Here is a 56019-nt window from a genome sequence, read left to right as displayed (position 1 = left end):
CCCTCCCCGATCGAGTTCCGCCTGGACCCGGCCTCCGGCGTCCCGACCTACCTGCAACTCGTGCAGCAGGTCGAACAGGCTTTGCGGATGGGCTGGTTGGCCGAGGGGGACCGGTTGCCCCGGGTGCGCGAGGTGGTCGCCGGGCTGGCGATCAACCCCAACACCGTGCTCAAGGCCTACCGGGAGCTGGAGCACCGTGGCCTGGCGGTCGGCCGGCGGGGTCAGGGCACCTTCGTGCGCGGGCTGCCCGCCGGGGTGGTGCCGCTGCGTGAACGGGCCGCGCTGCGGCGGGGGTTGCTGGACTGGATGCGCTCGGCGCGGACCGCCGGGCTCGACGAAGGGGGGATGGTCGCGGTGTTCGAGGACGCGCTGCGCGACCTGCGCGAGGGGCGCGACGGGGTGGTGGCGTGATGACCACGGACACGGTGATCGACTGCGGCGGGATCGGCAAGCGCTACCGCCGCTCCTGGGCGCTGCGGGACTGCCACCTCACCATCTCGGCCGGGCACGTGGTGGCCCTGGTCGGCCCGAACGGAGCAGGCAAGACCACGCTGCTCAGCCTGGCCGCCGGTCTGACCCTGCCCAGCGAGGGTGCGATGACCGTCCTCGGCGACCAACTCCCCGGCTCGCCAAGGGCCTTGGACCGGATCGGCTTCGTCTCCCAGAACGCCGCGCTCTACCCCGGCCTGCCCGTGCGCGACCTGCTCGCGATGGGCCGCCACCTCAACCGGCGCTGGGACGACGCCCGGGCGCGCGACCACCTGGAAGGTCTCGGCATCCCGCTGGAGCGCAAGTACGGCCGGCTCTCCGGCGGTCAGCAGGCCCAGGTCTCGCTCGCCCTGGCCCTCGCCAAGCGGCCCGAACTCCTGCTCCTGGACGAGCCGTTGGCCGCGCTCGACCCGCTCGCCCGGCATGACTTCATGGCCGTGCTGCTCACCGCGGTGGCCGAGGGCGGCCTCTCGGTGGTGTTCTCCTCGCACGCCGTCAACGAGCTGGAGCAGAGCTGCGACTACCTGGTGGTGCTGGCCGGCGGCCGGGTCCAGGTGACCGGGGAGGTGGACGACCTGCTGGGCGGCCACCGGATGCTCACCGGCCCGACCGCCGAGGCGGACGCGGTCGCCGAGCGCCTGGCGGTGGTCCGCGACCGCCGGGCCGGCGCCCAGTCCCACCTGCTGGTGCGCACCGGCGGCGTGGACGCGCCGGTCTCCGACGGCTGGCGCCAACAGCGCGTCGGCCTGGAGGAGTTGGTGCTCACCTACCTCCGCGAGCCGACCGCCTCCGCCTTGCCCGGCCCGCGCGGCGCCGTCCGTACGAACCAGAAGGTACTGTCGTGAGCTCGACCACCCTCGCCCCGCCCCGCTCCGCCGTGCTGCGGGCCGCCGGGCTGCGCCACCGGCCCGCGCTGCTGACCCTGCTCACCGTGATGGGCGCGATCTCCCTCGCCCTGCTGGTGCACGGCTGGTACCTGCACACCGGCCTGGACCGTACTGGCGCCGCCGACTGCGATCCGTCCACGGACGCCTGCCTGGCCAAGTACAAGCAGTTCACGCGCACGTACGGCGACGGCCTGCTGGAGCTCGACACCGTGGTCTACGTCATCGGTGGCGTGTTCGGTGCGTTCCTCGGCGGCCCGCTGCTGGCGCGGGAGTTCGAGCACGGCACGGTGCGCTTCGCCTGGACCCAGGGTGCCGGGCGGGCCCGTTGGACGGCGGGCGGCCTGGTCGTGGGCGCCGCGGTGCTGGCCGTTGTGGCGGCGCTGTTCGGGCTGCTGCTGCGCTGGTGGAGCGAGCCGCTGGCGATCAGGGGCGGAGCGTTCAACCCGGACCTCTTCGCGCAGGCTCCGCCGGTGCTGGTGGGCCGGGTGCTGGTGGCCTTCGGGGTCGCGGCGCTGGCTGGTGCGGTGCTGCGCCGCACCGTGGTCGCGGTGGGCATCGGGATGGCGGCCTCGGTCGCCCTGCCGTTCCTCGCCCACGCCGTGCGCTCGCACTACATGACTCCCTTGGAGGAGCCCGTGCACACGCTGAACCCCCTGGCGCTGGACGACCGCTGGGTGCTGAGCGTGTGGTTCTCCGACCCGGCCGGGAACCGGATCTCCGCGGACGACTTCTACCACCGCGGTGATTCGACCGCCCAGTGGCAGTCGCTGCTGCGCGACGGCGGCTACACGGCGCACCAGGTGTACCAGCCGGCGGACCGGTTCTGGCCGTTCCAGCTCATCGAGTTCGGCTGGACGACTCTGCTCGCCGTGGCGCTGTGCACGGCGGCGGTCTGGTGGGTGCGGCGCCGGGCGGCCTGACCTGGGCCGTTTGCAGTTTTTTTGAAGTGCTTTTGTCAAAACCCTTGCAGGGGCGGGGTTCCGGGGCGTTTGCTTCTCGTTAGGAAGGTTTCCTAACCCACGAGGAACCGGAGCGTCCCCATGCGTCCCCAGCCCCGTCGTGCCCTCCGCACAGCCCTCGCCGCCGCCCTGGTGGCCGCGCCCCTCACCGTCGCGGCCACCTCGGCCGCCCAGGCCGTGCCCGTGCCCGCAACCTCCGTCCAGCTCAGGGGCGTCGGCCTCGACGACCCGCACAAGAAGGACATCGCGATGCGGCTGGTGTCCAGCGCGGAGAACTCGTCGCTGGACTGGAAGGCCCAGTACAAGTACATCGAGGACATCAAGGACGGCCGCGGCTACACCGCCGGCATCATCGGCTTCTGTTCCGGCACCGGCGACATGCTGGAGCTGGTCCAGCACTACACCGACCTCAAGCCCGGCAACGTCCTGGCCAAGTACCTGCCGGCCCTGAAGAAGGTCAACGGCACCGACTCGCACGCCGGCCTCGGCTCCGCGTTCGAGAAGGACTGGGCCACCGCCGCCAAGGACACCGTCTTCCGGCAGGCCCAGAACGACGAGCGCGACCGGGTGTACTTCAACCCCGCCGTCAAGCAGGCCAAGAGCGACGGCCTGCGCGCGCTCGGCCAGTTCGCGTACTACGACGCCATCGTCATGCACGGCCCGGGCAACAGCTCGGACAGCTTCGGCGGCATCCGCGCTGCCGCCATGAAGAAGGCCAAGACCCCCGCCCAGGGCGGCGACGAGGCCACCTACCTCAAGGCCTTCCTGGACGCCCGCAAGGTGGTCATGAAGAAGGAGGAGGCGCACGCGGACACCAGCCGGGTCGACACCGAGCAGCTGGTCTTCCTCAACGCCAGGAACTTCGACCTCAACCCGCCGCTGAAGTGGAAGGTCTACGGCGACAGCTACACCATCAACAGCTGACGCGGGAACGGGCGAAAGGGCCCGGTGGCCGGTTCACGGCCGCCGGGCCCCGCCGTTCGGGCGGCGCGCCGCCGGTGTCAGGCGCTCGCGGTGTAGTCGTAGAAGCCCCGGCCGGACTTGCGTCCCAGCAGGCCCGCGTCGACCATCCGGGAGAGCAGCGGGGGAGCGGCGTACAGCGGCTCCTTGTACTCGTCGTACATCGACTCGGCGATCGAGACGATGGTGTCCAGGCCGATCAGGTCGCACAGCCGCAGCGGGCCCATCGGGTGGGCGCAGCCGGCCTCCATGCCCTTGTCGATGTCGGAGGCGGTGGCCACGCCCGACTCGAACATCCGCACCGCGGACAGCAGGTACGGCACCAGCAGCGCGTTGACCACGAAGCCGGCCCGGTCGCGGGCGCGGATCGGCTCCTTGCCGAGCACCTGGGAGGCGAAGGCCTCGACCCGCTCGGTGGTGGTCGCCGAGGTGGTCAGGGTCGGGATGACCTCGACCAGCTTCTGCACCGGCGCCGGGTTGAAGAAGTGCAGGCCGATCACCTGCTCCGGGCGGGTGGTGGCGGCGGCCAGCTTCACGATCGGGATCGAGGAGGTGTTGGAGGCGAGGATCGCGTCGCGGCGCTCGACCACCCGGTCCAGGGTCTCGAAGATCTTGACCTTGATGTCCTCGCGCTCGGCGACGGCCTCGACCACCAGGTCGCGGTCGGCGAAGTCGGACAGCTCGACGGTGAAGGACAGCCGGGCCAGCGCCTCGTCCCGCTGCTCGGGGGACAGCTTGCCCCGCTTGACCGCCGTCTCCAGGGAGTTGGTCAGCCGGGTGCGGCCGAACTCCAGCGCCTCACCGCTGGCCTCCGACACCAGGACGTCCAGCCCGGCCCGGGCGAAGACCTCGGCGATGCCCGACCCCATCAGGCCGCAGCCGATCACTCCGACGCGCGCGATGTCAGTCACTCAGTTGCCCTTCGGTGGTGCTGGGGGTCGCCCAGCTACGGGTGGCCCAGCGAACTGCTGGACAACGGGCCGGTGGACCGGAATGGGTGCACCGGTCACCGCCCCGACGACGTTACTACTCCGTACTGGCCAGTAGGTCACCCCCTCCCCGGCGGAGTGCCACGGCTGGTAGTCCCCCGAACGAGTGAGGCGACGCCCCGGACCCGTGTGCCCGGGGCCGACTCCACCCGGCGGCCGACAGAATGCCGCAGACGGGGGCCGGGGGCGGAATCGGACAGGGCCGGGGACGCGAAGGGAGCACGGGGTGTCGACGGGATCGCTCGCAGGGCAGGTCGCCCTGATCACCGGCGCCGGCCGGGGCATCGGCCGGGAGGTCGCCATCGGTCTGGCCGCCGAGGGGATGCTCGTCGGCCTGGTCGGCCGCACCCACGAGACGCTCAGCGGCACTCTCAAGGACTGCGCCAAGCGCGGCTCCCGGGGCGTCGCCGTGACCGCCGACGTCACCCGCCCCGGCTCGGTGCGCGAGGCGGTCCGGGTGGTCGAGCGCGACCTCGGACCGATCGACCTCCTGATCAACAACGCCGGCCTGGTCGACCGCGCCGAGGTGCCGCTCTGGGAGACCGACGTCAACCAGTGGTGGCAGGTGATCGAGACCAACCTGCGCGGTCCCTACAACCTGCTGCACGGCGTGCTGCCGGGCATGGTCGCCCGCCGGCGCGGCCGGGTGGTCAACCTCAACTCCGGCTTCGCGCTGCGCCCGGACGGCAACTACACGGCGTACGCCACCTCCAAGGGCGCGCTGCTCCAGCTCTCCGACAACATCGCGGACTCGCTCGCCCGCAACGGCGTCGTCATCCTCGACATCAGCCCGGGCGCGGTGGCCACCGACATGACCGCCGGGATGCCGATGTTCGAGGGCACCAAGACCTGGGGTTCCATCCCGTACATGGTCGCGGTCACCGTGGACGCCGCCCGCGGCCGCTTCGACGGGCTGCACGGGCGGTTCATCCACGCCGGCCGGGACGACCTGGAGGAGCTGGTCAACCAGGCCGACGCGATCCGTGCCGCGGACGCCCGCACGCTGCGGCTGCGCCCGTACAAGGACGACGATCCGATGGTCTGATCACGCACTCAGGCGCAGAGCTGGCTGGCGGTCACCGGCTTGAGCCCCGCCTTCGCCAGGCCGTCCAGGACGGCGGGCAGTGCGTCCACCGTGCACTGGTGCCCCATGTGCAGGGCCACCACCGAGCCGCCGCGCACCGAGTTCAGCACCCGGCGCTGCAACTCGGCGGCCGGAGGGTCGTTGTAGTCGCGCGGGTCGACGTCGAAGGACAGCACGTGCTCGTACCCGACCGCCCTGGCCTGCTCGCGGACCATCGGGGTGGCGTACTGCGTGGCGGACGGGCGGAACCAGCGGCCGATCGATCCGGTGAGCCGCTGCAGGCGCTCCGCGCACTGGGCGATCTCGGCCCGTGCCTGGTCCGGCGGCATGGCCGAGATGTTCAGGTGGTTCTGGGTGTGGTTGCCCAGCTCGTGGCCGCCGTCCAGGATCCGCCGGGCCATCTGCGGCTGCTGGTCGAGCCAGCTGCCGACGACCATCACGGTCAGCTGGGCGCCGCGCTGCTCGGCGATCTCCAGCAGGGCGGTGGCCAGCTTCGGGTCGCCACTGCCGTGGAAGGTGAGCGCCACGTTCCGGCCGGTGCGCGGCCCGTACGCGACCTCGGCGGGGGTGCCGGGCGCGAGCGGCGGCAGCACGGGCGGGGCCGGCGGGACGGAGGGCTGGGCGGCGGCGGGGGTCGGCTCACCGTCGGGCCGGGGCTCCGACGGGTCCGTGGGCGCGGGGGAGGCAGGGCCCTCGGCGCCGTTCCAGGCGGGGTCGGTGGTGTGCTGCGGGTCCACGGTGCCGGGGTGCGCGGCGAGCGCCCCGGGGTCAGCCCGGCGGGGCGTCTCGGTGCCGCAGGCGGTGAGCAGGCCGCCGGTGGCGGCGAGGGCGGTGAGCCTGGCGGTGGTACGCAGTACGGTGCGGCGGTCGGCAGTCATCGGCAGCCAGCATAGAGAGGACGGTCCCGGCGGGCGATCCGGTACGGCCGGCCGCACCAGCCTTGACGTGCACACAATCCATCACCGGGTATTGCGTAAACCTGAACTCCCGCTGTTTCCGTGGTGTGTCCTTGGATACGATCACCGCGCACCGCGGGTCGACGGGCGGTGGCCAGACTCTTTCGGCACGGCGCATTGGGGGCGGACAGGATGTACGAGGACAGCGCGGCGAGCGGCCGGACCACGGACGCCGTGTGGGACTGGGCCGGAGCCGACGACTGGCAGCCGCCGAGCGAGCTGGACACCGGCGTCCCGCACACCGCCCGTATGTACGACTACTACCTCGGCGGCAAGGACAACTTCGAGGCCGACCGCAAGGCCGCCCGGGCCGCGATATCCGCCTACCCCGCGCTGCCGCTGCTGGCCCGCACCAACCGGCAGTTCCTCGGCCGCGCCGTCGAGTTCGTGGCGAGCAGGGGCGTGCGCCAGTTCGTCGACATCGGCACCGGCATCCCGGCGGTCGGCTCCACCAGCGAGGTCGCCCAGCGGGTCGCCCCGGACGCCCGGGTGGTGTACGTGGACAACGACCCGATCGTCGCCACCCACGCCCGCGCCCTGCTGGCGAGCCACCCCGCCGGGCACACCTCGGTGATCGAGGCCGACCTGCGCGACCCGGCCGCGATCCTCGGCCACCCCGCGCTGGCCGGCGCCGTCGACCTCTCCCGGCCGGTCGCGCTGATGCTGGTCGCCGTGCTGCACTTCATCCGCGACGAGGAGGGCGCGCAGCAGGTCGTCCGCACCCTGCGCGACGCGCTCGCCCCCGGCAGCGCGCTGATCCTCTCCCACGGCAGCCCGGACTTCGCCTCCCGGGAGAGCGCCGCCGAGGGCACCCGCATCTACCGCAGCGCCAGCGCCCCGCTCGTGCTGCGCCCGCGGGCCGGCGTCGAACCGTTCTTCGGCGACTTCGAGTTCGCCGGCCCCGGGCTCGTCCAGCTCCCGCTCTGGCGCCCCACCGCCGGCCACGTCCCCACCGCCGAACTCCCCGAGGGCTGGCAGGACGTCTCGGCGTACGCCGGCGTCGCCTTCAAGAAGTAGCCGCCCGCGCGCCCGGTCCCGGCGCCTCCCTCCTACGCCGGGACCGGATCGTCGAAGCCTACGGATCCCCACTGACAACCCCTCAGCGGCGGGGTTACCCTGCGGCGTGACCAGCGCCGCCCTGCCACCGCTGCCCCCCGACGTCGCCGAACTGCTGCGGGCCGTCGACGCCCCGCCCCGACTGGTCGCCCACCTCGCCCTGGTGCACGAGGTGGCCGAGGAGATCGCCGGGTTCTGCACCCGTGAGGGCCTGGTCTTCGACCGCGAGGCCGTCCGCTACGGTGCCGCCACCCACGACATCGGCAAGACCGTCCACCCCGAAGAGCTCTCCGCGCCCGGCTCCCTGCACGAGGCCGCCGGACACGCCCTGCTGCTCGCCCGCGGCGTACCCGAACACCTCGCCTGCTTCGCCCGCAGCCACGCGGGCTGGGACGGACCCGGCGTCACCGTCGAGTCATTGCTGGTCAGCCTGGCCGACAAGGCCTGGAAGAACAAGCGGGTCCAGGACCTGGAGGACCGGGTGGTCGACCTCCTCGCCGCCACCGGACGGGAGCGCTGGGAGGCTTTCCTCGCCCTGGACGACCTGCTCACCCGGATCGGCGAGGACGCCCCGCGGCGGCTCGCCGTCCAGGCCGCCCACCCGGTGCGCACCGGCTGAAATTGGCACGACACGGCGGGCGGGCCGGTGTTAGCTTCCGCGGCATGGAACCCCTGAGTGAGAACGAGATCCGCGCGTCCTTCGTCAACTGCTCCAAGGGCGAGGCACGCCGGCTCAACCTGCCCAGGGGGCTGGCCGAGCTGCCCTGGGAGCACCTGGACTTCCTCGGCTGGCGGGACCAGGGCGCGCCCGACCGGGCCTACCTGGTGGCGCCGTACGGGGGCGAGCCGGTCGGCGTGACGCTGCGCTCGCCGGTGATCCGGCGCAGCCTGACCAAGACCAATGTGTGCTCGCTGTGCATCACCGCGCACGCCGGGTCGGGGGTCGCGCTGCTCGCCGCCCGCCGGGCCGGGGCGGCCGGGCGCGAGGGCAACACGGTCGGCACCTACATCTGTGCCGACCTCGCCTGCTCGCTCTACGTGCGCGGGCTGAAGAAGTCCACCCTGGTGACCCGACCCGACGAGTCGCTGCCGCTGGAGCTGCAGATCGACCGCACGGTGGGCAACCTCGGCGGCTTCCTCGCCAAGGTGCTCGCCACCGCGGCCTCGTAACGGCCCCGCTCCGCTCAGTGCCCGCGCAGCTGGTCCAGCTCGCGGCGCTCCCGCTTGGTCGGCCGGCCGGTCCCGCGGTCCCGCGCCCCGGCCGCCGCGACGAACTCGCGCGGCGGCCGCGGCGGGCTGGTGTCGACCAGGCACTCCGCCGCGACCGCGGCGCCGACCCGCTTGCGGATCAGCTTCTGCACCACCACGACCCGCTCGTAGCCCTCCTCGCGGACCCGGACCTCGTCCCCGGGCTTCAGCGCCTGGGCGGGCTTGGCCCGCTCGCCGTTCACCCGGACGTGTCCGGCCCGGCAGGCGGCCGCCGCCAGCGCACGTGTCCTGACCAGCCGGACCGACCAGATCCAGCTGTCCACCCGCACGCTTCCCTCGTGTTCAGCCATCCTCGGAGCCTACCCAAGGCCTACGCGGCCCGTGGCGCCTCCTGGACCGCCCAGCCGTTGCCGTCCGGGTCGTTGAAGAACACGAAGTTGTTCCACGCCTCGCCGTGCCCGTCCACCCGGCCTCCCGCCACGAAGTGCTGGACCGGGCTGACCTGCACGCCCCGCGCCACCAGTTCGGCGTGCGCCTTCTCGATGTCGGGCACCACCAGCTGGAGGCCCTTGACCGATCCGGGCGGCGAGTCGATCACCCCCTTGCCCACCACGATGGAGCAGGGCGAACCGGGGGGAGTCAGCTGGACCACCCGGGTCCCGTCCCGCAGCAGCGTGTCATGGTCGACGGTGAACCCGGCCTGCTCCTCGTAGAAGAGCTTCGAGCGGGTCACGTCCGACACCGGGATCACCACGACTTCCAGTTTCCAGTCCATCGCCCTCACCTCGCTCGGTCGGGCTCTTCCAGTATCCGGCCGCAACTGCTCCCGGAGACCGTCGGATAGCCTGAGAACACGATGAATCCGCAGACCACGCCCGCCGCGTCCCCGTTCTCCACCCCGTGGGGTGCCTTCGACCTCACCCGCTTCCCGGTGGACCCGCGCGAGCGGCTGCGGGCCTGGGACGCCGCCGACGAGTACCTGCTGCGCCATCTCGCGGGCGAGGCCGACAGCGCGGCCGGCACGGCGACGGAGCTGGCCGGTCGCACGGTCGCCGTCCTCGGTGATCGCTGGGGCGCGCTGACCACCGTGCTCGCCGGGTACCGGCCGGTCCAGATCACCGACTCCCACCTCGGCCGGCAGGCCACCCTGGCCAACCTGGCCCGGGCCGGCGCCGCCGTCGACGAGGCCCGGCTGCTCTCCACGCAGGACGCCCCGCCGGAGCGGATCGACGTGCTGCTGGTGCGCGTCCCCAAGAGCCTGGCCCTGCTGGAGGACCAGTTGCACCGGCTCGCCCCCGCCGTCCACGACGGCACCGTGGTGATCGGCACCGGCATGGTCACCGAGATCCACACCTCCACCCTCCAGCTCTTCGAGCGGATCCTCGGCCCGACCCGCACCTCCCTGGCCGTCCGCAAGGCCCGGCTGATCTTCTGCACCCCCGACCCGGCGCTCGACCCCGGCCCCAATCCGTGGCCGCACCGCTACGCGCTGCCGTCGGACATCGGCCCCGCCTCCGGCCGTACCGTCGTCAACCACGCGGGCACCTTCTGCGCCGAGCGGCTCGACATCGGCACCCGCTTCCTCCTCGCCCACCTGCCCGTCCCGGCCCCGGGCGCGCGGGTGGTGGACCTCGGCTGCGGCAACGGCGTGGTCGGTACGGCCGCCGCGCTGGCCGGGCCCGGCGCGGAGCTGGTGTTCGTGGACGAGTCGCACCAGGCGGTGGCCTCCGCCGAGGAGACCTTCCGCACGAACCTGGGCCCGCAGGCCCCGGCCGAGTTCCTGACCGCCGACGCCCTGGCCCCGGACGTGATCGCCACCGGCTCGGTGGACCTGGTGCTCAACAACCCGCCGTTCCACTCCCACCAGGCCACCACCGACGCCACCGCCTGGCGGATGTTCACCGGCGCCAAGCGGGCGCTGCGGCCGGGCGGCGAGCTCTGGGTGGTCGGCAACCGCCACCTCGGGTACCACGTCAAGCTGCGCCGCCTCTTCGGCAACTGCCAACTCGTCGCCGGGAACCCCAAGTTCGTGGTGCTGCGGGCCGTCAAGCGCTGACCTGGGCGTCCTCGCCCCAGCGGGGTCCGGCACAGACTCCTTGCATGAATTTTCCGCCGCGCGTATATTCATGCCAAGACGAAGGAGGAACGCCATGGCATTGCGAGTCGCCGTCGCCGGTGCGAGCGGTTACGCGGGCGGCGAGGTGCTGCGCCTGCTGCTCGGCCACCCGGAGGTGGAGATCGGGGCGCTGACCGGCGGCTCGAACGCGGGTACCAGGCTGGGCGCGCTCCAGCCGCACCTCCTCCCGCTCGCCGACCGCGTCCTCGAAGCCACCACCCCCGAGGTGCTGGCCGACCACGACGTGGTGTTCCTGGCGCTGCCGCACGGCCAGTCCGCCGCCGTCGCCGAGGAACTCGGCCCGAACGTCCTGGTGATCGACTGCGGCGCCGACTTCCGGCTCAAGGCCGCGGCCGACTGGGAGCAGTTCTACGGCTCCGCCCACGCCGGCACCTGGCCCTACGGCCTGCCCGAACTCCCCGGCCACCGCGCCGCGTTGAAGGGCAGCAACCGGATCGCCGTGCCCGGCTGCTACCCGACGGCCGTCTCCCTGGCGCTGTTCCCCGCGTACGCCGCGCAGCTCGCCGAGCCGGAGGCCGTGGTGGTCGCCGCCTCCGGCACCTCCGGCGCCGGCAAGGCCGCCAAGCCGCACCTGCTGGGCAGTGAGGTGATGGGCAGCGTCAGCCCGTACGGCGTCGGCGGCGTCCACCGGCACACCCCGGAGATGGCGCAGAACCTCACCCCGCTCGCGGGCGAGCCGGTCACCGTCTCCTTCACCCCCACCCTCGTCCCGATGCCGCGAGGCATCCTCGCCACCTGCTCGGCCAAGGCCAGGCCCGGGGTGACCGCGCAGAGCCTGCGCGCCGCCTACACCGAGGCGTTCGCGGGCGAGCCCTTCGTCCACCTGCTGCCCGAGGGGCAGTGGCCGCAGACCAGCAGCGTCTACGGCGCCAACACCGCCCTGGTCCAGGTCGCCCTGGACGCCGCCGCCGGGCGGATCATCGCGATCAGCGCGATCGACAACCTGGTCAAGGGCACCGCCGGCGGCGCGGTTCAGAGCATGAACATCGCCCTGGGTCTGCCCGAGGAGCTCGGGCTTCCCGTGAACGGAGTCGCACCGTGAGCAAGAGCACGAACGTCGGCGTGACCGCCGCCAAGGGCTTCCGGGCCGCCGGAGTGACCGCCGGCATCAAGGCCTCCGGCACCCCCGACCTCGCCCTGGTGGTCAACGACGGTCCCTCGCTCGCCGCGGCCGGTGTCTTCACCGCCAACCGGGTCAAGGCCGCACCGGTGCTCTGGTCCGAGCAGGTCCTCAAGGGCGGCCAGGTCTCCGCCGTCGTCCTCAACTCCGGTGGCGCCAACGCCTGCACCGGCCCGCTCGGCTTCCAGGACACCCACGCCACCGCCGAGAAGGCCGCCGCGGAGCTGGGGCTCAACGCGGGCGAGATCGCCGTCGCCTCCACCGGCCTGATCGGCGTGCGGCTGCCGATGGACCTCCTGCTGCCCGGGGTCGCGCTGGCCGCGGGCGAGCTCGGCGAGACCGGCGGCGAGGCCGCCGCGATCGCCATCAAGACCACCGACACCGTGCACAAGACCGCCCAGTACACCAGCCCGGCCGGCTGGACGGTCGGCGGCATGGCCAAGGGCGCGGGGATGCTCGCCCCGAGCCTCGCCACCATGCTGGTCGTCCTCACCACCGACGCCGACCTGGACAGCGCCGCCCTGGACGCCGCGCTGCGCGGCGCCACCCGCACCACCTTCGACCGGATCGACTCCGACGGCTGCATGTCGACCAACGACACCGTGCTGCTGCTCGCCTCCGCCGCCTCCGGCATCGCCCCGGAGCAGGCCGAGTTCGCCGAGGCCGTCCGTACGGTCAGCGCCGACCTGGCCCGCCAGCTGATCGGCGACGCGGAGGGCGCGAGCAAGGAAATCCGGATCGACGTCACCGGTGCCGCCGGCGAGGACGAGGCGGTCGAGGTCGCCCGGACGATCAGCCGCAACAACCTGCTCAAGTGCGCCATCCACGGCGAGGACCCCAACTGGGGCCGGGTGCTGGCCGCGATCGGCACCACCTCCGCGGCCTTCGACCCGAACGAGCTGGACGTCGCCATCAACGGCGTCTGGGTCTGCAGGGCCGGCGGCGTGGGCGAGGACCGCGACCTGGTGGACATGAAGGGCCGTGAGGTCGTCATCACCGCGAACCTCAACGCCGGTACGGCGAGCGCCTCGCTGTGGACCAACGACCTGACGGCCGACTACGTGCACGAGAACAGCGCCTACTCGACCTGATCCGCGTCACGTCGTCCACCACCACCCGAGCCGCGACACCCTGATCCGCGACATCCTCCCCCAGCCTGCGGCCGGGGGGACCCCCATCGACGAGGGAATCCCGTGCAGATCGCACCCAAGGGCGAACAGGCCCGCAACAAAACCGCGTTCCCCAAGGCCCTGATCGAGGCGCTTCCGTGGCTGGAGCGCTTCCACGGCAAGACCATCGTGATCAAGTTCGGCGGCAACGCGATGGTGGACGACAGCCTCAAGGCGGCCTTCGCCCAGGACGTGGTCTTCCTCCGCTACGCCGGTCTGCACCCCGTCGTGGTGCACGGCGGCGGCCCCCAGATCAGTGCCCAACTCGACCGGCTGGGACTGGAGTCGAACTTCACCAACGGCCTGCGGGTCACCACCCCGGAGACCATGGACGTGGTCCGGATGGTGCTGGCCGGCCAGGTGCAGCGCGAGCTGGTCGGCCTGCTCAACGAGCACGGCCCGTTCGCGGTCGGCATGACCGGCGAGGACGCCCACACCATGACGGCGGTCAAGCGCTACGCGGTGGTGGACGGCGAGCAGGTCGACATCGGCCTGGTCGGCGACATCGTCAACATCGAGGCCGGCGCGGTGAAGGCCCTGATCGCCGACGGCCGCATCCCGGTGATCTCCTCGATCGCCCGCGGCGCCGACGGCCACGTCTACAACATCAACGCCGACACCGCCGCCTCCGCCCTCGCGGTCGCGCTGGGCGCCGAGATGCTCGTCGTCCTCACCGACGTCGAGGGCCTCTACAAGGACTGGCCGAACTCCGACGACGTGATCAGCCAGCTCACCGCGAGCGAGCTGGACCTGCTGCTGCCCGGCCTGGTCAGCGGCATGCTCCCCAAGATGGAGGGCTGCCTGCGCGCCGTCCGTTCCGGCGTGGGCAGCGCCCGCGTGCTGGACGGCCGGGTCCAGCACAGCCTGCTGCTGGAGATCTTCACCGACCAGGGCATCGGCACGATGGTCGTGCCGGACGACGAACCGACCGTGACCGGGGGACTGGCGTGACTGGCGCGACGCACAACGAGCAGCTCACCGAGCGGTGGCAGCACTCCTTCACCGACAACTACGGCACCCCCCGCATCCCGCTGGTGCGCGGCGAGGGCAGCAAGCTCTGGGACGCCGACGGCAAGGAGTACACCGACCTGCTCGGCGGCATCGCCGTCAACGCCCTGGGCACCGCCCACCCGGCCGTCGTCGAGGCCGTGAGCCGGCAGATCGCCACCCTCGGCCACGTCTCCAACCTCTTCATGGCCGAGCCCACCATCGCCCTCGCCGAGCGGCTGCTGGAACTGGACGGGCGGCCGGGCGGCCGGGTGTTCTTCTGCAACTCCGGCGCCGAGGCCAACGAGGCCGCCTTCAAGATCAGCCGGCGGACCGGCCGCACCCACCTGGTCGCCCTCCAGGGCGCCTTCCACGGCCGCACCATGGGGGCCCTCGCGCTCACCGGCCAGCCCGCCAAGCAGGACCCGTTCCGCCCGCTGCCCGGCGACGTCACCCACGTCCCGTTCGGCGACGTCGAGGCGCTGCGCGCGGCCGTCACCACCGAGACCGCCGCGGTGTTCCTGGAGCCCGTCCAGGGCGAGAACGGTGCCGTCCCGCTGCCCGAGGGCTACCTGAAGGCGGCCCGCGAGATCACCCGGGCCACCGGCACCCTGCTGGTCCTGGACGAGATCCAGACCGGCGTCGGCCGCACCGGCCACTGGTACGCCCACCAGGCGTACGAGGGCGTGGAGCCGGACGTGGTCACCCTGGCCAAGGCGCTCGGCGGCGGCCTGCCGATGGGCGCGGTGCTCGCCTTCGGGCCGGCCGCGGAGCTGCTCACCCCCGGCCAGCACGGCACCACCTTCGGCGGCAACCCGGTGGCCGCCGCGGCCGGGCTCGCGGTGCTGGACACCATCGCGTCCGAGGGCCTGCTGGAGCACGTCCGCAAGCTCGGCGAGCGGCTGCGGCACGGCGTCGAGGCCCTCGGCGACCCGCTGGTCTCGCACGTGCGCGGGGCGGGCCTGCTGCTCGGCATCGTGCTCACCGAACCGGTCTCGGCCAAGGTCCAGGCCGCCGCGCAGGAGGCGGGCTACCTGGTCAACGCCGCCGTCCCGGACGCCGTCCGGCTGGCCCCGCCGCTGGTGCTGACCGAGCAGGAGGCGGACGCGTTCCTGGCCGCGTTGCCGGGCATCCTCCGGGCGGTGCGCGAGAGCGCCCCGGCCGATGCGAGTTGACCGTCGTCCGGGAGAATGAACACATGACCGCTTCCCACTCCGGCCCGTCCGCCGCCGGCCCGACGCCGCAGGTCCCGCAGACCCGCACGGCGCGCCACCGGCGGATCGTGGACCTGCTCACCCGCCAGCCCGTGCGTTCGCAGAGCCAGCTCGCCAAGCTGCTCGCCGACGACGGACTCGTGGTCACCCAGGCCACCCTCTCCCGGGACCTGGACGAGCTGGGCGCGGTCAAGATCCGCAACCGGGACGGCGCGCTCATCTACGCCGTCCCGGCCGAGGGCGGCGACCGGACGCCGCGCGCGCCGATGGGGGAGTCGGCCAGCGAGGGCAGGATGGCCCGGCTGGCCGGCGAGCTCATGGTGTCCGCGACGGCCTCCGGCAACCTGGTGGTGCTGCGCACCCCGCCGGGCGCCGCCCAGTTCCTGGCCTCGGCGATCGACCAGGCCGAGGTGTTCGAGATCATCGGCACCATCGCCGGCGACGACACCGTCCTGCTGATCAGCCGGGACCCGGCCGGCGGCCAGGCGCTCGCCGACCACCTCATGCAGCTGGCCCAGGCCAAGGCGCAGTAGCGCCTCGACCCGAGGAACCCCGGCCGACGGAGACCGTCCGGCCGGGGTTGTGTGTTTCATACACTGTCGTGCATACTTATGCCATCCGCTGCACATGCATGAAGGAGCCACCGCGATGACCGCCGAGCAGTCCTCCGACGTCCGCCTCTGGGGCGCGCGCTTCGCCGACGGCCCGTCCGAGGCGCTGGCCAGGCTCTCGGCCTCGGTCCACTTCGACTGGCGCCTCGCGTCGTACGACATCGCCGGCTCCAAGGCCCATGCCCGGGTCCTGCACAAGGCCGGCCTGCTCTCCGACGAGGAGCTGGCGGGCATGCTGGCCGGCCTGGACCGCCTGCTGGCCGACGTCGAGGCGGGCACCTTCACCGGCACCGTCGCCGACGAGGACGTGCACACCGCCCTGGAGCGCGGCCTGCTGGAGCGCCTCGGCCCCGACCTCGGCGGCAAGCTGCGGGCCGGGCGCTCGCGCAACGACCAGATCGCCACCCTGTTCCGGATGTACCTGCGGGACCACGCGAAGACCATCGGCGGCCTGCTGCTCGACCTCCAGCAGGCCCTGGTCGGGCTCGCCGAGGCGCACCCGGACACCGCGATGCCGGGCCGCACCCACCTCCAGCACGCCCAGCCGGTGCTGTTCGCCCATCACGTCCTCGCGCACGTGCAGGCCCTCGGCCGGGACGCCGAGCGGCTGCGCCAGTGGGACGCGCGCACCGCCGTGTCGCCGTACGGCTCCGGCGCACTGGCCGGCTCCTCGCTGGGCCTCGACCCGCAGGCCGTCGCCGCCGACCTCGGCTTCGAGGGTGGTTCGGTCGGCAACTCCATCGACGGCACCGCCTCGCGCGACTTCGTCGCCGAGTTCGCCTTCGTGACCGCGATGATCGGCATCAACCTCTCCCGGATCGCGGAGGAGGTGATCATCTGGAACACCAAGGAGTTCGGCTTCATCACGCTGCACGACGCCTTCTCCACCGGTTCCTCGATCATGCCGCAGAAGAAGAACCCGGACATCGCCGAGCTCGCCCGCGGCAAGTCCGGCCGGCTGATCGGCAACCTGACCGGCCTGCTGACCACCCTCAAGGCGCTGCCGCTCGCCTACAACCGGGACCTCCAGGAGGACAAGGAACCGGTCTTCGACTCCTGCGACACGCTGGAGGTGCTGCTGCCGGCGTTCACCGGGATGATGGCCACCCTCACCGTGCACCGGGAGCGGCTGGAGGAGCTGGCCCCGGCCGGCTTCTCGCTCGCCACCGACATCGCCGAGTGGCTGGTCAAGCAGGGCGTGCCGTTCCGGGTCGCGCACGAGGTGGCCGGCGCCTGCGTCAAGGTCTGCGAGGCCGAGGGCATCGAGCTGTCCGACCTGACGGACGAGCAGTTCGCCGCGATCTCGGGGCACCTGACGCCCGAGGTGCGCTCGGTGCTCAGCGTCCACGGAGCCATCGCCGCCCGCAACGGCCGCGGCGGAACCGCCCCCTCGGCGGTCGCGGTCCAGCTCGCCGAGGTGAAGGCGGACCTGGCGCGGCAGCGGGAGTGGACCCTGAGCTGATCCCTGACGGGGTGGGGGCTGATCTCCCGCAGGGCGCGGAAGGGGCGCGGCGGTCCGACCGGCGCGCCCCTCCGGCGTCCGCGCCCCGGCCCGGGCGTAACCGGCCCCGCCCCGGGCCGTCATGCACGGTGTGTGCACCGCCCTCCCGCCCGTCCCCTCCGCCGAGGACGTCTACCTCGCCGACCGTCGCCGCCGCGTGGTCCGCGAGACCGTCGCCGCCCTGCCCGGCCGCTGCCCGCAGCTGATCGCCGCCCTGGCCGAGGACCCGCCGCCCACCTACCGTGAGCTCTCCGAGCGGCTCGGCATGCCCCGCGGCTCGATCGGCCCCACCCGTTCCCGCTGCCTGGCCTGCCTGCGGATGCTGCTCCACTCGGAGCGGTACCCCTGAGCGGAACCCGTGCGACCGGACGGAACCGGTGCGGCACGGGAGGTGACCCTCCTCACGTCCGCCCCCGCGAAGGTTGAGGGAACCTGACACCCGGGTAGAGCGCTGGCGAACGCAGCTCTTGACGGTGACGCGATCACTCGGATACTGAGCGTGAGCGCGCCACCCTCTGCGCGCCGGGCACGACGACTGGGGAGGCCCCTCCACATGGGCATGAGCGTGATCATCTCGGCTGCGGAGGCCGAGGACGCGGAGCAGATCCTCAAGCTCCAGTACCTCGGCTACCAGCCCGAGGCCGAGCTGTACGGCGACTGGGCGATCGAACCCCTGACGCAGAGCCTGGAGAGCCTGCGCGCCGAACTGTCCGAGCAGCACGTCCTGGTCGCCCGGCTGGGCGACGAGGTGGTCGGCGCCGTCCGCGGCCACGTCGGCGTCGACGGCGTCGGCCGGATAGGGCGTCTGGTCGTCCATCCGCGGATGCAGCGCCACGGCCTCGGTGGCCGGCTGCTGGACGCACTGGAGCGCCGCATGGCCCAGGACGGCCCGGTGAGCACGTACCAGCTGTTCACCGGCCACCGCAGCCTCGGCAACCTGCGGCTGTACGCCCGCCAGGGGTACCGTCAGACCCGGGTCGAGCAGGTCAACAGCCGGCTGAGCTTCGTCCACCTGGAGAAGCCCGCTGCGCCGCCGCTCGCCGCGACGGCCTGAGCCCGCCCCCCTGCGCGGTTCCCGGCGCCGTCACCATCCGGACCACCGGTGGCGGCGCCGAGCCGTGTCCGCGCTGGTAGCAGCGCTGCATGTCCGCATTGCGGACAGCTCCGAGAAATAATTGGGCGGAAAACGACCCATCTGTTTTACTGGCTCACATGACTGCGACGACGAACTGGACCCCCACCGGCACCCTGCCGGCAGGTGAGCGTGCCATGTGTCGTCGAATGTGTCACTGCTGAGGGCCACCGCCCCCGGCACCCCGCTGAGGTGCCTCCCCCTCGCGCCCCGAAGCGAGACTCCGGCGTCGCTCCCGCCCGTGTGAGCGCGTCCCTCCTCCCGGACCCCTTCCCTCCGCCGTGCCCGCCCACCCGCGGGCCCGGGTGAACTCGTCAGGGCCACGCCGTCGTGCGCCCGGCCGTCCACGGCCGCGAGCAGGGGATGGCACGTCCGGACCCTCCCGGCGCAGCGCCGTGACGACGCCGCCGACCGCAGAACCGGTCGGTTGGTCGCCCCACGCCGCCCGCCCCCGACCCACGGAAAGCCGCTGTGATCACCACCACGGACCTGACCAAGGTCTACCGTTCCCGAGGCCGCGAGGTGACCGCCCTCGCCGGCGTCGACCTGCACGTCCGCCCGGGCGAGGTCTACGGAGTCGTCGGCACCAGCGGTGCCGGCAAGTCCACCCTCATCCGCTGCGTGAACATGCTGGAGCGCCCGACCTCCGGCACGGTCACCGTGGACGGGGTCGAGCTCACCGCCCTGTCCGGCGGAGAGAACCGGGCCGGCCGCGAGCTGCGCGAGGCCCGCCGCCGGATCGGCATGGTCTTCCAGCACTTCAACCTGCTCTCCTCGCGGACGGTGCAGCAGAACGTCGAGCTCCCGCTGGAGATCATCGGGCTGGACCGCACCGAGCGCCGCCGCAAGGCCGCCGAGCTGCTCGACCTGGTCGGCCTCGCCGACAAGGCCCGCAGCTACCCCAACCAGCTCTCCGGCGGGCAGAAGCAGCGCGTCGGCATCGCCCGGGCGCTGGCCGGCGACCCCAAGGTGCTGCTCTCCGACGAGGCCACCTCGGCGCTCGACCCGGAGACCACCCGCTCGATCCTCAAACTGCTGCGCGACCTCAACCAGCAGCTGGGCCTCACCGTCCTGCTGATCACCCACGAGATGGACGTGATCAAGTCCGTCTGCGACTCCGCCGCCCTGATGCGCGGCGGCCGGGTGGTCGAGTCCGGCGAGCTCACCGACCTGCTGGCCAAGCCCGGCTCGGAGCTGGCCCGCGAACTGTTCCCGCTCAGCGAGTTCGGCACCGGCCACCCCGGCTCCACGGTGCTGGAGATCACCTTCCAGGGCGACAGCTCGGCCCAGCCGTTCGTCTCCCAGCTCGCCCGCACCTACCAGATCGACATCAACATCCTCGGCGCCGCGGTGGAGACCATCGCCGGCCGGATGGTCGGACGGATGCGGGTCGAGCTGTCCGGCAGCCACCAGGACAACGTGGTGCCGATCGGCTACCTGCGCGAGCAGGGACTGCAGGTGGACGTGATAGGTGCGGCGAACGGAGCGGTGGCATGACCTGGGACCAGATGCAGGAGCTGATGTGGCCCGCCACCCAGGAGACCTTCCAGATGGTCGGGGTGTCCGCGCTCGTCACCGTGCTGCTCGGCCTGCCGCTGGGCGTGCTGCTGGTGCTCACCGACAAGGGCGGCCTGCTGGCCAACCGGGCCGTCAACAAGGCCATCGGCTTCGTCGTGAACATCGCCCGCGCGGTGCCGTTCATCATTCTGATGATCGCGCTGATCTCCTTCACCCGCTGGCTGGTCGGCACCTCCATCGGCTGGCAGGCGGCGACCGTGCCGCTGACCATCGGTGCCGTCCCGTTCTTCGCCCGCCTGGTCGAGACCTCCGTCCGTGAGGTCGACCGGGGCCTGGTCGAGGCGGTCCAGTCGATGGGTGGCAGCACCTGGACGATCGTCCGCAAGACCCTGCTGCCCGAGGCCCTGCCCGGCATCGTGGCCTCGGTCACCACCACGGTCATCACCCTGATCGGCTACTCCGCGATGGCCGGCACGGTCGGCGGCGGCGGCCTCGGCACCCTCGCCGTCAACTACGGCTACCAGCGCTTCGAGACCGCCTTCATGTGGGTCATCGTGGCCGAGCTGGTGATCATCGTCACCGCCGTCCAGCTGATCGGCGACTTCGCCGTCCAGCGGCTCTCCCACCGCGGCCGCATCGGCGGCCGGACCAGGCTGCTCGGCCGCGCGACTGCTCCCGACAAGGACCTCGTCGCCTCCTAGACCTCCCTCGTCCGACCCCGGACGCGGCTCCCCGTTCCACGCAGAAAGGCACTTTTCGTGCGCAACGCCCTGAAGTTCACCAGCATCCTCGCCACCGCCGGCGTCGCCCTCTCGCTCGCCGCCTGCGGCAGCTCCGGGTCCTCCTCCTCGGACGCGAACGCGCCGCTCAAGGTCGTGGCCAGCCCCACCCCGCACGGCCAGATCCTGAAGTACGTCAAGGACAACCTCGCGGAGAAGGCGGGCCTCAAGCTCGACATCAAGGAGGTCACCGACTACGTGACCCCCAACACGGCGGTGCAGGACGGTTCGGCCGACGCCAACTTCTTCCAGCACGTCCCGTACCTGGAGGACTTCAACAAGAAGCACGGCACGAACATCGTGTCGGTCGAGCCCGTGCACCTGGAGCCGCTGGGCGTCTACTCCAAGAAGGTCAAGGCGATCACCGACCTGCCGGACGGCGCCACCATCGGTCTGCCGAGCGACGCCACCAACGAGGGCCGCGCGCTCAAGCTGCTCGCCGACAACAAGCTGATCACCCTCAAGGACGGCGTCACCACCGCCGCCACCCCGGCGGACGTGACCGGCAACCCGAAGAACTTCAAGTGGAAGGAACTGGAGGCCGCCCAGCTGCCCCGCTCCGTCGCCGACCTCGACGCCGCCGTCATCAACGGCAACTACGCGATCGACTCCGGCCTGAAGCCGGCCACCGACGCCCTGGTGCTGGAGAAGGCCGACGGCAACCCGTACGCCAACATCCTCGCGGTCAAGAAGGGCAAGGAGAACGACCCGCGGGTCAAGAAGCTGGCCGAGCTGCTGCACTCCGACGAGGTCAAGAAGTACATCGACGACACCTTCCAGGGCTCGGTCATCCCGGCCTTCTGAGCCGTGCTCCGCTCGACGTCCTGATCCCGACCGGGCCCCCGCCGCACCTCGGCGGGGGCCCGGTCGGGCAGTATGCAGCAGGGACACTCCGGCCGACCGCGATCTGACGTACCGTCGTGCGGGCGGCGCACCACGTGACACCGGGGGCACACCGGAGGCGTACGGTGTTGTGTTCACGACCCGGCGAGGAGAGACGGCATGGCAGCGAGCTTCCCCGAGACCGCCATCAGCACCGAACGGCTGCTGCTTCGGCCCCTGGCGGAGGACGACGCCCCCGGCCTGGCCACGATGATGGCCGACGACCTCGTGCTCGCCTGGACGGACCTGCCGCACCCCTTCACCGAGGAGTACGCGGCCGAGCTCGCCCGCACCCTCGCCCCCGCCCACCGGACCGCCGGCCGCGGCATCGTCTTCGCCGTCACCGAGCACCTGACCCAGCGCCTGGTCGGCCTGGTCGAACTGCGCAACACCGACTGGCGGCTGCGCAGCACCGAGATCTCCTACGTCACCGCCGTCTGGGCGCGCGGCGAGGGCTACGCCCCGGAGGCCGTCCTCGGCGTCGCCCAGTGGCTGTTCGAGGACCGCGGCTTCCTGCGCCTGGAGCTGCGCACCGCCGCCGGGAACACCGCCGCCCAGCAGGTCGCCCAGAAGATCGGCGGCATCAGCGAGGGCGTGCTGCGCAGCGCCTGGATAGTCCGCGGGGAGTCCGGCGAGGTGGTCGTGGGGGAGCCTCCCGGCCGCCAGGCCGGGGGAGAGAGCCGCAGCGACCTCATCCTGTGGAGCCTGCTCCCGGAGGACCTGGAGTCGCCCGAGCTGCACCGCGAAGGCTGGCACGGCGACCACCGCTACGTGCTGCGCGACTGAGCGCCGCCGGCCCCCACCCGTCTGCTGTTCACCCGGCGCGGACATGTGTGCGAGATGTCATGGTCCGGGGGATCGCACCCGGTAGCCTCTGCACCGGCGCCGCACGACGGCGGATCGAGTGGTGCACCGAGTCGAGGGAGAACGGCCGCAGATGGCTGACCGGATCACGGTCATCGGGTGGGACGGCACCCCGCTGACCGAGGCCGCCGGCGCGGCCCTGGCCGCGGCGACCCTGGTGGCGGGCGCCCCCTACCAACTGAACGCCCTTCCGGTGCCGGAGTCCGCCGAGCGGATCACCCTCGGCAACATCCAGCACGCCGCCCGCAGGATCGCCGAGCACCGCGGCGCCGCCGTCGTGGTCGCCGAGGGCGACCCGGGCTTCTTCGGGGTGGTGCGCACCCTGCGCCGTCCCGAGTACGGCCTCGAACTGGAGGTGCTGCCCGCCGTCTCCTCGGTGGCCGCGGCCTTCGCCCGGGCGGGCATGCCCTGGGAGGACGCCCAGGTGGTCAGCGCGCACGGCGGACGGCTGCGCCGCGCGGCCAACATCTGCCGGGCCCACCCCAAGGTCGCGGTGCTCACCGCGCCGGGCGCCGGGCCCGCCGAACTCGCCCTGATGCTGCGCGGGGTGCACCGGACCTTCGTGGTCTGCGAGGCCCTCGGCACCCCCGACGAGGACGTCACCGTCCTCACCTCCGACCGGATCGCCGACCACGTGTGGCGCGACCCCAACGTGGTGCTGGTGATCGGCGGCGGCGCCCAGGCCGGGGCGGTGGGCGAGGCGGCCGGCTGGCTCGCCGGGCGCCCGGTCGGCTACCCCGGCGCGGAACGCGGCTGGGCGCTCCCAGGCCACGCCTACGCGGGCGCCGGGCGCGCGGAGGGCGAATCGGGCGCGCCGGAAGCACTGCCCGCCCATGTGCGCGCCCTGGTACTGGCCCGTCTGGGTGCACGTCCCGGAGACCTGGTCTGGTCGGTCGGCGCCGGCAGCGGAGCCCTCGCGGTGGAGGCGGCCCGGTTCGGTGCCGCCGTGGTCGCGGTCGAGGGCTCCCGCTCGGCCTGCGCCCGGCTGACCGTCAACGCCCGCCGCTACGGCGTCGAGGTGGAGGCGGTGTACGGGAGCGGCCCCGAGGTGCTGGGCGGGCTGTCGGAGCCGGACGCGGCGGTGGTGGAGTCCGGCGGCCTCGACGTGGTGCGCGCGGTGCTGGCCCGCCGGCCGGAGCGGTTCGTCGCGCTGCCCCGGACCCTCGCCGAGGCGGAGGAGGTCCGCCGGGCGATCGTCGGGGCCGGCTACCGGGCGGACGGCGCGCTGCTCCAGGCGACCCCGTTGCGGCCGGTGGGGGAGGGTGACGGGCTGACGCTGGGGGCGGGAGGAACCGGCGCGCTGGTGCTCTGGGGTGAGCAGATCGTGTGAAGGCCGTGGGCGCGCGCCGGGACCGTCCGGTGGCGTCGACGGTGATCCAGGTCGCATCCGGACACCGATTCGAGAGGTGACCGCGCCGGGCCGGTAGTGTGACGTCCTGGACGGTTGCATCTGTCGGCGACCCACCCGATTCGGTCGGTTTGTCACCTTTTTGACGTGGTGCAATCCGATTCCGCTCGGAGCGTGGGCAATTCGACGGGCCGTGTGCCGGACCTGGAGAATGTCGTAGGGTCCGGTGCGGTCGTGCCGGTTGCTCCGGCTTGTCGTTGTTTCAGACGATGTGCCGCCCCGTACGGGCGGTGCGCCGGGCCGGGGTGCCGCAGTGCGCCGGATGGACTTGGGCCGCAGCGCCACGGCGCGGCGGCCGCGTGTGGTTAGGGGCGGGCCGGTGCTGGTTCGGCCCGTGCGGATGGGCGCTGCGATCGGTGATCGTGTCGCCGAGGGCGCGGCAGCGGCCTGGAAGGAGCTTTGACAATGACCGATGGCGGCCACGTCCCGGGCGAGGGAATGCCCGAGCACCTGCACGCCGGGCCGGACCCGCTCGGCGGACCGGAGGGCGTCGCGGGCGTTGCACCCCTCCAGGGCGTCGCGACGGACGGCGGTGCGATCCCCAACCCGGTGGCCCCGATCAGCGGCGTCCCCGGTGCGATGCCCCCGGGTGCGGGCGTCATCCCGCCGCAGGGTCAGCACGGCTACGGCGTTCCCGGTGTGCCCCAGCCCGGCCACCCCGGCGAGGGCTGGGCCGTCGACCAGGGTGCCCCGCGTCCGGCCTTCCACTTCCTCGACCAGCCCGACACGCCGGACGGCCTGGACGACGATGACGACGTGCTGCTGATGCCCGGCCCGCAGGGTTCCTGGGGCGAGCCGGCCGTCCCGGCCGAGCAGGTGCCGCTCGCGCCGCAGCAGGACGGCACACCGGTCGAACCCTCCTGGCCGCCGGTGGACCCGCCGGTGCTCGGTGCCGAGCACGCCGTCCAGCAGCAGCCCGTCCAGATGCAGCCGCAGCAGCCGATGACGCAGGCTCAGCAGCCGCGCCGGCCGCTGCACGCCGGTCCGCCGATCCCGGACCCCTCGCTGATGACCGGCCAGGTGCCGGTCCGCTCGCTGGCCGACCGCGGCCCCTCGCAGGGCGGCACGCCCGCGCACGGCATCCCGGTGGTCGGCCGCCCGCCGATGGCCGAGGCCGCCGCCCCGGTTCCGGCTGCCGCGCCGCAGGCCGTCCCGGTGGCGCCGGGCACTCCGGCAGCCCCGGGGGTTCCGGTCGTGGACGGGCAACAGCTGCCGCAGGCACAGGACTTCCACCAGGTTCAGCAGGTGCCGCTGGTCGCGCCGCCGGTCGAGGCCGTGCTGGCCGTCGAGACGGTCGGGGCGATCGAGGTGATCGAGGTCGTCGAGACTCCGGAGGCCGTCCAGGCCGCCGCGGTCCAGCCCGCTCAGGACGTGACGGCCCCCCAGGCTGCCGCAGAGGCCGTCACGGTCGCGCCGCAGGCCGTCGTGGCCGAGCCGGTCCCGGCCGAGACCGCCCAGCCGGTGGCCGAGCCCGCCGTCGCCGAGACGGTCGTCGCCGAGGCCGCTGGTGTCGCGCCCGCCGACGCCGCGACCGTCGCTGCCGAGGGTGCTGCCGCCGACGGCGCCGCCGTGCCCGTCGAGCAGCCCGAGGCGGCGGCCCCGGCCGGTCAGCCGCGCCGGATCTCCGCCTTCCTTGCCGCGCCCACCCCGCACGGCCTGCCCAAGGTCGGCGCGGCCGAGCAGGCTCCGGTCGCCGAGGAGGCGGCCCCGCAGCAGCCCGCGCCCATAGCGGCCGCCGACGCGCCGCAGGCCGTCGAGGCCGCCCCGGTTGCCGAGGTCGTCGAGGTCGTCGAGGTCGTCGAGCAGGCCCACCCGGCCGGGACCACGCCGGAGGCCGCCGTCGAGCCGGTCGCCGAGACCGCCGCGGGCACCGGCGAGATGCCCTCCGGCCAGGCCGTCACCGAGCCCGCCGCCGAGGCCGAGCAGCCGCAGCAGCAGGCCGAGGCACCTGCCGAGCAGGCTGCGGAACCGACGGCCGAGGCACCCACCGAGGCCGCCACCGCCGCTGCCGAACCGGTCGCCGATGCTCCGGCCGAGGCCGCTCCCGAGGAGCAGGCCGCTCCCGAGACGGAGACGGCGCAGCCCGCCGGAACCGTCGAGGAGCCCGCCGTCGCCGAGGCAGTCGAGCCGGTCGGGGAGGAAGGCGCACCCGCCGAGGGCATCGCCGAGCAACCCGCCACGCCGGAGGCCGAGGCCCCCACAGAGCCGGCCGCCGAGCAGGCGCAGGCCGAGCCCGTTGCCGTCGTCGCAGAGCCCGTGGCCGTCGTCGCAGAGCCCGCTGCCGAGGCCGAGCCCGTCCAGGAGCCCGCCGCCGAGGCCGAGCCCGCCGCCGAGGCGCCCGCCGAGGGCGTTGCCGAGCAGCCGCAGGCGGAGCAACCCGCCGCCGAGAACCCGGAGGCCGCCGAGGCCCCCGAGGCACAGCCCGCGGCCGAGGAGGCGCAGGAGCAGCCGGAGCAGCAGCCCGAGGAGCCTGCCGAGCCGCGCGGCCCGGCCGCTCCCGGCTACGACGAGGCCGGCCGCGAGGCCGTCCACCAGGTGATCCGCGAGCGCCGCGACGTGCGCAACGGCTTCCGCCCGGACCCGATCCCGCACGAGGTGCTGATCCGCGTCCTGGAGGCCGCCCACACCGCGCCCAGCGTCGGCTACTCGCAGCCCTGGGACTTCGTGGTGATCCGCTCGGCCAAGACCCGCAGGCGGATGCACGCCCTGGCCGAGCGCCAGCGCGAGGCGTACGCGGACTCGCTGCCCAAGGGCCGGGCCAAGCAGTTCAAGGAAATCAAGATCGAGGCCATCCTCGACACCCCGGTCAACATCGTGGTGACCGCCGACCGCACCCGCGGCGGCCGGCACACCCTGGGCCGGCACACCCAGCCGCAGATGGCCCCGTACTCGGCCGCCCTGGCCGTCGAGAACCTCTGGCTGGCCGCCCGCGCCGAGGGCCTGGGCGTCGGCTGGGTGAGCTTCTTCGATGACGAGGAACTGGTCCGCGAGCTCGGCCTGCCCGAGCACCTGGAGGTCGTCGCCTACCTGTGCGTCGGCTACGTCGACGAGTTCCCGGACGAGCCCGAGCTGGAGCAGCAGGGCTGGGCCAAGAAGCGCCCGCTGTCCTGGGTCGTCCACGAGGAGCAGTACGGCAACCGCGCGCTGCCCGGCGAGGAGCCGCAGAGCCTGCTCGCCGAGACCCTGCGCGGCATCCGCCCGCTGGACGCCAAGGCGCTCGGCGAGGCCTGGGACCGGCAGAAGCGGATGACCAAGCCGGCCGGCTCGCTCGGCATGCTGGAGATCATCTCCGCCCAGCTGTGCGGCCTGTCCCGCAAGTGCCCGCCGCCGATCCCGGAACCCGCCTGCGTGGCGATCTTCGCCGGGGACCACGGCGTGCACGCCCAGGGCGTCAGCCCCTGGCCGCAGGAGGTGACCGCCCAGATGGTCGGCAACTTCCTGGCCGGGGGAGCGGTGATCAACTCCTTCGCCAAACAGATCGGCACCGAGGTCTGCGTGGTCGACGTCGGCGTCGCCGCCGAACTGCCGGACGCCGTCCAGCAGGGCCGCGCCACCGGCCTGCTGCCGCGCAAGGTCCGCCCCGGCACCGCCGACATGACCCAGGGCCCGGCGATGACCCGGGAGGAGGCCCTCAAGGCCATCGAGGTCGGCATCGAGACCGCCCGCGACCTGGTCGCGGCGGGCAACAAGGCGCTGGTCACCGGCGACATGGGGATCGCCAACACCACCGCCTCGGCCGCCCTGATCTCGGTGTTCACCGGTCTCGACCCGGCCGAGGTCACCGGCCGCGGCACCGGCATCGACGACGAGACCCACGCCCGCAAGATCGAGGTCATCCGCGCCGCGCTGGCCCTGCACCAGCCCGACCCGAGCGACCCGGTCGGCGTCCTCGCCGCCGTCGGCGGCCTGGAGCACGCCGCCCTGGCCGGTTTCCTGCTGGGCGCCGCGTCGCTGCGCACCCCGGTGGTCCTGGACGGCATCATCGCCGGTTCGGCCGCGCTGGCCGCCAAGGCCATCGCCCCCGAGGTGCTGGCCGCCTGCATCGCCGGCCACCGCTCCGCCGAGCCCGGCCACCAGGCCGCACTGGCGAAGCTCGGTCTGCGCCCGCTGATCGACCTGGACCTGCGGCTCGGCGAGGGCACCGGTGCCCTGCTGGCCCTGCCGCTGGTGCAGAGCGCGGCCCGGGCGATGCACGATGTAGCGACCTTCGACTCCGCCGGGGTCACGGAGAAGGCCTGACGCACCCGTCACCGCTCCGCGGACCGGCCCGAGGGCGCGCCGGACCGCGGAGCGGTGCCGTACCGTCCCCACACCTCACCCCCCGATCAGGAGCACCGCCGATGACCGCGCCCACCCCGCACCCGAGCACCGAGGGCCGCACCCCCTACCCGGTCGGCCTGCTGCTGGCCGGCCGCCGCGTCGTCGTGGTCGGCGGCGGCCAGGTCGCCCAGCGGCGGCTGCCCGCCCTGATCGCCTCCGGTGCCGAGCTGCACCTGATATCGCCGGTCACCACCCCGGCCGTCCAGGCCATGGCCGACGCCGGCGAGCTCACCTGGCACGCCCGCCCGTACCGGGACGGCGACCTGGCCGGCACCTGGTACGCCCTGGTCGCCACCGACGACCCGGCCGTCAACGAGGCGGTCAGCGCCGAGGCCGAGCGCGAGCGGGTGTTCTGCTCCCGCAGCGACGACGCCGCGGCGGCCACTGCCTGGACCCCGGCCAGCGGGCGCGATGCGGGCGCCACCGTCGCCGTCCTCACCGGCGACCCGCGCCGCTCCGCCGCCCTGCGCGACGCCATCGTGGACGGCCTGCGGGACGGCTCGCTGGCCGCCCGCCAGTACCGTTCGCACGGGGCCGGCGTGGCCCTGGTCGGCGGCGGCCCCGGCGACCCGGACCTGATCACCGTGCGCGGCCGACGGCTGCTCGCCGACGCCGACGTGGTCGTCACCGACCGCCTCGCCCCGCGCGAACTGCTCGCCGAACTGCCCGAGCACGTCGAGGTGATCGACGCCTCCAAGATCCCGTACGGCCGGTTCATGGCCCAGGAGGCGATCAACCGCACGCTGGTCGAGCAGGCCAAGGCCGGCAGGTTCGTGGTCCGGCTCAAGGGCGGCGACCCGTACGTCTTCGGCCGCGGCGGCGAGGAACTGCTGGCCTGCGCGGAGGCCGGGCTGCCGGTCACCGTGGTGCCCGGGATCTCCAGTTCGATCAGCGTCCCCGCCGCGGCCGGCGTCCCGGTCACCCACCGCGGCATGACCCACGAGTTCACCGTGATCTCCGGCCACGTCGGCCCGGACGACGAGCGTTCGCTCACCAATTGGGAGGCCGCCGCGAAGATGAGCGGCACCCTGGTGCTGCTGATGGCCGTGGACAAGATCGGTGCGATCGCCGCCCGGCTGGTGGAGTACGGCCGGTCGGCGGACACTCCGGTCGCGATCGTCCAGGAGGGCACCACCGCCGCCCAGCGCCGGGTGGACGCCACCCTCGGCACCGTCGCCGCGGTGGTCGAGGCCGAGGGCGTCAAGCCCCCGGCGGTCATCGTCGTCGGCGATGTCGTCAACGTGCTGGCCGCGGCCTTCCGGCCGTAGGCACGTGTGGAGCGGGAAGCCGGCTGGTCCGACTTCCCGCTCCACGGCTACTCCAGCGGCTGCTCCGTCCAGATGACCTTCCCGGTCGCCGTGTAGCGCGTCCCCCAGCGCTCCGCGAACTGCGCGACCAGGAACAGCCCGCGCCCGCCCTCGTCCTCGGTCGCCGCGTACCGCAGGTGCGGCGAGGTGCTGCTGCCGTCCGACACCTCGCAGATCAGCGAACGGTCCCGCAACAGCCGCACCCGGATCGGCCCGGCACCGTACCGGATCGCGTTGGTCACCAGCTCACTCAGGATCAGCTCGGTCACGAACGCGGCCTCCACCAGCCCCCAGGCCGTCAGACGCTCCGCCACCGCCGCCCGGACCTCGCCCACCGCGGCCGGGTCGGAGGGCACCTCCCACTGCGCCACCCGGTCCGGCGCCAGCACCCTGGTCCGCGCCACCAGCAGCGCGATGTCGTCCTGCGGGTGCTCCGGCAGCATCGCCCCGAGCACGTCCACACAGGTCTGCTCGGGCGTCCGCGGCGGCCCGGACAGCGCCGCCCGCAGCAGTTCCAGCCCCTCGTCGATGTCCCGCTCGCGGCCCTCCACCAGCCCGTCGGTGTACAGCACCAGCCGGCTGCCCTCGGCCAGCTCCAGCTCGGCGGTCTCGAACGGCAGCACCGCCAGCCCCAGCGGCGGCCCGGTCGGCAGCTCCGGGAACACCACCCGGCCCTGCGGGTCCACCACGGCCGGCGGCGGGTGCCCGGCGGTGGCCAGCGTGCAGCGCCGCGACACCGGGTCGTAGATCGCGTACAGGCAGGTCGCCCCGGCCAGCTCCGCGTGTTCACCGCCCGCCGCCTCGTCCTGGTCGATCCGGGTCACCAGCTCGTCCAGGTGCCCCAGCAGTTCGTCCGGCGGCAGGTCCAGGGTCGAGAAGTTGTGGATCGCGGTGCGCAGCCGGCCCATCGTCGCCGCCGCGTGCAGCCCGTGCCCCACCACGTCCCCGACCACCAACGCCACTCGCGCGCCCGGCAGCGGGATCACGTCGAACCAGTCCCCGCCCACCCCGGCCTGGGCCGGCAGGTAGCGGTGCGCCACGTCCAGCGCGGTCTGCTCCGGCAGCCTGCGCGGCAACAGGCTGTGCTGGAGCGTCACGGCCATGGTGTGCTCCCGGGTGTAGCGGCGGGCGTTGTCGATGCACACCGCCGCGTGCGCCACCAGCTCCTCGGCCAGCGCCAGGTCCTCCGCCTCGAACGGCTCCGCCCGCTGCGCCCGCCAGAACCGGGCCACCCCCAGCAGTGCCCCGCGGGCCCGCAGCGGCACCCTCACCAGCGAGTGCACCCCGTACGCCAGCACCTGAGCCGACTGCTCCGGGTCCTGCTCCCGCCACCGGGTGGCCTCCGGCAGGTGCGGCTCGATACCCGGCTCCCCGTTGCGCAGCACCCCGGCCAGCGGCGTCGCGGGCACCACGTCCAGCACCGTGCCGACCGGGTAGAACGGCGCGTCGTCCCGTACGCCGGCCACCGCGGCACGGCGCATCCGCCCCAGCAGGGAGCCCGGCGGCGGTTCCTCGCCGGTCAGCACCTGGTCCGCCAGGTCCACCGTGACGAAGTCCGCGAACCGCGGCACCGCGACCTGCGCCAGCTCCTCCGCCGTGCGCGTCACGTCCAGCGTGCTGCCCACCGTCACCCCGGCGTCGTACAGCAGCCTCAGCCGCCGCTGCGCGCGGTCGGCCCGGCCGGACAGCGCCGCCAGCTCGGTGGAGTCGCGCAGCGTGGCGACGCAGCCGGGCGGGCCGCCCGCCCGGCCGATCAGCCGGACGTTCACCGCCAGCAGCCGCTCCCCGGACAGCACCACCTCGTCGGTCACCGGGCGGTCGGCGGTCAGCAGCTCCAGCGGTGCCTGCTCCAGGCCCAGCTCGGCCACCGGGCGGCCCTCGGCGTCCGGCGGCAGGTCCAGCAGCCGACGAGCCTCGTCGTTGCAGAGCAGCAGCCGCCCGTCCCCGCCGACGATCATCACGCCCTCGCGCACCGCGTGCAGCACCGCCGCGTGGTGCTCGTACATCCTGGTCATCTCGACCGGGCCCAGCCCGTGCGTCTGGCGCCGCAGCCGCCGGCTGATCAGCGCCGTCCCGAGGGTGGCCAGCCCCACCGCGGCCGCCGCCGCGCCCAGCACCACCGGCAGCTGGCGGTCGCTCGTGCTGCTGACGTTCCTCAGCGTGATCCCCGCCGAGACCGCCCCGACCACCGAGCCGTCCGGCGCGTACACCGGGACCACCGCCCGCACCTGCGAGCCGAGCGTGCTCGTGAGCTGCTCCGTCACCACGTGGCCGTGCAGCGCGGGCTCGTAGGTGCCGACGAACCTCTGGCCGATCCGCGCAGGGTTCGGGTGGGTGTAGCGGATCCCCTGGTCGTTCAGTACGACGACGAAGTCCACACCCGAGGCGACCCGTGCGGCCTCCGCACTCGGCTGCAGGACGGCCGTCGGGTCGGGGGAACGCAGCGCGGCGACGATGCCCGCGGAGTTGGCGAAGGACTGCGCCACCGCCACCGAACGGTTGCGCGCCTCGTGCTCGGCGTCGCTGTGGGACTGCACCACCAGTGCCACCGCTGCCGCCACCACCACCAGCAGCACGACGAGGATCTGGAGCGCGAACACCTGGCCCGCCACCGACCGGTGCCACACCGGCCACCGCCGCTTCGCGCGTGGCAGCTGTGGCCGACCGTGTGGGCGCCCACCGGACGAGCCGGCGGAGCCAGTGGCGCCAGAGGCCGACGCAGCCCAGGATCGGCCCGGATTTCGGGCCATATGGCCATGTTTGCACTACGGCCAGCCGAGGACCACCTCGTTCTCCCGGCCGTTTGGTCTTCCCCGCCCGGGCTTGGCAAGATCGCAGGGTGTCCGAACCCCACACCATCACCGACCCGGCCGACCCCCGACTCGCCGACTACACCGGCCTCACCGACGTCGAGCTGCGCCGCCGCCGCGAACCCGCCGAGGGCCTCTTCATCGCCGAGGGGGAGAAGGTCATCCGCCGCGCCCTCGCCGCCGGCTACCGGATGCGGTCGATGCTGCTCACCCCCAAGTGGCTGGAGGTGATGGGCGACGTCATCGCCGAGGCCGACGCCCCCGTCCACGTGGTCGAGCCCGCGCTCGCCGAAGCCGTCACCGGCTACCACGTGCACCGCGGCGCCCTCGCCTCGATGGAGCGCAAGCCCCTCCCGGACGCCGCCCACGTGCTCGCCGGGGCCCGCCGGGTTGCGGTGCTGGAGGGCCTGGTCGACCACACCAACCTCGGCGCCATCTTCCGCAGCGCCGCCGCCCTCGGCATGGACGCCGTCCTGCTCTCGCCCGACTGCGCCGACCCGCTCTACCGGCGCGCCGTCAAGGTCTCCATGGGCGCCGTCTTCGCGGTCCCGTACGCCCGCCTGGACCCTTGGCCCGCCGCGCTCGACACCGTCCGCGAGGCCGGCTTCACCCTGCTCGCCCTCACCCCCGCAGAAGCCGCCGTCGACCTCCACACCCTCGCCCCGCACGGCCTCCCCAAGGCCGCCCTCATGCTCGGCGCCGAGGGCGACGGCCTCACGCCCCGCGCCATCGCCGCCGCCCACCACCCCGTCCGGATCCCCATGGCCCACGGGATCGACTCCCTCAACGTCGGCGCCGCCGCAGCCGTGGCCTTCTACGCCGTGACCACCCCCACCCCATAACCTCTCCCGCCCCACCACCGGGGCGTGTCGAGGTGTTGCCCCAGCGGCCGCGCCACCGCCTGGCCGCTGCCGACAGCGCTGCGCCAGAGGCCGGCCCGTCCGACTTCCCGCGGTCAGCCCGCGGGGGCGGTGGGCGGGGCCGGAGCGGCGGCGGGGGGCGGGGTGGTGGCGCCGGGCCAGGATTCGTCGAGGGTGCCGTCGGGGCGGACGGTGTAGCGGGTGGAGGTGACGGTGCCGGTGGCGGCCGCGCGTTCCTCGCGGACGACCGTGCTGCCGTCCAGTCGCCAGGCGGCCGTCGCCTGCGGGTCCGCCACCGAGGTGCGGGAGGCGGTGGCGACCGGGGTGTCCCCGGTGAAGGTGAAGAGCTGGACGAGGTCGACCGGCGCCGAGCCCTCCGCCCGCCGCAGGACGACCACCGCGGCCGGCTGGCCCTTGTACCGCGCCGGCAGCACCGCGCTCAGTGCGACCTGCGGCCCGGCCCCGACCGAGTGCCCGTTCTGCAGTGCGATGGCAGCCCCGCCGGCCCCGTCGGGGTAGCTGCGGTTGGGCCAGTCCACCGCAGGCACCGGCGCCTGCGGCGCCGTCAGCCCGGCGTCCGTGGCCCCGCGCGCCGCTGCCGGGAGCGGCGCGGTCGAGGACTGCCGCGCGACGTCCGCCGACGACCCCGGCACCGCCTGCTCGCCGCCGCCCGTACCGCTGTTGGCGCCGGAGCCCGCGCTCGACACCACTCCGGTCGGGGGCCGCACGCTCTGGTTGTCCCGGTTCTCGCACCCCTGCGCCGCCGCGATGGCCAGGGCCACGCCGATGGTCACCGTGACGAAGACCACCAGCCGCTGCCGGAGCAGCCGCTGCCGGGAGGTGCCGGGCCGCCCGCCGGGGGAGGGGGTGTGCTGGCGGTCCCTGGGCCGCGCCGCCCGGTCGCGGGGGCCGGGGCGGACCGGGGGCGGGGTCTGCGGACGGTCCGGACGCTCCCGCAGCGGGCGGGTCACCGGCGTCGCCTCGGGCCGGGGGACGGGAGCGGCGGGCCCCGGCGGGCGCCGTCCGCCGGCCCCCGCCGCCTGTGCGCCGGGGCGGACGGCCGCCGCCCGGGCCCGCGCCGCGGCGGGCGGCTCGGGCGCACGCCCGGGGGCCGGCACGCCCGGACGGCCGTTCTCCTGCTGGGCCGGAGCCGGTGCCGGGGCGCCCCGTCCGGGTCGTGCGCTGCGGGTCCCGCCGCCGGAGCCCGCCGCCGCACCGCGCGCCGCCAGCTCGCTGAGCCGCTCGTGCAGCGCGGCGGCCCCGGGCCGTTCGGCGGGCTCCTTGGCCAGGCAGGCCCGGACCAGCGGTGCCAGTTGCGGCGGCAGCGCCGAGAGGTCGGGTTCCTCGTGGACGACCCGGTACAACATCACCTCGGAGGACGCCCCGGACCCGAACGGGGTGTCCCCGGTGAGCGCGTACGCGAGCGTGGCTCCGAAGGCGAACACGTCGGTGGCGGGTGTGACGGCGGCTCCGCGGACCTGTTCGGGCGCGAGGAAGCCGGGGGAGCCGACCGCGGTGCCGACGTGGGTGAGCGTGCTGGCGCCGCGTGACCACGCGATGCCGAAGTCGATGATCCGCGGGCCCCGGGGCGAGAGCAGGATGTTGGACGGTTTCAGGTCCCGGTGGACCACCCCCGCCTCGTGCACCTTGACCAGCCCGTCGGCCAGTGCGGCCCCGATCCGGGCCGCCTCGGGCCAGTTCAGCGGTCCCTCGTCGCCGACCCGTTTGTAGAGCGAGGGCCCCGGCACGTACGCGGTGGCCAGCCAGGGCCGGTCGGTCTCGATGTCCGAACCGACGACGCGCGCGGTGCAGCCGCCCCGGATCCGGGAGGCGGCGGCGATCTCGCGGGCGAAGCGGGTGCGGAACTCCTGGTCCTCGGCGAGCTCGGCGCGGATCAGCTTGAGGGCCACGCGCTGCCCGCGGCGGTCGGATCCGAGGTACACCACGCCCATGCCGCCGGCGCCCAGTCGCCGGTGCAGGCGGTACGGCCCGACGATGCGGGGGTCCTCACGCCTCAGCCGCATCATCGCCATGTCTCGTTCCCCGTCAGCCTGTGGGTGAGGCCCCGTCGGTTGGGCCATCGTCAGTTCCTGTCCGGCACAGCTTACGGACTGCCCGCTGCGGTGTGCTGATACGCAACACCTGAAGCCACCGTGCGATTGTCCGATCTTGCACTGACCCACAGGTCACAGGGTCGCCGAAGGGCTTCTCGGGGTTCTCCCTCAGGGTTCCCTCGGGGGTCGGATGAGACTTCCGTCCCCCTGCGGTAGTAGTCGCGGAGTCCGATCGTCATCCTCCGGGACGTCCGAGGAACAGTACGACGGCATGACGCCCGGAGAGCCCCTGACCAATAGCGTTGTGTTCAGCGGTGGACGGGGAGCTCGTCCCCCGAGGTAAGCCGTCCACCGCGCCAACTCGACCGGATCAGGAGCAAGGAAATGCCACCGCAGCTCACGGGAACCTCCCGCCGCCGTCGGCCGGCCTTCGTCCAGCCCCGGTCCGCCGAGCAGCCCACGCGGCACCCCGCCGTGGCGCTGGCCATGGCCCTGCCGTGTGCGGTGCTCCTGGTGCTGCTCTTCGGCGGGTGGGAGCAGATGGCGAACCAGGCCCAGGCCGTCGCCGATCTGATCAGCCGCTGAGCAGGACGAAGAAGGAGACGCCGGCCCCGACGGGCCGGCCGAAGACGGGCACCGATCCCCTGGGGACGGGGAACGGTGCCGCCGGGGAGGCCGCGGCCGCGATGACACGCGGACGGGCGAGAGCGGCGCGCAGAGCGCCCCGGCAGGCGGAGATGCCGCGTACGGACGTCGGTGAGGGCGTCCGTACGCGGCTCTTCTCTTTCCCCGCTGCTTTCCCCGGCGCCCGAAGCCACCGAACAGGACGACAAACGGCCGGGGCCGCGACCCTCACGGATCGCGGCCCCGGCCGTTACTGTGCGCGATACTGGGATTGAACCAGTGACCCCTACCGTGTCAAGGTAGTGCTCTCCCGCTGAGCTAATCGCGCCTGATGTGGCGGTCCTGCAGCAGATCCCGAGGGATCCGACGTGCGCGATACTGGGATTGAACCAGTGACCCCTACCGTGTCAAGGTAGTGCTCTCCCGCTGAGCTAATCGCGCCTGGTGCGGCGGTGTTGCAGCAGGCCCCGGAGGGCCCGTTACTGTGCGCGATACTGGGATTGAACCAGTGACCCCTACCGTGTCAAGGTAGTGCTCTCCCGCTGAGCTAATCGCGCCTGATGTGGCGGTCCTGCAGCAGATCCCGGGGGATCCGACGTGCGCGATACTGGGATTGAACCAGTGACCCCTACCGTGTCAAGGTAGTGCTCTCCCGCTGAGCTAATCGCGCGGGGAGGCCCTCCGGTGGAACCGGGGGAACCTCTTGGAGGTGGAGACGGGATTTGAACCCGTGTACACGGCTTTGCAGGCCGTTGCCTCGCCTCTCGGCCACTCCACCAGGCAACGCATGAAGAACGATCTTACACTGTTCTCCATCGAGCGGACGACGAGATTCGAACTCGCGACCCTCACCTTGGCAAGGTGATGCTCTACCAACTGAGCCACGTCCGCCTGTCTCCCGGGATCCTCACCGACTTTTCTCGGCTGCGCTCCCCGGCGACGTGTTGAACTCTAGCGGATTCCCGGGCCAGCTAAAAATCCGTTCCCGCAGCATGCCGAGGGGATGACCGGTGAGTGCCGTCCCGTCAGCCCTCCCGGCCGGTCACCGGCCACCACCTGCGGCACTTCCGGACGATCATCGGCAGGTCACCAGGCGCACACCCGCGCGACGCACACAGCTGCTCGTGCGCGGGGGCGCGGGCCCGGCCCGGCCCACGCCCCCCGACCTACACTTCAGACACCGCCCCCAGCACCACCGCGCAGGAGAACCGTGTCCGGCCACCCCGACCCCCGCACCCCGCTCGCCCGCTTCGGCGGCCGCCTGGCCACCGGACTGCGCGACGTCACCTCGGACCCGGCGGCCCTCGACTCCGCCGGCTACTGGGCCGTCGCCTACGACTTCGAGGGCCGCCTCACCTGTGCCCGCTTCGACGAAGTCCGCCCCGCCCCCGCCCCGCCCTCCGGCGCCGGCTGGCGCGGACCGGAGGCCGGCAGCTGGCACAGCTCCCTCGACCGCGCCGCCTACACCGCGGGCGTCCGCCGCATCCGCGAGCACATAGCCGCCGGCGAGGTCTACCAGGCCAACCTCTGCCGGGTGCTGTCCGCACCGCTGCCCGAACCGGACCGCAGCGACGTCGACGCCCTCACCGGCCTCCTCGCCCACGGCAACCCCGCCCCCTACGCCGGCACCATCCGCCTGCCCGGGCACGGCGTCGAGATCGCCACCGCCTCGCCCGAGCTCTACCTGCGCCGCACCGGCCGCACCGTCTCCTCCGGCCCGATCAAGGGCACCGGCCGCACCGAGGACGACCTCCTCGACAAGGACCACGCCGAGAACGTGATGATCGTCGACCTGGTCCGCAACGACCTCGGCCGGGTCTGCGAGACCGGCAGCGTCACCGTCCCCGACCTCTGCGCCGTCGAGAAGCACCCCGGCCTGGTCCACCTGGTCTCCACCGTCGAGGGCACCCTGCGCGAGGGCGCCGGGTGGCCCGAACTCCTCGACGCCACCTTCCCGCCCGGTTCCGTCACCGGCGCCCCCAAGTCCAGTGCCCTGCGGATCATCGAAGCGCTGGAGACCGCCCCGCGCGGCCCGTACTGCGGCGCCGTCGGCTGGGTCGACGCCGACCGCGGCGAGGCCGAACTCGCCGTCGGCATCCGCACCTTCTGGATCGACCGGACGGACCCCGACGCACCCGTCCTGCGCTTCGGCACCGGCGCCGGCATCACCTGGGGCTCCGACCCCGAGCGCGAATGGGCCGAAACCGAACTGAAGGCCGCCCGCCTGGTCGCGATAGCGTCGGGCAGTGAGCCCGGTGGCGAATCCGGCAGCGGATCCGACCCGACCAGGGCCTGAGCCCCTACCGCCCAGGAGCAGCATCCGATGCACAACCGCACCACGAGCTGGGTCAACGGCGCCCTCGTCGACTCCGCCGACGCGGCCGTCTCGGTCCTCGACCACGGCCTCACCACCGGCGACGGCGTCTTCGAGACCCTGAAGACGGTCGACGGCCGGGCCTTCGCGGTCACCCGCCACCTCGACCGCCTCACCCGTTCCGCCCGCGGACTCGGCCTGGCCGACCCCGACCACGACCTGGTCCGCGAGGCCTGTGCCCAGGTCCTCGCCGCCAACCCGGCACCGCTCGGCCGGCTGCGCATCACCTACACCGGCGGCAACAGCCCGCTCAGTTCCGAGCGCGGCACCACCGGCCCCACCCTGGTCGTCGCCCTCAGCGCGATCGGCCACCGCCCCGACGAGACCGCCGTCGTGGTCGTCCCCTGGCGCCGCAACGAGCACAGCGCCGTCGCCGGCCTCAAGACCACCTCGTACGCCGAGAACGTCGTCGCCCTGGCCGCCGCCCACCGCGCCGGCGCTTCCGAGGCCCTGCTCGCCAACACCGCCGGACTGCTCTGCGAGGGCACCGGCTCGAACGTCTTCGTGGTCGTCGACGGCCGCCTCCTCACCCCCACCCTGGCCTCCGGCTGCCTGGCCGGCATCACCCGGCAGCTCGTCATCGACTGGTGCGGCGCCGAGGAGACCGACCTCCCGCTCGGCGTACTCCGGGACGCCGAGGAGGTCTTCCTGACCTCCACCACCCGCGAGGTCCAGGCCGTCACCCGCGTCGACGACCGCGAACTGCCCGGCGTCGGCCCCGTCACCGCCAAGGCGATGGCCGTCTTCACCGAGCGCAGCGGCGACGACCTCGACCCGTGATCCCCGACCGGGGGAGAGCGCACGGTGGATAACCTCCCGCGCAAGGGGAAGGGACCACCACATGACCACCACGCTGCGCCCCGAGGGCCCGGAGACACCCACCGCGGCCGGCGGCCGCACCAGACGCTGGCTGATCCTCTCGAACGGCCACCCGGTCGGCGGGCTGCGCACCACTGCCGACCCGCTGGGCGGTCAACTCTGGGGCCGGATATCCGAGTTGGAGATCACCGAGGGCCGCGGCCGGGGCCGGGGCACCTTCGGCGGGCTGGCCGCCGAAGAGGTGCTGCGGACCTGGGGCTGCGCCCGGGTCGACGTCGCCGTCCCCGAGTCGGCCGCGACGGCACGGGGGCTCGCTGTGACCCTCGGGTACACCGAGCGCGCCCTGACCATGTCCAAGCTCCTGGCCACCGCCCCCGACCTGCCCGCCGGGCTGAGCGTGCGCCCGTTCGACCGGCCGGCCGAGCTCCGGGCCTGGTTCGACCGGTCCACGGAGGACTACGTCCGCGTGATGACGGAGTCCGGCCTCACCGAGGAACAGGCCCGGGCCCGCACCGGCGCCGGCCGGGAGAACCCCGCCGCCCCGGATCCGGAGGCCCCGGGCTCGGTGGTGCGCCGCCTCTACGGCGCCGAGGGCGGGGAGGGGCCGTACGGCCTGCTCTGGCTGCAACTGTGCCTGCGCGACCTGCCGGACGGCGAACCGCTCGCCTGGGTGATGAAGGTCGAGGTGTCCCCGGCCCACCGGGGCCGGGGACACGGACGCACGCTGATGCTGCTCGCCGAACGCGAGTGCCTGGCCGCCGGGGTGCGCAACCTCGGCCTCAACGTCTTCGCCCGCAACGAGGTGGCCGTCCGGCTCTACGACTCGTTGGGCTACGAGGTCACCGAGCGCCTCTACGGCAAGCAGCTGTGACCTGACATGCCGTCAGGAGGTCTTCGCCGCCTCGATGACGGCCACGATCTGCGCACGCAGCCCGTCCTGGCTCCGGCCGCCGTCGAGGCGCTTCCCGCCGATCACGTACGTCGGCGTGCCCGTGACCCCGATCGCCCTGCCCTCGGCCTGGTCGGCGTCGACGGTCAGCATGTGCCGGCCGTCGATCAGCGCGGTGTCCACCTCGTCGACGTCGGCCCCGACCTCCCGGGCCACCTCCAGCAGCACCTGCTGTCCGCGCGCGTCCAGCTCCGCGGTGCGGGCCAGCAGCGCCTCCACGAACGGCCAGCCCTGCCCCTGCGTGAACGCCTCCTCGGCCGCCTCCGCGGCGGCGTAGGCGTGCTTGTGCTTCTCCAGCGGGAAGTGCCGCAGCTCCACGGTCAGTGCGTCGCCGTACTGCGCGCGCAGCGCCCGTACGTCGTCCAGCGCGGTGTGGCAGTCCGGGCACTGGAGGTCGCACCAGAACTCGAGGCGGGGGAGGGAACCATCGATCATTCCCCCAGTGTTCCACTAGTGGGCGCCCGCTCCGGGCGGAGGTGCGCCCGAGGACGGCCCGAGAGGAAGGCACCGATGACCAGGACGACCGGACACGAAGGAGTGGCCCCGTGCTGAGCGCGGCGATCAGCTTCATCCTCACGGCGGGCGGGGTGGCCTTCGCGGGGCTGCGGGCCTACCGGCGGCGCTTCCTGTCGGCGACCCGGTGGTTCGCGGTGGCCCTGCTGCCCGCCGGGCTCTACCTGACCGGCCTGTTCCCGCTGGCGAGCACGATCGGCCGGGAGTTCGCCGACTGGGCGGGCAAGCTGGTCCTCGACCCCCGGGTGTGGACCGGCATCGCGCTGCTCGGCGTCTCCGCGGTCCTGCTGGTCATCACCCGCTGGGTGGGCCGCCGCGGCAGTGCGGTGGTGGAGGGCGCCCCGGAGCGCCCGGCCGCGGCAGGCCCGGCGCCCGAGCGCCCGGCGGTGGCGGCGACGCCCAAGGCCCCGAAGAAGCCGGCCGCGGGCAAGCGGGAGGACGGCCTCGGCGACTTCGCCGACATCGAGGAGATCCTCCGCAAGCGCGGGATCTAGGCGGCCCGGGCGGCGGTTCAGGCGGAGGGGACGGCCTCCGCCGACCGCTGCCGTGCCCGGTAGGCGGCGACGTGCAGCCGGTTGCCGCAGGTGCGGCTGTCGCAGTAGCGCCGCGAGCGGTTCCGGGAGAGGTCCACGAAGACCCGCGCGCAGTCCGGGGCCTCGCAGCGGCGCAGCCGCTCCCGTTCGCCCGCCATGAGGATGAAGGCCAGCGCCATGCCCAGCTCGGCCGCCAGGTGGTCGCCGAGCGCGGCGTGCGGCGCGAAGTAGTGGATGTGCCAGTCGTGGTCGTCGTGGTTGGTCAGCCGGGGCGTCGTCCCGGCTGCCGCGACGATCGAGTTGACCAGCTCGGCGGCCTCCGCGGTGGACTCCGTCGCGAACACCTCGCGCAGCCGGGTGCGCAGCTCATGCACCCGCCGCAGGTCGTGCTCGGTCAGCGAGTCGATCTCGCTGATCTCCTGGCGGACCACGAAGGCGTCCAGTGCGGCGACGTCCGGCAGCCGCTCGGCGCCGCACACCTCGGGCGCGGTGTTGAGCAGCTCCACGAGGATGCTCAGCGCGCACTCGGTGTCATGGGTGATCAGCACGTTGGGGGCTCCTCGCACAGGGGGACTCCGATACCCCGCGTCCGCGGTTACCCCAGACCATACCGGGCCTCGTGCCGGTGGGGCGGCGCCTTCTTTCGAAGATGTGTGCGCAGTCCGGCAAGGCGTCCGGAACCGGGCGTCGCCCGGGTCTGCCGGCGTCCGAACCGGTGGGGGAGAGCCGCAGGCGTGAGAGGCCACCGAAAGACGTCGGCGCCCGACACCGAGGCCGGCCACCCGTGAGGATGGCCGGCCTCGGTGCCGGGCGCCTGCGGTGCTGTGGACCCGCTCCGGCGGGAGCGGGACCGCTCACCGGCCCCGAGACCGCGTCGTGCGCGGCTGAGTCCGCTGCCGTGCCCCCGAGTAGGACGGCTGCGATGACGGCAAGGGGGTACGGCCCCGCCGTCGGCGGGGCGTGACCACCTCCGGACGGGGTCAGCTTTCGGCGAGGATGTGGGACAGCTCCCGGTCGAGGTCGAAGTGACGGTGTTCGGTGCCGGGGGGCACCGCGGCGTCCGTCCGCTTGAGGAACGACTCAAGTGCACGGGCCGGGGCCTCCAGCAGGGCTTCTCCTTCCGGAGAGCTCAGTGCGATGCAGACCACCCCTTGCCCGTGGCTGCGCGACGGCCACACCCGGACGTCGCCGGTACCGGTGGGTCGGTGCAGCCCCTCCGCGAGGAGATCTCGGGCGAACACCCACTCCACGGTCTCATCGGCGCCCGTGTGGAACGTGGCATGCACGGCGTAGGGGTCGGCAGTGTCGTAGCGCAGGCCCGCGGGGACGGGCAGTGAGGACTCGCTGGACACGATGAGGCGCAGGTGCAGCTCGCAGCTGACCGTGGTGTTCATAAGCGCCATGGCCTTTCGCTCAGTGTGCGCTCGGGGAATCGCACGTCGGCGAACGGACCATCCCACCTCCAAGACCGATGTAAACCCCTCTGTCCCGATTCGGGCGCGAGTCGTACCCCTTACGGCGCATTGCGGAATCGCCCCGCAGCGGGCCGGGCCGGGCATTACCCCGGTACTTCTTGGTTTGTTTCCTGGCATGACTGTGCGAAACGACAAGGCGGGCGGGAACACGGGAACGGGTGAAGCGGCCGTGGCGGTTGACGCGGTCGCCGACGCGGTCGGGCGGTCGGTTCGCGGGCCCCGGCCCCCGTCCGCCGCTCGCCGGCGCTGCGCCGCGTCCGGCAGGCGGCGATCTTCCCGGCCGGCCTCGCCGTGGTGGTGCTCGGACCGATCATGCTGCCGCTGCCCGACCCCGGCCGGCTGGTGATCTTCCTGGGCGTGGGGATCTGGGCCGCCGAGTTCGCCTGGGCCCAGCCGGCCCTGCGCCGGACCCGCCGCAAGGTCGCGGAGGCCGCCCGGCGGGCCATGGATCCGCGGGTGCGCCGCCGCAACCTGACGCTCACCACGATCGGGCCGGCCGCCGCCCTCTGGGCGGGCGGCTGGTGCTTCGCCCGCTGCGGGCCGGCCGTCCCCTGGCGGCTGGACGAGAGCTGACCTGCCCGGGCGTGGGGCCGCAGGCAGGGAGGGCGTTCGGAGCACCCCTCGGGATGCGGTAATGTTTTCCCTGCACCCGGGCGATTAGCTCAGCGGGAGAGCACTTCGTTCACACCGAAGGGGTCACTGGTTCGATCCCAGTATCGCCCACCGGAATGCATTGTGATATGTGAGGCCCAGCCGATTTTCGGCTGGGCCTCACGTGTATTTCCGGAATCCACCCGAGAGACGCCGGTAATCGCCTGAGGCGCAGTCACCTTCCCTGCGGAGTGAGAGTTCTGCGGAGGCGTCGGCGCTACCCGGAACGGGCGAGTTGTACGACCGGCCCCGAATGGTGCTACAGTTCTTCTCGTTGCCCGGGCGATTAGCTCAGCGGGAGAGCACTTCGTTCACACCGAAGGGGTCACTGGTTCGATCCCAGTATCGCCCACCGGACAGCACGCAGGCCCTGACCAGGAAACCGGTCAGGGCCTGCGGCGTACCCGGGGCCGAGATTCCGCGGGCCGCCCGTTACGCCGCCGCCTCGCAGCCGTGCTCCGGCTCCAGCCGGCGCCCGCAGCCGCACCGGGCAGGCCGCAGCGGCCAGGACAGATCCACCCGCTCCGGCGTCCCCGAGCGGTCGAACCAGTTCTGCAGCCCGCGCGCCTGCGCCGCGTGCCAGATCGCCTGCCGCAGGTGCAGCTCCGCCGCCGACATGCCGCCGAGCGCCGCCGGGTAGCGGGCGCCTATCCGCCGGGTCAGCGCCAGCGCCGCCGTCGCGTCCGCCGCCGCGTCGTGCGCCCCGGCCAGCTCCACGCCGTAGTGGGCGCACAGGTCGGTCAGCGTCCGGCGGCCCTTGCGGTAACGGTCCACGTGCTTGTCCAGCACCCGCGGATCCAGCACCACCAGCCCGGCCGTCGCCAGCCCGCCGGCCGTCGCCAGCCCGTGATGGCGGCGCAGCTCCCGGTCCAGCAGCGTCAGATCGTAGGGCGCGTTCATCACCACCACCGGATGCCCGGCCCGGGCCTCGGCCGCCAGCGCACGCGTGACCTCCGCCACCACCGTCCGGGCCGGGCGGCCGTGGGCGCGCACCTGCTCGTCCGTGATGCCGTGCACCGCGCGGGCGCCGTCCGGGATCGGAACGCCCGGATCGGCGAGCCAGGTGGTGGTCCGCGCCGGTGCGCCCGGCGCGAGCTGGACGACCAGGGCGGCGGAGACGATCCGGTCGTTCTCCACGTCCACGCCGGTCGTCTCGGTGTCGAAGGAGGCGAGTGGGCCGGTGTACCAGTGCTGCTGCATGACTGCCCCTCAAACGAGCGTTGCGCCCGGTTGATACCCGGTTCTGACGCCCTCTCAACCCGTTTGGCCCAAGCCCGACCGGGGATCCTGCCCATGACTGTCCCGTTCGAATCGACTGACCCGTCCGGACCGGGACGGGCGCGGAGCCGGGGAGGCCACGGGGCGATGGCACCGACCCAGTCGCAGCCCGAGGAGACGGCGGCCGTACTGCGGGGGAACCTCGCGGTCACCGCCTGCATGGAGACCTTGCAGGTCGGCTATCTGCACGCGGTCGCCGCCGCGGCCGGCTGCTCGCTCTCGCAGCCGTTCCCGGACAACGGCATCGACTGGCACGTCAGCCACGGCTCCCGGACGCACGAGGTGGACGACGAGGTCACGGTCAAGATCCAGCTCAAGGCCACCCAGCAGGTCGCGCCCGACCCGGCCGGGCCGTTCTTCAGCTTCACCCTGGACAACGACCACCTGCGCAAGCTCGCCCGGCCCCGGGTCGCCGTGCCGCGGATCCTGGTCGTGATGCTGCTGCCGCGCCGGGTCGACCACTGGCTGCGGGCCCGCCCGGACGCCCTGGAGCTCCGGCACTGCTGCTACTGGGTCAACCTGGCCGGCCACCCGGTCACCGGGCAGCGGCGCACCAACGTCCGCGTGCCCACCGGCAGGGTCTTCGACGACCGCGCGCTGTGCGACATCATGGCCCGGGTCGGTGCGGGCGGCAGCCCGTGACGGCCCGGCCCCGGCAGGGAGGAACCGGACCCATGACACCGCCGTACGGACCGGGCGAGCCGGCCCGGCCCCTGCCCGACCCGGCCGCCGTCGACCCGAGGGTGCTGGCCACCCTCCTCGCCCGGCACGGCTGGGTCCGCCGCGGCGGACCGGCCGCCCGGTACGGACGCTGGACCCCGCCCGACGACGAACCCGGCACCAGCCTGCTCGTCCCGGCCGGGGACGGCTTCGACGACGCCGTCGAACTCCTCACCGACGCCGTCACCGCGCTCTCCCGCTCCCGCACCCCCTCCGCCCGCTCGATCCTGCTCGCCCTCGCCGTCCCCGGTGACGAGCTGCGCTGGCAGCGCGAACGGCCCGGTCCCGCCGGGGCCACCCCCTGGGACGAGGCCGAGCGGCTCCGGCAGGCGGCGCGCGGGATGCTCGCCGCCGGCGCCAAGGCCGCCCGGACCAGGGCCGGCTACTTCGGTGCCCGGCTGGACGGCCTCGCCGGGGACTTCCTGGACCGCGTCCTGCTGGTCGAACAGGGCGCCGCCCTCACCGCCCACACCCCTGCTCCCGAGGGCCGCGCCGCCGTCACCACGCTGGTCCGCGCCTTGGAGGCGCTGCGCGACGCGGTCGACTACCGCCGGGTCAGCGGCGGGCCCGAGGCCTTCGCGAACGCCGTCCAGGCCGGGGTCAGCAGGGAGCTCGTCCAGTCCGTCGAGGACCTGGTGCGCGATGCGACGGCCGCCAGGCTCAGCGTCGCCTGGTCGCCCGCCGCCGGGACGCCGGGCGGCTTCGGGGACCGCCGGATCGACCTCGACTTCTCGCCCGGGGACCTGCCCGCCCTGGCGGAGGCCGCCGACCTGCTGGAACGGATCGAGCCCGCCGTCGCTGTCACCGTGGTCGGCGTGGTCACCCGGCTCAAGCGCCCCGACCCGGCCGGCCCGGGCTCGGTACGGCTGCGGGTGCTGACCGGCGCCGAGGTCCGCGAGCTCAAGCTCCGCCTGCCCGACCCCGACTACCGGCTCGCCGCCGAGGCCCACCTCGCGGGACTGCCGGTCCGGGTCTCCGGCCGGCTGGACCGGCACGGCGGCTTCCGCCGGCTGACCCGCCCACACGGACTGGAGCTCTGCGGCTGGGAGGAAGGGGACCGCGAGCGGCTGCTGAAGTCGCTCGGGGAGAAGGCGGAGGGAGCGGGAGACGGGGCATAGGTGGACGGCAGGGGCGGCGCTCTCGGTACCATCGTCACGCGCAGCGCAGTGCTGCGTCCTCTGAAATCCAGCACGTCAGGAGAGACCGGTGACGGACGTCCGGGTAATCATCAGCCGCGAACCCGATCGGGAAGAGCGCGTGGTGACGACGGGCACCACGGCCGCCGAGCTCTTCGCCGACGACCGCTCGATCATCGCCGCCCGCGTCGGCGGCCAGCTCAAGGACCTCGCCTATGTCCTCCAGGACGGCGACGAGGTCGAGCCGGTCGCGATCGGCAGCAAGGACGGCCTCGACATCCTGCGCCACTCCACCGCGCACGTCATGGCCCAGGCCGTGCAGCAGCTCTACCCGGAGGCCAAGCTCGGCATCGGCCCGCCGGTCAAGGACGGCTTCTACTACGACTTCGACGTCGAGAAGCCCTTCCACCCCGATGACCTCAAGGCCGTCGAGAAGAAGATGCAGGAGATCATCAAGCGCGGGCAGAAGTTCTCCCGCCGCGTGGTCACTGACGAGGCCGCCCGCGAGGAGCTGGCCGCCGAGCCGTACAAGCTGGAGCTGATCGGCCTCAAGGGCTCCGCCGCCACCGCCGGCGAGGGCGCCGACGTCGAGGTCGGCGCCGGTGAGCTCACCATCTACGACAACCTGGACGCCAAGTCCGGCGAGCAGTGCTGGGGCGACCTCTGCCGCGGCCCGCACCTGCCCAGCACCCGGCACATCCCGGCGTTCAAGCTGATGCGCAACGCGTCCGCCTACTGGCGCGGCAGCGAGAAGAACCCGCAGCTGCAGCGCATCTACGGCACCGCCTGGCCGACCAAGGACGAGCTGAAGGCCCACCTCGACTTCCTCGTCGAGGCCGAGAAGCGCGACCACCGCAAGCTCGGCAACGAGCTCGACCTCTTCTCCATCCCCGAGGAGATCGGCTCCGGCCTCGCCGTCTTCCACCCCAGGGGCGGCATCATCCGCCGGGCCATGGAGGACTACTCGCGCAAGCGGCACGAGGAAGAGGGCTACGAGTTCGTCTACACCCCGCACGCCACCAAGGGGAAGCTCTTCGAGAAGAGCGGCCACCTCGACTGGTACGCGGACGGCATGTACCCGCCCATGCAGCTCGACGAGGGCGTGGACTACTACCTCAAGCCGATGAACTGCCCGATGCACAACCTGATCTTCGACGCGCGCGGCCGCTCGTACCGTGAACTGCCGCTGCGCCTCTTCGAGTTCGGGACGGTGTACCGCTACGAGAAGTCCGGCGTGGTGCACGGCCTGACCCGTGCCCGCGGCTTCACGCAGGACGACGCGCACATCTACTGCACCCGCGAGCAGATGGCGGACGAGCTCGACTCGACCCTGACCTTCGTGCTCAACCTCCTTCGTGACTACGGTCTGACCGACTTCTACCTGGAGCTGTCGACCAAGGACCCGGTGAAGTACGTCGGCAGCGACGAGACCTGGGAGGAGGCCACCCGCGTCCTGGCGAGCGTGGCCGAGAAGCAGGGCCTCCCGCTGGTTCCGGACCCGGGCGGCGCTGCCTTCTACGGCCCGAAGATCTCGGTGCAGGCGAAGGACGCCATCGGCCGTACCTGGCAGATGTCGACCATCCAGCTCGACTTCAACCTGCCGGAGCGCTTCGACCTGGAGTACACCGCGGCGGACGGATCGCGCCAGCGGCCGGTCATGATCCACCGGGCGCTCTTCGGTTCGATCGAGCGGTTCTTCGCGGTGCTGCTGGAGCACTACGCCGGCGCCATGCCGCCGTGGCTGGCCCCGGTCACCGTCACCGGCATCCCGATCACCGACGAGCACGTGCCGTACCTGCTGGAGGTCGCGGCCGAGCTGAAGAAGCACGGGATCCGGGTCGAGGTGGACACCTCGGACGACCGCATGCAGAAGAAGATCAGGAACGCGCAGAAGAGCAAGGTCCCGTACATGCTCATCGCGGGCAACGACGACGTCGAGGCGGGTGCCGTCTCCTTCCGCTACCGCAACGGCGAGCAGAAGAACGGCGTGCCCCGTGACGAGGCCGTCGCCGAGATCGTCGATGCCGTGGCGCGCCGTATCCAGGTGTGATCAGTTCCCCGCCTGAGCGGGGGAGCCCCCGGCGTCCCGGTGGCCGACGCGGTCCACGAAGTCCCGCGCGGGGCAGGCTCTCGATGAGTCTGCCCCGCGCGGCTTTGCAAGCACCGTCGGGCGAATATGCTGATCAGCATGACGACTGAGCCGGAACTTCAGCGGGGCGTCGGTGAGCCGGACGGCTTCCGCCGCCTGTGGACGCCTCATCGGATGGCCTACATCCAGGGTGAGAACAAGCCCACCGGCCCGGCTCCGGATGACGGTTGTCCGTTCTGCTCGATCCCGTCCCTGAGCGACGAGGACGGGCTGGTCATCGCCCGGGGGACTGCCGTGTTCGCGGTGCTGAACCTGTACCCGTACAACGGCGGGCACCTGATGGTGGTCCCGTACCGGCACGTGGCCGACTACACCGACCTGGACGGGGCCGAGACGGCCGAGCTGGCGGACTTCACCAAGAAGGCGATGACGGCGCTGCGGGCGGCCTCCGGGGCACACGGGTTCAACATCGGGATGAACCAGGGTGCGGCGGCCGGAGCCGGGATCGCGGCGCACCTGCACCAGCACGTGGTGCCGCGCTGGGGCGGGGACACCAACTTCATGCCGGTGGTCGGTCACACCAAGGTGCTGCCGCAGCTGCTGGCGGACACCCGGAAGATGCTGGCCGAGGTCTGGCCGCAGGGCTGATCCGGAGAGCACGGGAGGGCCCCACCGAGGATCTCGGTGGGGCCCTCCCGTGCTCTCCGGATCATTTGGCGTTGAAGGTGTCGACGTCGTACGGCCGGGGGCTCTGCGCCTCGGACTTGATGATCGAGGTGCGGTTCTTGAAGAAGCGGTCGGCGTCCAGGTCGTGCTCCTCCAGGAACTCCAGCGTGGCGGCGTGGACCGCGGCGAGCACCGGGACGGAGGCGTTCTGGGCGTTGTCGACCATGGAGCGGTTCTCCCAGGCCCGGCCGGCCCAGATGTGCCGCAGCCCGAACGGCTCCGGGAGGCCGAGCCCGCCACCGAGCCAGCCGAGCAGGCCGGGCATCCGGTAGAAGGGGGCGCGGACGGCCTGGCGGACGACCTCGTCGTTGTCGATCAGGGGGAGCTTGACGGTGCGCTCCTCCCAGAACTTCACGGTCTTGGCGACCGACTTCTCCTTGTCCTTGGGCTTGTCGAAGAAGACGCCCTTGACCGGGCCGAGCGCGTAGCCGGACACGGTGATGTTCAGGACGTTGGCGAGCAGGGTGACGGTGACGGTGAAGGTGAGGACCAGCTTGCCGTCGTGGGTGATGAACTGGGTGGCGAGGTAGTGCCGGGGGCCGCCGGAGAAGGTCTGCTTGTCGGCGACGCTCTGCACGGCGAAGTCGCGCATCCGGTCGCCGTCCATGTCGGCGCTGCCGGGGCGGCCGATCTCGTCGGCGCCCTCGCCGATGTCGAAGACCACCCACTGCTTGATGGCGACGTTGGGCATGCCGCTGTTGGCGACGTGGCTGACGCCGAGGCCCTTGAGGTGGGAGGAGATCCGGCGGATCAGGTCCCAGGGGTGGAAGGCGCGGAAGTCGACGTGGCCCTCGGCGGGGTGGAGGGTGTCGGCGAGGCGCCACTCGCCCCAGCGGCGGCCGGCGCCGAGGATGCCCTTGGGTCCGGCGTAGTGGTGGATGTTGGTCTCCTGCTCGGCGTCCAGGCGGCCGAGCTTGTCGCGCAGGTCGGTGGCCTTCTTGTCGAGGTCGTCGCGGGGGACGGCCTTGGCGACGGTGGCGGCCACCGCGCTGCCCTCGACCAGTGCCTGCCAGCGGGTGCGCAGGTCCTTGGCGGAGCGCTCGACGATCCGGCGGGCGAGGAACCAGCCGATGACCGGGGCGAGCATGGTGATGCGCAGGTAGATGCCGAGGAGGCCGCTGGCCGGCGGGCGCCACGCGAACACGACGGCGAGGACGGCGGTCGCGGCGAGCACCAGGCCGCCGTAGATGTCCGCGTTCTTCGGGTTGTCCCGCTTGAGCCAGGCGCGGAGCTGGAAGGCGCCGAGCCAGATCAGGGTGCCGGGGAGGAAGAGCACGATGGTGGCGATGGAGACGGTGCTGAGCTGCCGGTCGCGGGTGTTGCGCAGTTCCTCGGCGGCCAGGCAGTGCTCGACGACCTGGCGGGTGTCGACTCCGAAGGCCGGGACGAGGGGTTTCCGGCCGCCGCCCAGGGCACGGGAGATCAGCGCCTTGCTGAACGCCTCGCCGAGGTTGGGGCGGAAGAGCGCGAAGCGGCCCTTCTTCTCCGTGGCGTCGGTGACGGCACCGACGAAGTCCTTGATCTCACCGTCGCGGTAGGCGGTCGAGGAGAGCCCCTGGGTGATGGCGGTCTGCGGGCCGGCATCGGTCCGGGGTATCTGCGCACCCGGGGTCATGTCGAGTGTGGTCACGGTGGCGTCCCTCCTCCCCTTGTCAGCGGCAGGTTACCGTGCCGTGGCACCCCCGCGTGGATGATCGTCTGAAGTGCCGTCACCGGAGGCCTGAGGGGCATGATGCCCAGCTTCGGACGGGTCGATACCCGCCGAGGTGTCCCTGGTGGTGGTGGGGCAGGATGGAGGGCGGGAGCGAGGAAAGGGGAGCGGCCGTGAAGGATCCGGTGCTGGTCTTCGACGGGGACTGTGCGTTCTGTTCGTCCTGCGTGCGCTGGGCGGAGCGGTACCTGCGGCAGACGCTGGCCTCGGGGGGCTGGGAGGCGGTGCCGTTCCAGTTCGCGGATCTGGCGGGGCTGGACGGGCAGGCCGGCGGCCGGGGCGAGGTGTCGGCCGAGCGGGCGGAGCGCGAGGTGCTCTGGGTGACGCCGACCGGCCGGGTGTACGGGGGCGCGCAGGCGGTTGCGCGGCTGCTGATGCGCTCCGGCGGGGTGTGGGCGTACCTGGGCGCGGTGTTGACGGCGGCGCCGGTGCGGCCGCTGGCGGGGCTGGCCTACCGCTGGGTGTCGCGCAACCGGCACCGGATGCCGGGGGGCACGGCGGCCTGCGCGCTGCCGAACCGGAAGTCCGTTCAGTCGGTGTAGCGCCCGGCCAGGGCGGCGGGCATGGGTTCGTGGCGCAGGTAGGCGCGGGAGAACTCGGCGGTGCCGTGGGTGAGCGAGCGCAGGTCGACCGGGTAGCGGACGAGTTCGAGTTCGGGGACCTCGGCGCGCAGCAGGGTGAGGCCGGTGCCGCCGGTCTCGGTGCCGAGGACGCGGCCGCGGCGGGCGGAGAGGTCGCCGAGGACGGCGCCGAGGTAGTCGTCGGGCAGCAGGACGCTGACGGCGGCGACGGGTTCGAGCAGGCGGATGACGGCGTGCTCGGCGGCGTCGCGCAGGGCGAGGGCGGCGGCGTTCTGGAAGGACGCGTCGGAGGAGTCGACGGAGTGCGCCTTGCCGTCCGTGAGGGTGACCCGGACGTCGACGAGCGGGTACCCGGTGGAGACGCCCTTGGCGAGCTGGGCGCGGACGCCCTTCTCGACGGAGGGGATGAAGTGCTTGGGGACGGCGCCGCCGACGACGTGCTCCTGGAACTCGAACCCGGAGCCGGCCGGGAGCGGTTCGACCTCCAGGTCGCAGATGGCGTACTGGCCGTGGCCGCCGGACTGCTTGACCAGGCGGCCGTGGCCGGCGGCGGCGGTGCCGAAGGTCTCGCGCAGGGCGACCTTGGGTTCGACGGTGTCGACGTGGACGCCGTGGCGGGTGCGCAGGCGGTCGAGGACGACCTCGGCGTGGGCCTCACCGGTGCACCAGAGGACGAGCTGGTGGGTGTCGGGGTTCTGTTCCAGGCGTAGCGCCGGGTCCTCGGCGGTGAGGCGGGAGAGGGCCTGGGAGAGCTTGTCGTCGTCGGCCTTGCTGTGGGCTTCGACGGCGATCGGGAGCAGCGGCTCGGGGAGGGTCCAGCCCTCGAGCGCGACGGGGTGGCCGGGGTCGTGGACGGTGTCGCCGGCCCGGGCGGTGGTGAGTTTGGCGGCGCAGACGAGGTCGCCGGCGATGGCGTGCGGGACGGGGCGCTGGAGCTTGCCGAAGGGGTTGGTGAGGGTGGTGACGCGTTCGTCGCCGTTCTGGTCGGCGGTGTGGGCGGGGCCGTCGAGGTGGATCCTGGTGTCGGGGCGCAGGGTGCCGGCGTACAGGCGCAGCAGGCTGATCCGGCCGACGTAGGCGTCGCCGGTGACGCGGACGACCTGGGCGGCGAGCGGGGCGTCGGGGTCGCACTCGGGGGCGGGGCGGGTGCGTTCGGTGGGGTTGGGGAAGGTGTGCGCGATGAGGTCGAGGAGTTCGGCGGCGCCGAGGCCGTTCTCGCTGGTGGGGACGGCGGGGTGGAGGGCGCAGGAGAGGACTTCGCGGCGCAGGCCGGCTTCGAGGGACTCGGTGTCGAGGGGGGCGCCGGAGAGGTAGCGCTCCATGAGGGTGTCGTCCTGGCCGGAGATGGCCTCCACGAGGCTGTCGTGGGCGGGCGTGGTGTCGGGCAGGGGCTCGGCGTCGCCGTAGGCGCCGCCGGTGAGGAGGTCGACGCTGCCGTCGGGGTGTCCGTCGTGGAAGACCGGCTGGAAGAGCGGGCGGAGGGTGTCCGGGCCCAGGCCGAAGGCGTCGTGGCAGGCCGTGAGGATGTCGTCGAAGCCGTTGCGGGCGAGGTCGAGTTTGGCGACGGCGATCGCGCGGGGGATGCCCTCGGCGGCGCATTCGCGCCACAGGGCGCGGGTGGGGGCGGTGACCGGGTCGGTGGCGGAGACGACGAAGACGGCGGCGTCGGCGGCGTGCAGGGCGGCGCGCAGGTCGGCGGTGAAGTCGGGGTGGCCGGGCGGGTCGATCAGGTTGATCTTGACGCCCTTCCATTCGAGCGGGAGGAGGGCGAGCTGGACGGAGCGCTGCTGCTGGTGCTCGATGTCCTCGTGGTCGGAGACGGTGGTGCCGTCGGTGACCCGGCCGGCCCGGCCGATCGCGCCGGCGGCGAGGGCGAGGGATTCGGCGAGGGTGGTCTTGCCCACACCGCTGGAGCCGATGAGGACGACGTTGCGCAGGTCCTGCGGGCCGGTGACGGCGGGTGCCTGGCCGGCTCGTGCCGTGCTGCGGTCGGGCATCGGGGTCTCCTCCCGTGGCGCCGAGGCTGTCCTTCGCAGTCTAGGGTCGGGTGTTGCGGTGGCGCGTGTCGTACGGCCGGTCGGTGACCGTACGTGTGCGGGCCGTGGCGGGGGCGGGGTGCGGCGGTGCGTGCGCCGGAGCGTGTCCCCGGCCTGGCTACGATGGGTGGGCCGGACGGGCTGATCCGCCCGGCCGTCTGCTGCGCGTGCTGCGCCAGGCGGGTATCTGGGAGATCGGAGCGGCTGGGAAGGCCATGCTCAACAAATACGCGCGTGCCTTCTTCACACGTGTCCTGACCCCGTTCGCCGCGTTCCTGATCCGCCTGGGCGTGAGCCCGGACGCCGTGACGCTGATCGGTACCGCCGGTTCGGTGGCCGGTGCGCTGGTGTTCTTCCCGCGAGGGGAGTTCTTCTGGGGCACCATCACGATCACGCTGTTCATCTTCTCGGACCTGGTGGACGGGAACATGGCCCGCCAGCTGGGCCGGAGCACGAAGTGGGGGGCGTTCCTCGACTCCACCCTGGACCGGGTCGCGGATGCGGCGATCTTCGGCGGTCTGGCGATGTGGTACGCGGGCAAGGGCGACAACAACCTGCTCTGCGCAGTGGCGATCTTCTGTCTGGCGAGCGGTCTGGTGGTGTCGTACACCAAGGCGCGGGCCGAGAGCCAGGGTCTGCCGTGCGACGTGTCGGGGCTGGTGGAGCGGGCCGAGCGGCTGGTGGCCAGTCTGGTGGCGGCCGGTGTCGCGGGTCTGCACAAGTTCGGTGTGCCGTACGTGGAGTGGCTGCTGCCGGTGGCGTTGTGGCTGGTGGCGGCGGGCAGCCTGGTGACGGTGTTCCAGCGGATACTGACCGTGCGCCGGGAGGCGTTCGAGGCCGACCGAGCGGCGGCCGGGAGCTGATGGGGGGCGTCCTGCGGTGACGGACCGACTGGTGTACTGGGCGTACGCGCTGGGGTGGGGGCTGCTGAAGCACCTGCCGGAGCGGGTGGCCCGGGGGCTGTTCGACCAACTGGCGGACTACGCGTGGCGCAAGCGCGGCAAGCGGGTGCTCCAGCTGGAGGCGAACCTGCGGCGGGTCCGTCCGGGGCTGGACGAGGCCGCGATGCGGGAGCTCTCCCGGGCCGGGATGCGCTCGTACCTGCGGTACTGGATGGAGTCGTTCCGGCTGCCGGTGTGGAGCCGGGAGCGGGTGGCCCGGGACGTCCGGGTGGACGGCTTCGAGAACCTGCGGGCGGCGATGGAGTCCGGGCGGGGCGCGGTGATCACCCTGCCGCACATGGGCAACTGGGACCTCGCGGGGACCTGGGTGGCGCAGCAGGGCTACCCGTTCACCACGGTCGCGGAGCGGTTGAAGCCGGAGCGTCTGTTCGACCGGTTCGTGGCGTTCCGGGAGGGCCAGGGCATGGAGGTCCTGGCGCTGACCGGTGGTTCGGTGAACGTGATCGGCACGCTGGCGCGGCGGCTGCGCGAGGGCCGGCTGGTCTGCCTGGTGGGGGACCGGGACCTGTCGGAGGCGGGCATCGGGGTGTCGTTCTTCGGCGAGCCGACCCGGATGCCGGCCGGTCCGTCGGCGCTGTGCCAGCGGACCGGGGCGGCGCTGCTGCCGGTGACGCTCTGGTACGACGGCCCGGTGCTGAGGGCGCGGATCCACCCCGAGGTGCCGGTGCCCGAGGAGGGCGACCGCAAGGAGCGCACCCGGGCGATGACCCAGGCGATGGCGGAGGTGTGGGAGCGGGGCATCCGCGAGCACCCGCAGGACTGGCACATGCTGCAGCGGTTCTGGCTGGCCGACCTGCCGGCCCGTGAGACGGTGGAGGCGGCGCCCGCGGAGCGCGCGGAGGCGGCGCCGGAGCCCGCGGCCGAGGCCTCCGGGGCCTGACCCGTTCCGCCCCTCCCGCCCGCACGACTGTCCGAAGGAGCTTGAGGAACCCGTGAAGATCGGCATCGTCTGCCCGTACGACTGGGACGTCCCCGGTGGGGTGCAGTTCCACATCCGGGACCTGGCCGAGCACCTGATCGGTCTGGGGCACGAGGTGTCGGTGCTGGCGCCGGCCGAGGACGACGAGGCGCTGCCGCCGTACGTGGTCCCGGCCGGGCGGTCGGTGGCGGTGCCGTACAACGGGTCGGTGGCGCGGCTGAGCTTCGGGATCCTGTCGGCGGCGCGGGTGCGGCGCTGGCTGCACGACGGGCGCTTCGACATCCTGCACGTGCACGAGCCGGCCGCGCCGAGCCTGTCGATGCTGGCCGCCTGGTCGGCGACCGGGCCGATGGTGGGGACCTTCCACACCTCCAACCCGAGGTCGCGGGTGATGATCGCGGCCTCGCCGATCCTCCAGCCGGGGCTGGAGAAGATGCGGGCCCGGATCGCGGTGTCGGAGTACGCCCGTCGCACTCTGGTGGAGCACCTCGGCGGGGACGCGGTGGTGATCCCGAACGGTGTGGACGTGGGCTTCTTCGCCGAGGCCGAGCCGGACGAGCGCTGGACCGGCGGCGCGGCGAAGGGGGAGCCGGGCACGATCGGCTTCATCGGCCGGATCAACGAGCCGCGCAAGGGCCTGCCGACGCTGCTGGCGGCGCTG

General features: G+C 73.2%; 50 protein-coding genes, 8 tRNA genes and 1 pseudogene (2 of these 59 cut by a window edge). 41 read left to right on the top strand and 18 right to left on the bottom strand.

All coding sequences use genetic code 11. From position 1 onward, the window contains the following. From AB0O11_RS13255 to AB0O11_RS13240, 4 genes are all read left to right on the top strand, one after another. On the top strand, positions 1–411 hold the 3' portion of the coding sequence (locus AB0O11_RS13255; protein ID WP_363385241.1) for a GntR family transcriptional regulator. The gene continues 27 nt to the left of window position 1, outside the view; 411 of the gene's 438 nt are visible here — the last part of the coding sequence; its start codon lies beyond the left edge, outside the window; it ends in the stop codon at positions 409–411. Further along, positions 411–1334, top strand: a complete 924-nt coding sequence (locus tag AB0O11_RS13250) for an ABC transporter ATP-binding protein (RefSeq protein WP_363385239.1) — start codon at positions 411–413, stop codon at positions 1332–1334. The genes AB0O11_RS13255 and AB0O11_RS13250 overlap by 1 nt, the downstream gene beginning before the upstream one ends. Then, entirely contained in the window at positions 1331–2296 is a 966-nt protein-coding gene (locus AB0O11_RS13245) for an ABC transporter permease subunit (protein WP_363385236.1), read from the top strand. Before AB0O11_RS13250 ends, AB0O11_RS13245 begins: the two co-directional genes overlap by 4 nt. A gap of 120 nt (positions 2297–2416) precedes the next feature. Continuing rightward, entirely contained in the window at positions 2417–3259 is an 843-nt protein-coding gene (locus tag AB0O11_RS13240) for a chitosanase (protein WP_363385233.1), read from the top strand. 77 nt (positions 3260–3336) lie between these two features. Here AB0O11_RS13240 and AB0O11_RS13235 read toward each other — a convergent pair whose 3' ends face one another. Beyond that, entirely contained in the window at positions 3337–4206 is an 870-nt protein-coding gene (locus tag AB0O11_RS13235) for a 3-hydroxybutyryl-CoA dehydrogenase (protein ID WP_363385230.1), read from the bottom strand. A 304-nt stretch (positions 4207–4510) separates the two neighbouring features. Here AB0O11_RS13235 and AB0O11_RS13230 point away from each other — a divergent pair, with 304 nt between their 5' ends. Then, positions 4511–5329, top strand: a complete 819-nt coding sequence (locus AB0O11_RS13230; RefSeq protein ID WP_363385227.1) for an SDR family oxidoreductase — start codon at positions 4511–4513, stop codon at positions 5327–5329. A gap of 8 nt (positions 5330–5337) precedes the next feature. On the opposite strand, the gene AB0O11_RS13225 is transcribed toward AB0O11_RS13230, so the two are convergent. Continuing rightward, entirely contained in the window at positions 5338–6246 is a 909-nt protein-coding gene (locus AB0O11_RS13225; protein ID WP_363385224.1) for a polysaccharide deacetylase family protein, read from the bottom strand. A gap of 210 nt (positions 6247–6456) precedes the next feature. Between AB0O11_RS13225 and AB0O11_RS13220 the strand changes: the two genes are divergently transcribed. From AB0O11_RS13220 to AB0O11_RS13210, 3 genes are all read left to right on the top strand, one after another. Continuing rightward, positions 6457–7341 (top strand): SAM-dependent methyltransferase, encoded by an 885-nt coding sequence (locus AB0O11_RS13220; RefSeq protein ID WP_363385222.1) that lies wholly within the window; start codon positions 6457–6459, stop codon positions 7339–7341. A 106-nt stretch (positions 7342–7447) separates the two neighbouring features. Further along, positions 7448–7999: an HD domain-containing protein gene (locus tag AB0O11_RS13215; protein WP_363385219.1), complete on the top strand. Its 552-nt coding sequence runs from the start codon at positions 7448–7450 to the stop codon at positions 7997–7999. Positions 8000–8043: 44 nt separating this feature from the next. Continuing rightward, on the top strand, positions 8044–8550 hold the full coding sequence (locus AB0O11_RS13210) for an FBP domain-containing protein (protein WP_363385216.1): 507 nt from the start codon (positions 8044–8046) through the stop codon (positions 8548–8550). A gap of 14 nt (positions 8551–8564) precedes the next feature. Here AB0O11_RS13210 and AB0O11_RS13205 read toward each other — a convergent pair whose 3' ends face one another. Next, on the bottom strand, positions 8565–8939 hold the full coding sequence (locus AB0O11_RS13205) for a S4 domain-containing protein (protein WP_363385213.1): 375 nt from the start codon (positions 8937–8939) through the stop codon (positions 8565–8567). 20 nt (positions 8940–8959) lie between these two features. Next, complete coding sequence (locus AB0O11_RS13200) at positions 8960–9364, bottom strand: VOC family protein (protein WP_363385210.1); 405 nt, start codon at positions 9362–9364, stop codon at positions 8960–8962. A gap of 81 nt (positions 9365–9445) precedes the next feature. Here AB0O11_RS13200 and AB0O11_RS13195 point away from each other — a divergent pair, with 81 nt between their 5' ends. The 16 genes from AB0O11_RS13195 (at position 9446) to cobA (ending at position 29499) form a co-directional block, all read left to right on the top strand. Further along, positions 9446–10645, top strand: a complete 1200-nt coding sequence (locus AB0O11_RS13195; RefSeq protein WP_363385208.1) for a methyltransferase — start codon at positions 9446–9448, stop codon at positions 10643–10645. Between the two features lie 94 nt (positions 10646–10739). Further along, positions 10740–11768, top strand: a complete 1029-nt coding sequence (gene argC / locus AB0O11_RS13190; protein WP_363385205.1) for an N-acetyl-gamma-glutamyl-phosphate reductase — start codon at positions 10740–10742, stop codon at positions 11766–11768. After that, a complete protein-coding gene (argJ, locus tag AB0O11_RS13185) occupies positions 11765–12937 on the top strand; it encodes a bifunctional glutamate N-acetyltransferase/amino-acid acetyltransferase ArgJ (protein ID WP_363385201.1) in 1173 nt (390 codons plus the stop codon). The genes argC and argJ overlap by 4 nt, the downstream gene beginning before the upstream one ends. Positions 12938–13039: 102 nt before the next feature. Continuing rightward, positions 13040–13966 (top strand): acetylglutamate kinase, encoded by a 927-nt coding sequence (gene argB / locus AB0O11_RS13180; RefSeq protein ID WP_363385198.1) that lies wholly within the window; start codon positions 13040–13042, stop codon positions 13964–13966. Beyond that, positions 13963–15177: an acetylornithine transaminase gene (locus AB0O11_RS13175; RefSeq protein ID WP_363385195.1), complete on the top strand. Its 1215-nt coding sequence runs from the start codon at positions 13963–13965 to the stop codon at positions 15175–15177. The genes argB and AB0O11_RS13175 overlap by 4 nt, the downstream gene beginning before the upstream one ends. 23 nt (positions 15178–15200) lie before the next feature. Next, on the top strand, positions 15201–15749 hold the full coding sequence (locus tag AB0O11_RS13170; protein WP_049652068.1) for an arginine repressor: 549 nt from the start codon (positions 15201–15203) through the stop codon (positions 15747–15749). Positions 15750–15864: 115 nt separating this feature from the next. Beyond that, a complete protein-coding gene (gene argH / locus AB0O11_RS13165; protein WP_363385192.1) occupies positions 15865–17289 on the top strand; it encodes an argininosuccinate lyase in 1425 nt (474 codons plus the stop codon). A gap of 130 nt (positions 17290–17419) precedes the next feature. Further along, on the top strand, positions 17420–17677 hold the full coding sequence (locus tag AB0O11_RS13160; RefSeq protein WP_224279885.1) for a winged helix-turn-helix domain-containing protein: 258 nt from the start codon (positions 17420–17422) through the stop codon (positions 17675–17677). A 204-nt stretch (positions 17678–17881) separates the two neighbouring features. After that, positions 17882–18382: a GNAT family N-acetyltransferase gene (locus tag AB0O11_RS13155; RefSeq protein WP_363385188.1), complete on the top strand. Its 501-nt coding sequence runs from the start codon at positions 17882–17884 to the stop codon at positions 18380–18382. A 549-nt stretch (positions 18383–18931) separates the two neighbouring features. After that, complete coding sequence (locus AB0O11_RS13150; RefSeq protein ID WP_363385186.1) at positions 18932–19957, top strand: ATP-binding cassette domain-containing protein; 1026 nt, start codon at positions 18932–18934, stop codon at positions 19955–19957. Then, positions 19954–20679: a methionine ABC transporter permease gene (locus AB0O11_RS13145; RefSeq protein WP_363385183.1), complete on the top strand. Its 726-nt coding sequence runs from the start codon at positions 19954–19956 to the stop codon at positions 20677–20679. Before AB0O11_RS13150 ends, AB0O11_RS13145 begins: the two co-directional genes overlap by 4 nt. A 57-nt stretch (positions 20680–20736) precedes the next feature. Beyond that, positions 20737–21561: a MetQ/NlpA family ABC transporter substrate-binding protein gene (locus AB0O11_RS13140; protein ID WP_363385180.1), complete on the top strand. Its 825-nt coding sequence runs from the start codon at positions 20737–20739 to the stop codon at positions 21559–21561. 198 nt (positions 21562–21759) lie between these two features. Continuing rightward, positions 21760–22425, top strand: a complete 666-nt coding sequence (locus tag AB0O11_RS13135) for a GNAT family N-acetyltransferase (RefSeq protein ID WP_363385178.1) — start codon at positions 21760–21762, stop codon at positions 22423–22425. Positions 22426–22576: 151 nt separating this feature from the next. After that, positions 22577–23833: a precorrin-6y C5,15-methyltransferase (decarboxylating) subunit CbiE gene (gene cbiE, locus AB0O11_RS13130; protein ID WP_363385175.1), complete on the top strand. Its 1257-nt coding sequence runs from the start codon at positions 22577–22579 to the stop codon at positions 23831–23833. Between the two features lie 483 nt (positions 23834–24316). Next, complete coding sequence (gene cobT / locus AB0O11_RS13125; protein ID WP_363385172.1) at positions 24317–28150, top strand: nicotinate-nucleotide--dimethylbenzimidazole phosphoribosyltransferase; 3834 nt, start codon at positions 24317–24319, stop codon at positions 28148–28150. A gap of 101 nt (positions 28151–28251) precedes the next feature. Beyond that, the gene (cobA, locus tag AB0O11_RS13120; protein WP_363385169.1) at positions 28252–29499 is read left to right on the top strand and encodes a uroporphyrinogen-III C-methyltransferase; all 1248 of its coding nucleotides are present in this window, start codon (positions 28252–28254) and stop codon (positions 29497–29499) included. Between the two features lie 47 nt (positions 29500–29546). Here cobA and AB0O11_RS13115 read toward each other — a convergent pair whose 3' ends face one another. Next, complete coding sequence (locus AB0O11_RS13115; protein ID WP_363385166.1) at positions 29547–32288, bottom strand: SpoIIE family protein phosphatase; 2742 nt, start codon at positions 32286–32288, stop codon at positions 29547–29549. 89 nt (positions 32289–32377) lie between these two features. Here AB0O11_RS13115 and AB0O11_RS13110 point away from each other — a divergent pair, with 89 nt between their 5' ends. Next, complete coding sequence (locus AB0O11_RS13110; RefSeq protein WP_363385163.1) at positions 32378–33190, top strand: RNA methyltransferase; 813 nt, start codon at positions 32378–32380, stop codon at positions 33188–33190. Positions 33191–33954: 764 nt separating this feature from the next. Here AB0O11_RS13110 and AB0O11_RS13105 read toward each other — a convergent pair. Then, a pseudogene (locus tag AB0O11_RS13105) lies at positions 33955–35241 on the bottom strand (serine/threonine-protein kinase); the annotation flags it as partial. 405 nt (positions 35242–35646) lie between these two features. Between AB0O11_RS13105 and AB0O11_RS13100 the strand changes: the two are divergent. Then, complete coding sequence (locus tag AB0O11_RS13100) at positions 35647–35847, top strand: hypothetical protein (protein ID WP_363385160.1); 201 nt, start codon at positions 35647–35649, stop codon at positions 35845–35847. A 295-nt stretch (positions 35848–36142) separates the two neighbouring features. Here AB0O11_RS13100 and AB0O11_RS13095 read toward each other — a convergent pair. The 6 genes from AB0O11_RS13095 to AB0O11_RS13070 all read right to left on the bottom strand — a co-directional run bounded on the left by AB0O11_RS13095 (position 36143) and on the right by AB0O11_RS13070 (position 36777). Next, positions 36143–36214 (bottom strand) — tRNA-Val (locus AB0O11_RS13095). A 41-nt stretch (positions 36215–36255) separates the two neighbouring features. After that, a tRNA-Val gene (locus AB0O11_RS13090) sits at positions 36256–36327 on the bottom strand. A gap of 44 nt (positions 36328–36371) precedes the next feature. Beyond that, a tRNA-Val gene (locus AB0O11_RS13085) sits at positions 36372–36443 on the bottom strand. Positions 36444–36484: 41 nt separating this feature from the next. Beyond that, a tRNA-Val gene (locus tag AB0O11_RS13080) sits at positions 36485–36556 on the bottom strand. Positions 36557–36590: 34 nt separating this feature from the next. Continuing rightward, positions 36591–36664 (bottom strand) — tRNA-Cys (locus AB0O11_RS13075). 40 nt (positions 36665–36704) lie between these two features. Then, positions 36705–36777: transfer RNA gene (locus AB0O11_RS13070), tRNA-Gly, on the bottom strand. Between the two features lie 319 nt (positions 36778–37096). On the opposite strand from AB0O11_RS13070, the gene AB0O11_RS13065 reads away from it, so the two are divergent. The 3 genes from AB0O11_RS13065 (at position 37097) to AB0O11_RS13055 (ending at position 39950) form a co-directional block, all read left to right on the top strand. Next, on the top strand, positions 37097–38182 hold the full coding sequence (locus AB0O11_RS13065) for a chorismate-binding protein (protein ID WP_363385157.1): 1086 nt from the start codon (positions 37097–37099) through the stop codon (positions 38180–38182). A 27-nt stretch (positions 38183–38209) separates the two neighbouring features. Next, complete coding sequence (locus AB0O11_RS13060) at positions 38210–39040, top strand: aminotransferase class IV (protein ID WP_363385154.1); 831 nt, start codon at positions 38210–38212, stop codon at positions 39038–39040. Positions 39041–39101: 61 nt separating this feature from the next. Next, positions 39102–39950 (top strand): GNAT family N-acetyltransferase, encoded by an 849-nt coding sequence (locus AB0O11_RS13055; RefSeq protein WP_363385152.1) that lies wholly within the window; start codon positions 39102–39104, stop codon positions 39948–39950. 12 nt (positions 39951–39962) lie between these two features. On the opposite strand, the gene AB0O11_RS13050 is transcribed toward AB0O11_RS13055, so the two are convergent. Then, positions 39963–40463, bottom strand: a complete 501-nt coding sequence (locus AB0O11_RS13050; RefSeq protein ID WP_363385149.1) for a DsbA family protein — start codon at positions 40461–40463, stop codon at positions 39963–39965. A 110-nt stretch (positions 40464–40573) separates the two neighbouring features. On the opposite strand from AB0O11_RS13050, the gene AB0O11_RS13045 reads away from it, so the two are divergent. Then, positions 40574–41035, top strand: coding sequence for a hypothetical protein (locus AB0O11_RS13045; protein ID WP_363385147.1), 462 nt, complete (start codon positions 40574–40576; stop codon positions 41033–41035). Between the two features lie 17 nt (positions 41036–41052). On the opposite strand, the gene AB0O11_RS13040 is transcribed toward AB0O11_RS13045, so the two are convergent. Together AB0O11_RS13040 and AB0O11_RS13035 are read right to left on the bottom strand one after the other, a co-directional pair. Beyond that, positions 41053–41622, bottom strand: coding sequence for a CGNR zinc finger domain-containing protein (locus AB0O11_RS13040; RefSeq protein WP_224278788.1), 570 nt, complete (start codon positions 41620–41622; stop codon positions 41053–41055). Positions 41623–42054: 432 nt separating this feature from the next. Continuing rightward, positions 42055–42468, bottom strand: a complete 414-nt coding sequence (locus AB0O11_RS13035) for an SsgA family sporulation/cell division regulator (protein WP_030056266.1) — start codon at positions 42466–42468, stop codon at positions 42055–42057. 375 nt (positions 42469–42843) lie between these two features. Between AB0O11_RS13035 and AB0O11_RS13030 the strand changes: the two genes are divergently transcribed. From AB0O11_RS13030 to AB0O11_RS13020, 3 genes are all read left to right on the top strand, one after another. After that, the gene (locus tag AB0O11_RS13030) at positions 42844–43122 is read left to right on the top strand and encodes a PGPGW domain-containing protein (protein WP_363385144.1); all 279 of its coding nucleotides are present in this window, start codon (positions 42844–42846) and stop codon (positions 43120–43122) included. A 78-nt stretch (positions 43123–43200) separates the two neighbouring features. Continuing rightward, positions 43201–43272, top strand: a tRNA-Val gene (locus AB0O11_RS13025). A gap of 208 nt (positions 43273–43480) precedes the next feature. Further along, positions 43481–43552: transfer RNA gene (locus AB0O11_RS13020), tRNA-Val, on the top strand. Between the two features lie 80 nt (positions 43553–43632). Here AB0O11_RS13020 and AB0O11_RS13015 read toward each other — a convergent pair. Further along, positions 43633–44400 (bottom strand): exonuclease domain-containing protein, encoded by a 768-nt coding sequence (locus AB0O11_RS13015; RefSeq protein ID WP_363385141.1) that lies wholly within the window; start codon positions 44398–44400, stop codon positions 43633–43635. 165 nt (positions 44401–44565) lie between these two features. Here AB0O11_RS13015 and AB0O11_RS13010 point away from each other — a divergent pair, with 165 nt between their 5' ends. The 4 genes from AB0O11_RS13010 to AB0O11_RS12995 all read left to right on the top strand — a co-directional run bounded on the left by AB0O11_RS13010 (position 44566) and on the right by AB0O11_RS12995 (position 49071). After that, positions 44566–45120, top strand: coding sequence for a DUF4365 domain-containing protein (locus AB0O11_RS13010; protein ID WP_363385138.1), 555 nt, complete (start codon positions 44566–44568; stop codon positions 45118–45120). Between the two features lie 32 nt (positions 45121–45152). Next, positions 45153–46316, top strand: a complete 1164-nt coding sequence (locus AB0O11_RS13005; protein WP_363385135.1) for a hypothetical protein — start codon at positions 45153–45155, stop codon at positions 46314–46316. Positions 46317–46404: 88 nt separating this feature from the next. After that, the gene (gene thrS / locus AB0O11_RS13000; RefSeq protein ID WP_363385132.1) at positions 46405–48384 is read left to right on the top strand and encodes a threonine--tRNA ligase; all 1980 of its coding nucleotides are present in this window, start codon (positions 46405–46407) and stop codon (positions 48382–48384) included. 126 nt (positions 48385–48510) lie between these two features. After that, on the top strand, positions 48511–49071 hold the full coding sequence (locus AB0O11_RS12995; RefSeq protein ID WP_363385129.1) for an HIT domain-containing protein: 561 nt from the start codon (positions 48511–48513) through the stop codon (positions 49069–49071). 61 nt (positions 49072–49132) lie between these two features. Here AB0O11_RS12995 and AB0O11_RS12990 read toward each other — a convergent pair whose 3' ends face one another. Then, positions 49133–50779, bottom strand: coding sequence for a hypothetical protein (locus AB0O11_RS12990; protein ID WP_363385126.1), 1647 nt, complete (start codon positions 50777–50779; stop codon positions 49133–49135). Positions 50780–50973: 194 nt separating this feature from the next. Between AB0O11_RS12990 and AB0O11_RS12985 the strand changes: the two genes are divergently transcribed. Further along, positions 50974–51402 (top strand): DUF393 domain-containing protein, encoded by a 429-nt coding sequence (locus tag AB0O11_RS12985; protein ID WP_363385123.1) that lies wholly within the window; start codon positions 50974–50976, stop codon positions 51400–51402. Here the strand turns inward: AB0O11_RS12985 and AB0O11_RS12980 are convergent. Next, positions 51390–53438 carry an elongation factor G-like protein EF-G2 gene (locus tag AB0O11_RS12980; protein WP_363385120.1) on the bottom strand — a complete coding sequence of 683 codons (2049 nt, stop codon included), beginning with the start codon at positions 53436–53438 and terminating at the stop codon, positions 51390–51392. The genes AB0O11_RS12985 and AB0O11_RS12980 overlap by 13 nt on opposite strands. A gap of 254 nt (positions 53439–53692) precedes the next feature. On the opposite strand from AB0O11_RS12980, the gene pgsA reads away from it, so the two are divergent. The 3 genes in view from pgsA to AB0O11_RS12965 are tightly spaced (at most 52 nt apart) and all read left to right on the top strand, a layout consistent with a single transcriptional unit that may run on beyond the window. Then, the gene (gene pgsA, locus AB0O11_RS12975) at positions 53693–54340 is read left to right on the top strand and encodes a phosphatidylinositol phosphate synthase (protein WP_363385117.1); all 648 of its coding nucleotides are present in this window, start codon (positions 53693–53695) and stop codon (positions 54338–54340) included. A 16-nt stretch (positions 54341–54356) separates the two neighbouring features. After that, the gene (locus tag AB0O11_RS12970) at positions 54357–55319 is read left to right on the top strand and encodes a phosphatidylinositol mannoside acyltransferase (protein ID WP_363385114.1); all 963 of its coding nucleotides are present in this window, start codon (positions 54357–54359) and stop codon (positions 55317–55319) included. 52 nt (positions 55320–55371) lie between these two features. Further along, positions 55372–56019, top strand: partial view of a glycosyltransferase family 4 protein gene (locus tag AB0O11_RS12965; RefSeq protein ID WP_363385111.1) — the 5' portion only. The gene runs 537 nt beyond the window's last position; only the first 648 of its 1185 coding nucleotides appear in the window; it begins with the start codon at positions 55372–55374; the stop codon falls past the right edge of the window.

This window comes from Kitasatospora sp. NPDC093102, from assembly GCF_040683915.1.
Taxonomy (GTDB): domain Bacteria; phylum Actinomycetota; class Actinomycetes; order Streptomycetales; family Streptomycetaceae; genus Kitasatospora.
The sequence above is the reverse complement of the archived record's forward strand: the minus strand, read 5'-3'. Positions and strand labels throughout refer to the sequence as shown.

Coding starts and splice junctions, on each gene's coding strand:
- AB0O11_RS13195 (WP_363385208.1), top strand. CDS start 9,446: ATGAATCCGCAGACCACGCCCGCCGCGTCCCCGTTCTCCACCCCGTGG.
- AB0O11_RS13005 (WP_363385135.1), top strand. CDS start 45,153: ATGACACCGCCGTACGGACCGGGCGAGCCGGCCCGGCCCCTGCCCGAC.
- AB0O11_RS13055 (WP_363385152.1), top strand. CDS start 39,102: ATGACCACCACGCTGCGCCCCGAGGGCCCGGAGACACCCACCGCGGCC.
- cobA (WP_363385169.1), top strand. CDS start 28,252: ATGACCGCGCCCACCCCGCACCCGAGCACCGAGGGCCGCACCCCCTAC.
- AB0O11_RS13210 (WP_363385216.1), top strand. CDS start 8,044: ATGGAACCCCTGAGTGAGAACGAGATCCGCGCGTCCTTCGTCAACTGC.
- AB0O11_RS13060 (WP_363385154.1), top strand. CDS start 38,210: ATGCACAACCGCACCACGAGCTGGGTCAACGGCGCCCTCGTCGACTCC.
- AB0O11_RS13250 (WP_363385239.1), top strand. CDS start 411: ATGACCACGGACACGGTGATCGACTGCGGCGGGATCGGCAAGCGCTAC.
- AB0O11_RS13115 (WP_363385166.1), bottom strand. CDS start 32,288: ATGGCCCGAAATCCGGGCCGATCCTGGGCTGCGTCGGCCTCTGGCGCC.
- AB0O11_RS13145 (WP_363385183.1), top strand. CDS start 19,954: ATGACCTGGGACCAGATGCAGGAGCTGATGTGGCCCGCCACCCAGGAG.
- AB0O11_RS13010 (WP_363385138.1), top strand. CDS start 44,566: ATGGCACCGACCCAGTCGCAGCCCGAGGAGACGGCGGCCGTACTGCGG.
- cbiE (WP_363385175.1), top strand. CDS start 22,577: ATGGCTGACCGGATCACGGTCATCGGGTGGGACGGCACCCCGCTGACC.
- AB0O11_RS13200 (WP_363385210.1), bottom strand. CDS start 9,364: ATGGACTGGAAACTGGAAGTCGTGGTGATCCCGGTGTCGGACGTGACC.
- argH (WP_363385192.1), top strand. CDS start 15,865: ATGACCGCCGAGCAGTCCTCCGACGTCCGCCTCTGGGGCGCGCGCTTC.
- pgsA (WP_363385117.1), top strand. CDS start 53,693: ATGCTCAACAAATACGCGCGTGCCTTCTTCACACGTGTCCTGACCCCG.
- AB0O11_RS13240 (WP_363385233.1), top strand. CDS start 2,417: ATGCGTCCCCAGCCCCGTCGTGCCCTCCGCACAGCCCTCGCCGCCGCC.
- AB0O11_RS13170 (WP_049652068.1), top strand. CDS start 15,201: ATGACCGCTTCCCACTCCGGCCCGTCCGCCGCCGGCCCGACGCCGCAG.
- AB0O11_RS13220 (WP_363385222.1), top strand. CDS start 6,457: ATGTACGAGGACAGCGCGGCGAGCGGCCGGACCACGGACGCCGTGTGG.
- cobT (WP_363385172.1), top strand. CDS start 24,317: ATGACCGATGGCGGCCACGTCCCGGGCGAGGGAATGCCCGAGCACCTG.
- AB0O11_RS13100 (WP_363385160.1), top strand. CDS start 35,647: ATGCCACCGCAGCTCACGGGAACCTCCCGCCGCCGTCGGCCGGCCTTC.
- AB0O11_RS12980 (WP_363385120.1), bottom strand. CDS start 53,438: ATGCCCGACCGCAGCACGGCACGAGCCGGCCAGGCACCCGCCGTCACC.
- AB0O11_RS12995 (WP_363385129.1), top strand. CDS start 48,511: ATGCTGATCAGCATGACGACTGAGCCGGAACTTCAGCGGGGCGTCGGT.
- argC (WP_363385205.1), top strand. CDS start 10,740: ATGGCATTGCGAGTCGCCGTCGCCGGTGCGAGCGGTTACGCGGGCGGC.
- AB0O11_RS13015 (WP_363385141.1), bottom strand. CDS start 44,400: ATGCAGCAGCACTGGTACACCGGCCCACTCGCCTCCTTCGACACCGAG.
- AB0O11_RS13225 (WP_363385224.1), bottom strand. CDS start 6,246: ATGACTGCCGACCGCCGCACCGTACTGCGTACCACCGCCAGGCTCACC.
- AB0O11_RS13205 (WP_363385213.1), bottom strand. CDS start 8,939: ATGGCTGAACACGAGGGAAGCGTGCGGGTGGACAGCTGGATCTGGTCG.
- AB0O11_RS13135 (WP_363385178.1), top strand. CDS start 21,760: ATGGCAGCGAGCTTCCCCGAGACCGCCATCAGCACCGAACGGCTGCTG.
- AB0O11_RS13050 (WP_363385149.1), bottom strand. CDS start 40,463: ATGATCGATGGTTCCCTCCCCCGCCTCGAGTTCTGGTGCGACCTCCAG.
- AB0O11_RS13035 (WP_030056266.1), bottom strand. CDS start 42,468: ATGAACACCACGGTCAGCTGCGAGCTGCACCTGCGCCTCATCGTGTCC.
- AB0O11_RS13155 (WP_363385188.1), top strand. CDS start 17,882: ATGGGCATGAGCGTGATCATCTCGGCTGCGGAGGCCGAGGACGCGGAG.